Here is a 48,953-nt window from a genome sequence, read left to right as displayed (position 1 = left end):
CCCGGCCAAGAAAAGGAACGAATCGAGGACCAGACAATCTCCCAGAAACATCCCTCAGGTCATGTCATCACCACAACTCCGGGAGATGAACAGGTACAAGGCCGACCACGTCCGGCACAAACAGCAAGGAACGAGGCCCGAGTGATCCCAAGTCGCAGCAAGTCAGGCCGTTCCAGGCGCTCCCGGCCATGAACGCGTAAGCAGCAACAGCGCTGTCCAAGCCAAGAAAAGGAGCCGCCAGACCAGCCGCCACCAACAAAAATGGGCCCCGCAGGGGCCCATAAAAAGAGATTCGTACACATTCAGAGGCCCACAAGCCCCTGGACAGGGAAACACTGTGCCCGAGGTGGGACTCGAACTGCATTCCAGCCCCTGCGAACACTGGGATCCCCCGGAAACATGCGGAATCCGGGCCAGTCCGGCACGAGTACGACCCGATCCGCAGCCCAAAATGTGCACAATGTACACACGCCAAATTGGCCAAGTCATAGCATTGCAGCCACCAGCCGCACCCACGCCGAGGTGCGGCTGTTCTGCATTCTGCGCCAGGAGCCTTCCGGAACAAAATTCCGGTCAGCCGCAGCATCAGGCGCTTCTGTCGCGGCGGACAGAAGGCCCATTATCGGCGTTTGACCAAGGCATGCGGGAGAGTAGAGGGCTCCGCCCCAATGGGCAGGCGACAGGGGTCTCCAAAGATGCCTCCTCGTGCTTAGCTGGAGGCATGGCGGCACCCATTGAGGACTACGCACTCTTGTCGGACCTGGCCACCGGGGCCCTCGTGTCCAGGAGCGGGAGTGTGGACTGGTTGTGCTTCCCGCGCTTTGACTCACCGTCCATATTTGGGGCACTGCTGGGCAACGAGGACCACGGTCGGTGGCTGCTGGCACCGGCCCAGCCCGATGCAGTGGTCGTATCCCGTCAGTATCGGGAGTCGACCTTCGTCGTGGAGACCACATGGCGCGCCACAGGCGGCCAGCTCAGTGTGACGGACTTTATGCCGGTCGGACGGGGCCAGTCCTCGCTCTTGCGCCGGGTTACCGGGCTTCACGGATCCGTTCCGGTGCGCCTGGAAATCAGCATGCGGCCGCACTACGGGGCACTCAGGCCCTGGATGAGCCGCGTACGCAACGCCACCGGGGGCAATGTACTGCTGGCCATGGCCGGCCCAGATGCCTGGGCCTTACACGGCCGGCATTTGCCGGAAGCCCACGACCGTGTGCATGTCGGGAATTTCGTCGTCTCGCCGGGCGAGACTGTGGACTTCGAGATGACATGGTTTCCGTCATACCGGGAAGCTCCGGCACCGCTGGATTTTGACGCTGCCCTCGGTGAGGCGGTGAGCTATTGGACCACGTGGGGTGGCCATTGCCGCAAAGACGGAGCCTATGGGGTGGACGTCAAGCGGTCGCTGCTGGTGCTGCGCGCCCTGACCCACTACGAGACCGGCGGGATCGTCGCCGCTCCGACGACCTCCTTGCCTGAGGATTTCGGCGGTTCGCGCAATTGGGACTACCGCTACTGCTGGCTTCGCGATGCGGCGTTGACGCTGGAGGCCATGTTAACTCACGGGTATGAATCCGAGGCCTTGAAGTGGCGCAACTGGCTGCTTCGAGCCCTGGCCGGCGACCCCGAGGATATTCAGATCATGTACGGCGTCGCCGGTGAACGCGAGTTGCCCGAGAGGGTGCTGGACCACCTCCCGGGGTACCAGGACGCCAGGCCGGTGCGGATCGGAAACGCTGCGGTCGCGCAATACCAGGCGGATGTCGTGGGCGAAGTCATGGTGGCCCTTGAGCGGCTGCGCCTCGCCGGCGGCAAGGAAGACCCCTTCTCCTGGGCGCTTCAGCGGGCCCTACTGGGCTACGTGGAGAGGCACTTCGATGACAAGGACTGCGGTCTGTGGGAGATTCGAGGCACGGCCGAGTACTTCACGCATTCCAGGGTCATGATGTGGGCGGCCTTCGATTGCGGGGTCCGGGCGGTGCGAGACCACGGACTCCCCGGACCTGCGGAGCACTGGGACGAACTGCGGGGGCGGCTGCGGACCGAAATCATGGACCGGGGTTTCAACCGCGAGCTTGACTCGTTCACCCAAACCTACGGCGGCCACACAACCGACGCAGCGTTGTTGACTCTGCCGCAGGTCGGCTTCCTCGCTTACGACGACGAGCACATGATTGGCACCGTCGCGCAGCTGGAGAGGGAGCTCATGACTGAGCACGGCCTCTTGCTGCGCTACCGGACCGAAACGGGCATCGATGGGCTGGAACCAGGCGAGCATCCGTTTCTTGCCTGTTCCTTCTGGTTGGTGGAGCAGTACGCCCGCACGAACCGGTGGCAAGAGGCCAGAGCACTCATGGACACCCTGGTGGGGTTCTCCAACGAGCTGGGGCTGCTCAGCGAAGAATTCGCTCCGCAGGAACTGCGGATGGCCGGCAACTTCCCGCAGGCCTTTTCCCATTTGGCCCTGGTGCGTGCCGCCGACGCAATGCACAGCGTGGACCGGCTCAGCATGGCGGTCAATACGCCTACGTGAGATCAGCAAAGCGGATGCTGCTGAGCACATTGCCGACTGTGGGCCCCTGAACGACGCGACCTGCGCGACTTTCAGTTCCGCATCATGCAGCGTCGTCCGCTGCCGTCGCCGTGCACGGGGAGGAACGTCAGCGTTGATATCCGGCAACGCCAGCCCGTCATGGAGAGCATCAAATTGCCCTGCCGACGTCAACGGAACCGGTCATTGCTTTCCCAAGAACATCATGCTCAGACGTTTCCTGAAGCGGCCTCTGCACTCTCGTCAGGTTCGGCCCATTCCAGCGCTGCGACAAAGATTCACAACGCATGGCGGATGCAGCGCGACAGCTCGCTCACGGTACACGTGACCTGGAGAGTCCCTCGGACAGTTACGTAATCCTGGGCAATCTCGTAGACAGCCAGCGCTCGATTGAGCAGGTGCTCAGACAGTTAGCCGAATGGCACCGCGGTACGGCCGCCGGCAGGCACTACCGCGCCAGCCACTCCGAAAGCACCCTGGGCATCATGACAGCCGTTACAGACCTGGATCTGGCTGCGCAGCAGGCAGACGGCCTTCAGGAGAAGCTATCCCGAGCCCACGGAGCCAGCGGTGTAGTCCGAGGGTTCGATGAAGTCCGTCCGCCGGAAGACGATTAGGTAGATATACCCATTTCCCGGGCCCCGCTTCCCGGTGCTCCCCCAACGATTTCAACGGGCCGATGACCCACGTTACGTCAACCTGAAGAGATCCGATTGCAGAATCTGCAGATTAGGACCAGTGATAGCTCCTTCGCAGCCCTTACGTGCGGCGTTAGTTCCGCGCGGCAACTCTCCGCCAGTGGCCGTCCGCGAACTGACGACACGCTTTTCCAGAAATTAGGATAACTATCACTTGACAGGTATTGGCAGAGGTGGGACGCTGGACATATCGGTCGTTCGATAGAAACGGTCGGGAGCGGGTGGCCGAGCCTTTGCTGAAATATCGAGGTGACAAAGACGTCGTCCTGCTTCATCGGTCGGCAAAATATTCCACACGCCAGCGGGCCCCTTCGGGGATGCTCCGTAGCTGTGATCAACATAATCAACTTCACTACATGGTCCGACAGGATTGGTTAGCATGACACGAGAAGAAGCCTATGCCGGTTGCCCTCCGGACTCTTACGTGGAGTTCTACGGGGGGCAGTGGCTTGTTATCCCGTTTGCACCGGTTGAGCAGCCGCCCTTTTTCACCTGCCTGCCTGGGCGCGGGCGGGACACCCGTTACTGAATCGGGCCCGAGGACTGAAGCTTTCGCAAAGCGGTACCCGTAGCACTTGGCCGTTTGATGAAACTTGCCCGCCAGTGAAGGGCGACGGTTCACGTTGGACAGTATGTGCGTGTGCGCGGACGATCATGCGCCGTTGCCCACGGCAAGGATCTGGCCCGATACGAACCTGCAGATTTCCAGATGCCTCCCGGCGCCGCGGGGCCATTTGGGGTGCTCGGGCCCGCCAAGTGCCAACAAAACCCACATTCGAGGAGTACGCCCATGACTAACACAGCAGGGACCAGCGCCGAGCTGGTCCGACCCGTTGATCTGGCCGAGGAGGCGGTGACATTGGTCCGGCGCTGGCTGGCTGAGGGAGCAAAAGTTCCCGTCGACGCCGCCGCCACGCAGTTGGCCGGTGTTCTGAAGGACCCGCAGGGCCTGGACTTCACGGTCGGCTTCGTTGACGGTGTCATCCGTCCCGAGGACAAGTCGGTCGCAGCAAGGAACCTGAAGGTCCTGGCACCGAAAGTCCCTGCCTTCCTGCCGTGGTACATGAAATCCGCCGTCGCCCTTGGCGGTTCCCTCGCACCCGTTGTGCCAGGCGTGGTGATCCCGGTTGCCCGCAAGGTACTGCGTGAAATGGTCAGCCATCTGATCGTGGACGCAACCGACGCCAAGCTCGGCCGTTCGATCGGCAAGATCAAGAAAGACGGGATCAGGCTCAACGTAAACCTGCTCGGTGAGGCCATCCTCGGTGAAGGTGAAGCATCACGCCGGCTTGAGGGCACGCGGAAGCTCCTGGCGCGCCCGGACGTTGACTACGTGTCCATCAAGGTTTCATCCACCGTGGCCCCGCACAACCACTGGGCCTTCGACGAAGCAGTCGGCTATATCGTGGAAAAGCTCGCCCCGCTGTACCAGCTCGCGGCCTCCTCCACCCCGCGAAAGTTCATCAACCTGGACATGGAGGAATACAAAGACCTCGACCTGACCATAGCGGTCTTCACCCGGCTGCTCGAGATGCCGGAATTTCGCAGTCTTGAAGCCGGGATCGTCCTGCAGGCTTACCTGCCCGACGCCTTGGGCGCCATGATTGGACTGCAGGACTGGGCGGCAGCCCGCACCGCAAACGGTGGCGCCCCGGTCAAGGTCCGCGTGGTCAAGGGCGCCAATCTGCCTATGGAACTGGTCGATGCAGACCTGCACGGCTGGCCGCTGGCAACGTGGGGCACCAAGCAGGACTCCGACACTTCCTACAAGGCTGTGATCGACTACTCCCTGACGCCCGAAAGGATCCGGAACGTCCGGATCGGTGTCGCCGGGCACAACCTGTTCGACGTCGCCCTTGCCCACCTGTTGGGCAAGGCCCGCGGGATCACCTCCGGCGTTGAATTTGAAATGCTCCTGGGCATGGCCACCGGACAGGCCGAAGCCGTCAAACGCGATGTCGGGACCCTGCTGCTCTACACCCCGGTCGTGCATCCCCGCGAGTTCGACGTGGCCATCGCCTACCTGATCCGCCGCCTGGAAGAAGGCGCGAGCCAGGAAAACTTCATGTCTGCAGTCTTCGAACTGGACAAAAACGAAGCCCTGTTCGAACGCGAGAAGCAGCGCTTCCTGGCATCCCTCGCTGCCCTCACGGATACGGTTCCCGGGCCCAACCGCGTCCAGGACCGGACTCGCTTTGACGCGGACGCCGCCTTGACCGAGGCGACTTCCCGGGCACGGCTTGAAATGGGCGGAATTGGTTACGGCGGGCCGACGGCCAGCTTCGCCAACACCCCCGACACCGACCCTGACCTGCCCGCCAACCGTGCGTGGGGCCGGGCCATTTTGAACCACGTCCCGTTCTCACGTTTGGGCGTAGCAACGGCCGAGGCGTACGAGCTGGGCACCAGGGACGAACTGGAAACCGTCATCGAAACGGCCGTTGCCCGCGGCACTGCCTGGGGTGCCCTCACCGGCACGGAGCGCGCCGCCGTGCTCCACCGCGCAGGCGTCCGCCTCGAAGCACGCAGGGGCGAGCTGCTGGAAGTCATGGCATCAGAATGCGGCAAAACCCTGGACCAGGGAGACCCCGAGGTTTCCGAAGCCATCGACTTCGCGCACTATTACGCTGAACTGGCCAAGAACCTGGACAACGTCGACGGTGCAGAGTTCATCCCCTCAAAGCTGACCGTCGTCACTCCCCCGTGGAACTTTCCCGTCGCCATCCCGGCCGGATCCGTCCTCGCGGCCCTGGCCGCCGGTTCCTCGGTTGTCATCAAGCCTGCCCGGCAGGCACGCCGTTGCGGTGCTGTCATGGTCGAGGCACTCTGGGAAGCCTTCGACGAAGCAGGTATTGACCGGGACGTCCTGCAATACGTACAGGTAGCCACGCGGGACGTGGGTACCGCACTGGTATCCCACCCCTCTGTGGACCGGCTCATCCTCACCGGCGGGTACGAGACCGCCGAACTGTTCCGGTCCTTCCGCAAGGACCTGCCCCTGCTCGCCGAGACCAGCGGCAAAAACGCCATCATCGTCACGCCCAGCGCCGACCTGGACCTCGCCGCCCGCGACGTCGTGCAATCCGCATTTGGACACGCCGGACAGAAATGCTCCGCAGCATCACTGGTCATCCTCGTCGGGCCAGTCGCAACCTCGCGCCGCTTCAACCAGCAGCTGGTCGACGCCGCCCGGTCCCTGAAGGTCGGATACCCGCTTGACCCACAAACCCAGATGGGACCCGTCATCGAACCGGCGAAGGGGAAGCTGCTTCGCGGACTCACCACTCTCGGCGCCGGAGAGCAGTGGGTGCTCGAACCCCGCAAAGTCGATGACAGCGGCAAGCTCTGGAGCCCCGGCGTACGTACCGGTGTCAGGCGCGGCAGCGAGTACCACAAGACCGAATACTTCGGGCCCATCCTGGGAGTCATGACCGCCGACACCCTGGAAGAAGCGGTCAGCATCGTCAACGACATCGACTACGGCCTGACCTCCGGCCTGCACTCCCTGGACCCTGCCGAGATGAACTACTGGCTGGACAACGTCCAGGCCGGCAACCTCTACATCAACCGCGGCATTACCGGAGCAATCGTGCGGCGCCAGCCCTTCGGCGGATGGAAGAAATCCGCCGTCGGGACCGGCACCAAGGCCGGCGGCCCCAACTACCTGGTCGGCCTCGGATCTTGGAAGGACGCCCCGATCCGGACGGTCCCCTTGGCCCGGACAGCAGGGCCTGCCCGGCAAATCCTGACCGCAGCCGCGGACATGGCCAGCGCCGGATCCATCACCGCAGCGGATGTAACATGGCTTGAAGCCGCCCTGATGTCCGACACCGAGGCATGGACGACGGAATTCGGTGCAGCCCGTGACGTCTCCGGACTCCGGTCCGAGCGGAACGTCTTCCGCTACCGGCCTGTACCGGTAACCGTCCGCTACGAAGCTGCCACGTCCGGGCACGGCCTGGCCGAGCTATTGCGCGTCGTCTCCGCCGGCGTGACCGCCTGGGGCGGACGGCCGGAGCTCAATGCGGTGACAGTCAGCACCACCGAGCCGCTCACCGATGCCCTCGCCAAAATCCTCGGGGACTCCGGAGTAGTCATGGTCGTGGAAAACGCAACAGCCTGGGCCGCCCGGGTCCAGCAATATGCGGCCAAGACCGGACCGGACTCCGGTGTCCGTATCCGCCTGATTGGCGGCCCGGCCGCGGCAACAGCCGAGGCCGCCGGCGGCAGGCCGGACGTGGCCATCTACGCCAACGACGTCGTCGCCGCCAGCCGGGTCGAACTGCTGACCTTCCTCCGGGAGCAGGCAGTCTCAATCACCGCACACCGGTTCGGTACCCCGAACCACCTGTCCGACGCGCTCATCTAATCGAACCGGACCGGCCGGGTCCCTCCACTGCCACGTCAATGAACGGACCCGGCCCCACCCCCACCCATGCAGGCACACGCCACACAGACAGCAACGCGGTCAGCTCCTCCCGAGATCAAGAAACCGAAAGGCCAGCATGTTCCGTATCCACCTCTCAACGATGCTGTTGCTCATAACGGCAGGCATTGTTTGCACAGTCATCGCCACGTCCACGCTGACATTTGGCGCAGGGCTGGTCCTTCTCACCACGGGTGCCGGAGGCGTTTCCGCCGGACTGATGACGTGGGATACCAAAGAGCACGCATAGTTCAAAGACGACCCCAGATCGAAGTAACGATGAAAAAGCGCATTCCCCGCAGGCAGGTCCACAGCAAGAAGGTGCACAAAGCCCGCGAAGCGAAAACCGGCGAACACCGCCCCCTCACCGGATGGTGGGCGCCCCCAAGCCCGGCAGCAGATACCGACCTTCTTACGGAGGGGAGAACCAAGCGGTCCAACAGCGGCGAATCTGTGACCTGGGCCTTCCCCCCGTCCTCCCAGGAAGGCTGTGAAGACGGTTGCCACTACTGTTGCGGGCCGGAAACCGACTAGCTCCCTTCCACCTCTCATGTGACCCCACGAGCTTCGTGTCTGAACGGACAAAGGACCGTTATGAGGTCCTACCGTCGTGATGACAGGAACCGACGTCCCCTGCCCCGACGCAATTTCCTGTTCTGACCGGAATTTTCAGGCCACCAGGGCCTCCCATCCTCGCAACTGGGAGGCCCTGGTCTAATTGGCCCAGATGCTTGACGACCGACCGAGCGGGTCACGGAACCACCTGTCCGTCAACGACAGCGCCATGCACCCGCCCACCCTGCGCCAACTCGCGTTGCACGCGCCGCCTGTGAGTCCACTCCCCCGGGCCCATCGCGACGCCGCCGGCGAGTCGGCACCCCAGCCCTCGGCCCCGGTTCGGTAGTGGCCACTACGTTCCGCTTGAACGGATCCTGATGCAGGATTTTGCAGACTAGGTCTTAGTGATACGGTTTCCGCGATCAAGCAGGTCCGGCGATTCGTCGCCCCTCACTCAGGCGAGCAGACATTCAGATTCGGCGACTGCGGCTTCAATAGCGGCGGCGTCTAGACCACACACCCGCAGGGAAGTTGCAGCAATCACTTCCAGATAAGAGATGTCCGGCTCGCCCGTTCGGCGCAGTTGGCTGATCAGCTCGGTCATGTGAATTAAGATCGCGCCCAATTGTTCCTCCGAGACTGTAGCTGCTACCACCTCCGATGCAGCAGCGGCCCCCAGCCGTCCGTAGGCTTGCTGCAGCTCTTGGCGCTCGAGGCGGAACTTGTCGTAGCGCTCACTCTGTACCTCCGGCAGCAGCCATAAAATGGCGAAGTTGTGCGCGGCCCCGATTAGTGTCCTTGTATCAAGAACTACCGCTGCGTAAAGGGCACTGGGCGCGCTGGCTGAAGCGGGCACGAGGGCCTCAAGGCGGCGAACGACTTCGAGGCCGGGGCGAACGGAGGCGGTCAGGAGCTCGTCGAGCATCTCTTCCTTGTTCGCGAAGTGGTAATAGAGCGAGGCCTGGCGGATACCGACACGCTCGGCGATTGCGCGAGTCGAGGTAGCGGTGAATCCGTTTTCGACGAAAAGCGCCGCGGCGGCGTCGAGGATTTGCTCGCGGGGCGAGTGCTCGGTATCGGAGTCGGGGACACGGCGTGGACGACCGGAGCGGACTGGTCTTACTTCGGTAGGCATAGCTTTATCCTTTCATGCGAGCCCCTAGGACACTCCGGCGGAGCAATCCGGTCTCAGAACTGGCGACATCTGCCCCGGCACGCAAGCACACTGCCCGTCTCGTCTTCGCCTCGCAGCGACGTTCTCCCCTCTTCCGCCTTCGCCGCCGGTCATCGTCCCAGAGTGCGCCGGCTCAGCTGAATTGGCCACCAGTCCCCCATGCTCGTGCGGGGTTAGTGCCGCGCGGCAACTCTCCGTCCATGGTCGCTCAGCGAAACTGACGATCCGCTTTTCAAAAGATTACACTACCTATCACTTGACAGGTATTGTCGGAGATGGGACGCTCGAACAAGCGAAAATGTTAACTCCGCCACAACAAGCACGAAGCGCACACCCACCAGCTGGGCATATCGGTCATTCGATAGAAACGGTTCGCGGCGAGTGTCCGAGGCTTTCGCAAAATGGTGACAAAGACGTCGTCCTGCTTCATCGGCCGACAAGATTTTCATGACGTGGGCGACCCGCTCCAGGGATGCTCCATAGCGAGACAGCAGACCGGAAGGCTCTCATGATCAGGACACAGCTCCACTTGAAACCCCGCCCTGGCCGCGTTCAGGATGTCCTGGACTTCTACGCGATCCGTGGCGTCCTCACGAGGTCCATCGCCCAGCCCGGGTGTATGGCGGCGGAAATCCGGGTACAGCTCCCGGATCAGGATTGTGTTGTCGTGAGTGCCCTCTGGGAGTCCGAATCGGCCTACCAGGCGTGGCTTCAGAACCCGGACCGGGCCCTCGACGTCGCGGAACTCAATCCTCTGCTGGACCATACGGACGGTCGGCTCGGCGAAGCCGAGCTGTCGGCAATACATGACTTCCGGACTGCCCGTCCCGGTTCAAAACCCACAGAGCCACCGACTGTCATTTTCCAGTCGGAAGCAATTCAAACAATAAGGGAAACAAAATGACGAAAGACCTACGGGTTGGAGTGGACATCGGCGGAACCTTCACCGACATCGTGGTGCAGGACAAACGCGATGGCACAACCCTCCTCCACAAAGTCCTCAGCACACCGGCCAATCCCAGCGTCGGGATGCTCCATGGCCTGGATGAGCTGGGCATCACCGAGGACATCGAATTCCTGGTTCATGGGACAACCGCCGGCCTGAACGCCCTTTTGTCCCGCAGCGGTGAGCGCATCGCTCTTATCACCTCAGCCGGGTTTGAGGATGTTCCGGTTCTGGGTCGTAGCGGGAACAAGGACATCTGGAGCCTTACCCCTGAGCGTCCAAAGCCGCTCGTCGCCAGCGATGACATCCTGAGCGTGGATGAGCGGGTCCGCCATGACGGTTCCGTGGAACGCCCTCTGCAGAAAGACGATATCCAGCGTGTTGCGAAGTGGCTTATGGCTGAGGGCATCACCAGTGTCGCGGTCTCCTTCCTCCATGCACACCGCAATCCAGCCAACGAGATTCTCCTGCGCGAAGGCCTTGCCTGCCTGGTCCCCGGCGCCTCCGTTGTCCTCTCCCACGAAGTCTCTCCGGAGCAGGGCGAGTTCGAGCGGACGTCCACCACGTTGGCCACGGGATACGTGGCACGCACGGTAGACCGCTACCTCTCCGCCCTCACCGTCGAACTGGACAAGCGGCGTTGCACTGCTCCGCTGCAGGTCATGCGGTCGAGCGGAGGGATCTGTTCCGCGAAACTGGTCGCACGCCAGCCGATCCAGACAATCCTCAGCGGACCAGCCGGAGGAGTTGTCGCGGCGGAAACTCTCGCCCGCTCACTCGACCGGCCGAACCTGATCGCCATCGACATGGGCGGGACATCCTCGGACGTGAGCCTGGTGGTTGATGGCAGGATGACACTTGCGACGGAAGGCGAGATCGCTGACCAGGTCATGCGGATGCCGGTGGTCGAACTGCACACCATCGGAGCCGGGGGCGGATCGATTGCGCGAGCGGAATCCGGAGGTCTCCGGGTAGGCCCGAAAAGCGCCGGATCCGATCCTGGCCCGGCGTGCTACGGACAGGGCGGCACAGAGCCGACGGTGACCGACGCCCAAGTGGTCCTGGGCCGAATCGATCCGGGCTGGTTCCTCGGGGGACGGATGGCGCTGAGTCTCGAGGCTGCCGAGATGGCCGTCGGCAGGCTAGGCAAAGCCCTCGAAATCGATCCGGAGGCCGCAGCTGAAGGCATTATCGCCGTTGCAAACGGCATGATGGCCAACGCGATCCGCACACTCACCATGCGGAGAGGGATCGACGCCCGCGATTTTGCGCTTGTTGCGTTTGGCGGTGCGGGCCCCCTCCACGGGGCCGCCCTCGCGGACGAGCTCGGCATCCGGGAAGTCATCGTCCCGTTCGCGACGGGTGTTCTTTCGGCCTGGGGGATGCTGCACGCCGATATCCGGCACGACGTTTCCGCCCCAATCTCGGGTCTCGCGGACGACCGTGATGTCCTTCAGGCTTTCCGTGAGACCAGCCGGCAGCTAAGGGACCAGGGCTCGTCGCTGCTGGACGCGGAGCGCGTGCCCACCGCTGACCAGAGCTTTGAGCTCGCGGCGGATATGCGCTATGTCGGCCAGGAGCACGCAATATCCGTGGGTATCGCTGAAGGAGAAGATTCCGTCGCGCTCTTCCACGACGCCTACCGACGCCGGTACGGGCACTCCATGCCGGACGCACCGGTCGAGTTCGTCAACGTCCGGCTCGCTGCCGTCGGACGCGTCGGGTCGGCACCGGCCGAATCGGCCGGATCCGGTTCAGATATCCCCGCGGAATCCGTCCGGAAGGTACGGATTGACGGCTCCGATCACGAAGCACGGGTGGTACATCGCAGCGCACTCGGCGCCACGCCAGTCAACGGGCCCGCAGTCATCCAGGAAGACGGCTCAACAACCCTTCTCCCCCCGTCGTGGCAGGCAGTGCGCGGCGCATTCGGTACCATGATTCTCAGAAAGGTCGGCTAATGAGCTCCGACGTAGTGACGACAGAGATCGTCCGCAACCTCTTTCTTTCCGCTGCAGAAGACATGCACGCGACACTCGTGCGATCTGCCTTTCAACCTCTTCTCTATGAGAACGAGGACGCCGCCGTCGCCATCCTTGACCGCAATGCCGACGTCCTGGGTCAGTCCAGTGGCCTGCCCCTGTTCCTGGGGAACCTTGACGAAGCGATCAAAGAGACGCTCCGGCGACGGGGCGGGACCGACTGGCTCGACGAGGGCGACGTTGTCATTCTGAACGACCCCTACATTCAGGGCACCCATGTCAACGACGTCACCCTTTTCGCACCCGTCCACTCTGACGGCGAAATCATCGGATTTGTTGCTGTCCGGGGTGATGTGACGGACGTCGGCGGCAAGGATCCGGGCGGAGGAACTGAAACGACCGAGGTGTACCAGGAAGGTCTCCTGCTCGGACCAGTAAAGATCTGCACTGCGCAAGGCCCGAACCACGACATCATTGACATCATCCGGCGAAACAGCCGGAGCGGCGAGCTCATCGTCGGCGATATCAACGCCATGATCTCATCGTGCCGGATTGGCCAGCGTCGAATGCTCGAGATCGTGAACCGATTCAGCATCGGCGTCGTCGAGGCGGCACGCGACGAGATCTTCCGTCAGAGCGAGGAGTCCGACAGGGAGACCGTCAACGCCATTCCCGACGGTGTCTATACCGGAAGCGGCTGCATGGACAACGACGGCATCGTACTAGGCAGCCCCATCAGGATCCCGATCAATATCACTGTGGCTGGAGACAAACTGACCGTCGACCTGACGGAAAGCCCCGACTCGACAGCCGGCCCCATCAACTGCGGCCGCGCCCAGGCGGTCGCCGCCGTCCGCGTGGCCTACAAATTGCTGTTCGCATCCGAACGCTCATTCGACGGCGGATGCTTCCGGAACGTGGAGGTGCTCACGCGACCCGGGTCCGTTCACCACGCAGAAGAACCCGCGGCCTGCGGTTGGTACTACACCACCCTCGGACTCCTGGTCGATCTCTTCATCAGCGCCTTCGCGGAAGTTCTGCCGGGCCGTGTAACAGCCGCCCAGTTCGGCGACTCAATGATCACCTACTTTGCCGGCAAGGACTTGCGCGGCACAGACTACCTCTGCGTCGAGGCCCACGCCGGCGGTTGGGGCGCATCGGACCGTGCAAACGGAGCCGACGGACTCATCAACGTCCTCAACGGAAGCTTCCGGAACACCCCGGTCGAAGCGCTCGAATCCCGCTATCCCGTCACCGTGACGCAATACGCGATCCGCCAGGGCTCCGGCGGCGCGGGCCGTCACAGAGGCGGAAACGGCATCGTCCGGAGCTACCGGTTCGAGGAACCCACTCAACTCTTCCTCTGGCTCGACCGCTCCATTACCCCCGCATGGGGTCTCGACGGCGGATCTCCCGGCGAAGCACCCCGAGTGGAAATTACCGGCAGCATTCAACGATCGGATCTCCTGAAAGTCAATGGGCTGTGGCTCGAGTCGGGGGACGAACTGCGGATCCTCACCGGTGGCGGCGGCGGCTTCGGGACTCCCCAATGACCACGACGCGTCCCCGCAGCCGCAGGAAACACCTGCCAGTCTCACCAGAAATCAGCTTACGCAGCTCACATCGAAAGGGAACGCCATGACTGACAGGTCCGCGAATATTGCGACCGCACCGGGTGAAGAAGTCCGGAAGGATGCACCGTCCGGAACGCTGGGCGCCCGACACATCATCTTTTTCGTGATCGCCGCCGCCGCACCCCTCGGGTTCGCTGTCGGGTCAATTCCATTGGCCATCGGCCGCGGCGGCATTGGTACTGCCGCGATGTTCCTCATCGCCGGCGGATTCCTCGCGCTGTTCGCAGTCGGGTACGTGGCCATGACCAGATTCGTCCCGAACGCAGGCGCACTCTTCTCGTACATCACGGCGGGACTCGGCCGGCCCCTCGGCATCGGTGTCGCCTTCGTCGCAGCACTGTCATACGCCCTAGTATCAGCCGGAGCAGTCGGCCCGTTCGCGGTGTTTGCCGAACAGACGGCCCAGTCACTGTTTGGCGTGGCCGTTCCCTGGCCCGTGTGGGCACTCGGCGGCGTCGTGGTGATGGGCATTCTGGGACAGCTGAACGTCGAACTCAACCTGCGCGTGCTCGGATTCTTCATGATCGCCGAGGTGACCGTGCTCGCCACCCTTGGGATAGCCGTCGTCGCCCAGGGAGGCGCCGAAGGACTGTCCCTCGATGCGTTCAGCCCGGGTGCCATCGCGGAAGGGCAGATCGGCGTCGTTCTCCTCGTCGTCTTCGCAGCCTTCGCGGGATTCGAGGCAACAGCACTGTTCCGCGAAGAGGCGAAGCACCCCGTCCGGACACTGCGACGTGCAACGTTCGGTTCCATCGCCGTCATCGCACTGTTGCAGTCATTCGTCGCCTGGTCGATCGTCCAGGCGTTCGGATCGACAGTAGTGGACGTCGCAAACGCAACACCCACCGAAATGTTCGCCATCGCCGCCCGGCAATACGTCGGCGACTGGTTCGCGAACCTCATCTCCGTCCTCGTCGTATTCAGCTGGTTCGCCTCCGTGAGCGCCTTCCACAACGCCACGACGCGATACCTTCACGCACTTTCGCGTGACCGGGTGATTCCGGCCGTGTTCGCTCGCCGTTCCCGCCGCACCAACGCCCCCTGGGTCGCCAGCCTCGCCCACAGCATCTTCACACTGGTCGTGATTCTGCTGTGCGTCATCGCAGGACTGGACCCCTATCTGGACCTCTTCGTCCTCGGAAGTGTGCCGGTAGCAGTCAGTATCCCCGCCATGGAATGCCTCACCGCAATCGCCGTCGTCGCCTTCTTCATGCGGGACCGGCGCGGCCAATCCGCGTGGACGGTCTACGTCGCCCCGGCGCTTTCAGCACTAGCCCTCGCGGTGGTTGTCTACCTGGTACTGGCGAACATGGAGTTCTACACCACGCAGACGGGTCCAATCAACTGGATCCTCCCCGGCGTCAACCTCGTTGTCCTCGCGATCGGTGTCGCCCGTGCACTATGGATGCGATACCGCACCCCTCGCCTCTACGAAGGCATCGGCCGCTTCGGCCTGGAGTAGGCCAGCTCGCGTATCGGCATGGCTGTCGCATGATCAGCCATGCCGATACGCAGCCTGCCGAAAAAGGTAGCTCACGCCCGGTATGACAACCAGGCTCCCACCCCAGCGCGATCCGCGCGGCACCCCTTAGAAGGTGGACTCCATGACCCCGGCCGAGACGATCATTCCGATCCGCACCAGCCCCTCCTCCAACCGCTCAACCACCCCGAACTCCGCAAGCTTCAAGACGTACATCGGCAGCAATTGGGCCGAACGAGCCGAAATCCTGCCCCAGGCCCGGGAGCAGGCGGCGTTCGCCGCTGAACGACGGCGCCGTATCTCCGACCTGTACCCCGGAGTGCGACTCCTCGTCCCGGCCGGCAGACTCAAGCGCCGTGCGAACGACATGGACTACATGTTCCGCGCACACTCGGCGTTTGCCTGGCTCACCGGATGGGGCAGCGATTCCGAACCCGGAGCCGTTCTCGTCTTCGAACCCAACCACGACGGCCACCAGATAACGCTGTACTTCCGCGAACGTGCAGGCCGCGACTCTGACGAGTTCTACTCGAACCCGGAAATCGGCGAATTCTGGACCGGCCCGAGGCCCTCGCTCGCGCAAGTCGCCGCCGGCCTCGGCATCGAGACCCGCGGCATCGCCGAGCTGGACATCGTCCTTGAACAGGTCACGGCAGGAGGAGCTGCTGAGATGTACCCGACTGTCACAGTAATTGAAGCAGACCCCGAGCTGTCCGCGCAGCTCGGGATCCGCTGCCAGGACGATGCGGAGCGAGACGCTGCATTCGCACGCGACCTCTCCGAACTCCGACTCGTCAAAGACCCCTATGAGGTGGCGCAGCTGCGGGCGGCGATCGCCGCCACAGGGCGCGGGTTCTCGGATGTCCTTGCCGATCTGCCCCGCATCCGCAGTCACGCCCGGGGCGAGAGGCTCATCGAGGGCGTTTTCAACGGTCGCGCCCGCGCTGAAGGTAACACCGTCGGCTACAACACCATTGCCGCAGCAGGTGCCCACGCGTGCATCCTGCACTGGACCCATAACAGTGGCCCGGCCGCCGACGGTGATCTCGTGCTCCTCGACGCCGGCGTGGAGATGGACAGCTACTACACCGCCGACATCACTCGGACCTTTCCGGCGAACGGGACATACTCGGCGGCCCAGCGGAAAGTGCACGACGCCGTGCTTGAAGCGGCGGATGCAGCGTTTGCCGTCGTTCGGCCGGGCATCCGATTCCGCGAAATCCACGACGCCGCCATGGCAGTCATCGCCCGCAAAACCGCCGAATGGGGTCTGCTGTCGGTCAGTGCCGAAGAGGCGCTGGAGGAGGACAACCAGCAACACCGCCGCTACATGGTTCACGGGACCAGTCATCACCTCGGCCTCGACGTCCACGACTGCGCGCAGGCCCGCCGCGAGTTGTACCTCGACGGCGTCCTCGAGCCCGGCATGGTGTTCACCATCGAGCCCGGACTCTACTTCCAGCCTGATGACCTCACAGTGCCTGAGGAGCTACGCGGGATCGGCGTGCGCATTGAGGACAACATCCTGGTAACAGCCGAAGGCGCAGAAAATTTGTCCCTCGCGATCCCGCGCACAGCTCAGGACATCGAAGCATGGATTCGCCGGTCGACTGCCTGAAAACGACAGCAAGCCAGCGGGATAGGGGACCTTCGCCGAACGCACACAAGTCACCATCAGCGGCCTTCGGTAGCGACACATCCATCCGTCCCATCACACGACCACGATCAGAGAAAGTGTTCACATGTCCACCGCCGCCAACCAAATCGAAATCATCGTGACCAGACGAAAGCACGTCGACGCAATGCTCGACGCTGCCGTCCACGAGCTGCAACAGCTTGCAACGCACACAGCCCGGTACGGCATCCTAATCACCAGATACCATCCGGGGCACTACACGGCGGCCCTCTCGGACCAGGTCCCCTTCGGATTAACACGTGAGCGTACTCACTGACCCACTGCCGGCCCAAGGACTCCTCCGGCGGGCCAAGGTCACGATCCGGAAACTGCAAGAAGCATCTCCAAGGATTGAATCTCCTGTCAATCCAGAGCCATATTCGCGCCCCGGAAATCCCCGTCGGGGCAACTGGCAGACCGGGAGGCGCAGCCTCGACGAACCCGGTCCCGGCCGTTACTTGATTCAGGGTGCCGCAGCGATCCAGAGGCTGAACCGAAAAATGTCATCCTCCGCAAGAACAGAAGAACGGACAACAAAGAATGACCCGGAACGAACTGGGACACCTTCCCCTCACCACCTTCATCGGCGCCGGCGCCATGGGAGGAGCAATCGTACGTGGCCTCCTCAAAGCGGATCCCACGGTTGCCCCCCGGATCCGCATCACCGGTCCATGGAATCCACAGATGCAGGAACTCACCAACACCCACGGTGTGCACGGCTTTGACACTGCCGCGGATCCGGAGGCAAATATCAAGGCCGTGAAAGGCGCAGGCATCGTTGTTCTCGCTGTAAAGCCGGACGTCCTTCCGGACGTTCTCAAACAGATCGCCGGGGCCGTCGAGACCGGGGCCGTAATCGTCAGCATCGCGGCGGGCATCAGGATCGAAACAATCGAGTCCCTATTGCCTGACACGGTCTCAGTCATCCGTGTCATGCCGAATACTCCTGCACTGGTTGGAAAGGGCGTAACAGGCATGAGCGCCGGGACCCGAGGAACCATGGCCGATGTCGCGCTGGCCGAGACCTTGTTCCGAACCGTAGGATCCGTGCTTACTGTGCCAGAAGGCCAGCTCAATGAAATCACGAGCATCGCGGGTTCCGGTCCGGCTTACGTATTCTTCCTGATCGAACAGCTCACCACAGTCGCCGAACACCAGGGGTTCACCCCGGAGCAGGCGGCGCTGCTGGTCAACGGGACGTTCAGAGGCGCCTGCGAACTCCTGGCCAGCTCTGACAAGTCTCCGCGCGAACTCCGCCAACTGGTCACGAGCCCCAATGGGACCACGGCCGCAGCTGTCTCGGTGCTCGAAGACGCAGGCATCCGAGAACTCTTCGAGAAGGCCACTGATGCTGCCGTGCGGCGGGCCAAAGAACTCGGCGGATACCGCATCCGCCACCAGAACGCCTACTAACGGGAGTCGAACAAATGAAACCATGGAGTGTCCGCGATTTCCACCTGGATGATCTCGACCGGCTCATAAACGTCTGGCAGGACTCCAGGACCGCGACCGCGCACCCCGTGTATAGCCTGGCGGAGATCATCGAGGCGTGCTCCACCGGGGTTGCCGTCGTGGCCGTTGTTGAAGGGAAAGTTGTCGGCGCTGCAGCGGTCAAAATCCAGGACGACCGGGCCTGGGTCATCTTGCTCGCCCAGGCCAGGGAATGGCGGGAACAAGGCCTGGGCAGCGCCCTCCTGGCCGGACTCGAGGGACGGCTCGCCTCTCACAGCGTCAGAAGGATTTCCGCCCTGCTCCCGGCATCAGAGACAAGAATCCGGGCCTTCCGTAACAGCGACTACCGCGTGGAAGAGGATTTGCATTACTTCGAAAGAACAATCCCGGTACAACCCAAAGAGATCGGCCCCCTGAGCCAGCTTGGTGGCCGGATCCTGCCTCACGGGCTGTGGAACGCGCTGGCAGGAATGCACCGTGAGAAGCACCTGATTGAACAACGCCTCATCCTTCCTCTTGCCCGCACGGAACTCGCCAGGTCCCTCGGCGTGACGCCGCCACGATCAGTCGTTCTCTTCGGCCCACCAGGAACCGGCAAGACGACCTTTGCGAAATCGGTTGCTTCGCGGCTGGGCTGGCCTTTCGTCGAAGTGTTCCCATCACGATTGGCCGCCCATCCCCAAGGTCTCGCCGGAGCCTTGCGCCAGGTCTTCTTGGACATCGGACAACTCGAACACGCGGTCGTATTTATTGATGAAGTCGAGGAAATCGCTTCCGCCCGCTCAGGGGAAGCAACTTCTCCACTGCAAGGAGTGACGAACGAGCTGTTGAAAATCATTCCGGCATTTCGAGAGCAGGAGGGGCGAATCCTGATCTGCGCCACCAACTTCATCCGCTCACTGGACAAGGCCTTCCTGCGCCATGGCCGGTTCGACTATGTCATTCCGATTGGTCCCCCGGACATGGCTGCCCGCCAGGCAATCTGGGACCGCTACATTCCACCCGCTGTCGCCCAGCATGTTGATTTGGAAGTTTTGGCCAAGGCCAGTGAACGGTTCTCCCCCGCCGACATCGAGTTCGCCGCCAGAAAAGCCTCGCAGCAGGCCTTGGAATCTGCGGTGCTGTCCGAGCAGTCTGTGGCCAGTGAGATGACCCTTACTACATCGGCTTACCTCCAGGCCATCGAAGGAACGCGCGCAACGGTCACTGAAGCTGTGGTCAAAGACTTTCTTGAGGATATTGAGCGCATAGCACGTGTCTGAATGGGCCCCCTTCCGAGCCTTGCTGGCCTAGCATAAGGCGCGGGACGGGGCATGACAATTGCCTCGCTACTATGATCGGACATAGTCGGCGCGGAGCCCGTGGGAGTGTCGTTGGGGGGCCTACTCCAAAAGTTGACCGGCCATTCCCAAACTGCGGGGCTGAGCGCGGAACATGCGCGACAGCATCGGTATTGGCCATCTTTGCGGACGCACCCTGGAACGCTGGAAAATCGGAATTCTTCCGCCCCACCATCCACGAACTCGCAAGAAAGCTGGCGGCCCTCCCCCGACCCAGCCCCGCGGCCATTCACCGACAACGTCCGACGCTGGCAATCTCCGACGACGGCGCCGGGGCCTTCGGTTCCGACCAATCACGCCAGGCTGACCACCGACGTTGATGCCGCTGTCGGATGACGAGCCAGAGGAATCTGAAACGACCAAGGTAGACGAGAAAGCTCGGTCAGTCATGACGAAAACCGCCATTCCGGTGATGGACAGTTATGACTGATCAACCACAGCAACAGAACAGGTCCCCGGCCCGCACACCCCATTCCGAGATGCTTCTGACACAGTCCGCGCAGTCCAGGGCGGGCATCCACCCGCGCATGCGGAAAGTCATACCACACAGGCTTCACGGGCGCATGAACTCGTGTCAGAAGAAAAAGGCAAGGCGGAGGTCACCGAAGAGCACCGGCATCACGTGGACACGAGTGTGGACACTGTAAACACCCTTTGGCCGGACAAACGGCCACCAGCTGCTCCCCCAGACCCCAGGAAACAGCGAATCAAGGCCAAGCATCTGGAAAGAATCTCGTGGAGGTCATGTCATCACCACAACCCCAACGCATGAATAGGTACAAGGCCAACCAGGTCCTCCAGGACCAGTCAGAAAGGAGCAAAGGATGACCCCACATCCCAGCACGCGGAGGACCACTAGCCAGGGCGCTTGACCCCGCCACCCAGACAACTTCACAGGCCACCGCGGCTGCCAGGCACCATCCGCGACAAGCGTCAGACGGACCGGAGCAGGGTCAATGTATACACGTTAAAGCAAAAACCCCCTCTGACGAGGGGGAATGCTGTGCCCGAGGTGGGACTCGAACTACATTCCAGCCCTTGCAAACACTGGGAACTCCCGGAAACATGCGGAATCCGGCCCGATCCGGCACCAGTACGAACCGATCCGAAGCCCAAAGTGTGTACTTTGTACACACCCCAAATTGGCCAATTCCACGGATCAGGACGAAGCCTCACCCTAGCTCCTTCGACCGCGGGGAGAGCCCGCTTATGGCCGATATCGAGTCGCGTCAAGGCTAGGCCGCCGGCTGAAATTCGAGTTCAGCCCAATCGACCCGGACGGGTCGGGAGCCAAGGGCGGCGGATATCCGGCCCGCCACTTGTCTCGCGGGATTCGATTATCTAGTGCGATTTTCTCTCGTTCACCCAGAAGATCCGACAGGGCGCCGACAACCCTCCGCACGCTGCTTGACACTCCAACCCAACGCGGGATATGTTCTATCTCACATCTACTTACGCGCGTTAGTAACGCGCATCAGTAGATTTAGCTAGACTCTCATCCAAAGTTCAGCCCTTATTACTAGACATCGGACGGTCAATGAAGACGAACCCTCGGCAGACCAAAGTGACAATGCAGGATGTCGCGAACCATGTCGGAGTCTCTCGGACGACGGTTTCCTTTGTCCTAAACGGCGGAACGGGAAACGGAATTCCACAAGAAACCCGTGACCGCGTCCACCGGGCCGTGACCGAACTGGGCTACCGCCCGAACGCTGGAGCCCGAGCGCTGGCAGCCAAACACACCAAGCTCTACGGCCTGATCACGGAAATTGTTACGGCGCCTTATGCCGCCGACATCGTCCGAGGCGCCGAGGAACAGGCCGCGCGGGAGGGTAAAACACTACTGATCGCCAGCACCGACGGCAGCAGTGACGCCGACCGGCAGGCAATCGAAACGATGCTCGAGCACCGTGTCGAGGGTCTGATCTATGCAACAAGCTGGCATAGGGGCGTCCGGCTGCCGGCTGTCGCAGACGAGGTGCCGACGGTCCTGGTTCACTGCTTTGACGAAGCGGCCACCCTCCATTCCGTCATTCCTGACGAGGCTCAGGGCGGCTACGCCGCCACTATGAGGCTCATCGGGGCCGGACACGACCGGATAGGGCTCATCAACCTTGATCCCGTAATTCCAGCAGCCATCGGCCGCCGGGCCGGTTACATCCGCGCTCTGGACCAGGCAGGTATGGGCCTGGATGAGAAGTTGATCATCAACGAGGACGGCGAGGCAGACCAGGGCTACCGTGCGGCATCCTCCCTCCTTGACAGCGCGGTGCCGCCTACGGCCATCTTCTGCGCCACTGACCGTATGGCCATGGGCGCATACGACGCCATCAAAGAACGAGGGTTTCGTATTGGGGAAGATATCTCCGTGGTTGGCTTCGACAACCAGGAAGTTATCGCCAGCTACCTGCGACCCAGCCTGACGACTGTCGCACTGCCATTCCGGCAAATGGGGGCAACCGGCGTCGCGCTGCTGGCCAAACTGGCAGCGAACCGCGATCTAACACCGCTCCAACACATTGTCGAATGCCCTCTGGTGGAGCGTACATCCGTGCGCCTGCCCCTCCTGACGTCCACCACCCGCTAACCCCATCTCCCTTTCACTGACGAAACGAGCTCCCTCATGCCCAAAATCAACCCCAAAAGATCACTGACCGTTGTTGCAGCCACACTTGCGATCGGCGCCCTGACTCTCACCGGATGCAGCGCCGGAAACACAGCTGGAAGCACAGCAAACGGCGGACGCGCCTCCAGCGGGCTCCTGACCATCCCCCGGGAGGACACCGCAACGTTCACCAGCAACTTCAACCCGTTCTCCCCGAAGGCGCTGCCTATGACGCAGCAGTCGGTCTTCGAGCCACTGCTGATCGTCAACCCCGTCAAGGGCGAACCCGTGCCCTGGCTCGGCGCTTCGTGGAAGGCAGACGAAGACGGCAAGGGAGCGACGTTCACCCTCCGCGACGGGGTCAAATGGTCGGACGGACGGCCACTGACGGCCGATGACGTGGTGTACACCTTTGAGCTCCAGAAAAAGATCCAAGGCGGGTTCGACTACTTGGCCAAGGTCTCAGCCGTAGATGCGCACACTGTACGCTTCGATTTCAACAAGCCCTACGCGCCCGGACTTTACGAAGTCGGCCAGCAGGTCATCGCCCCTAAGCATGTCTGGTCCCAGATCGCGGACCCGGCAAAAGCCACTAACGACAATCCGGTCGGCACGGGTCCTTACACGCAGGTCTCCCATTTCCAGGCACAGTCATTCGAGCTCGATAAGAATCCCAACTACTGGCAGCCGGAAAAGCAGCAGCTGACCGGCATCAGGATGCTGGCCTTCGCCGGCAACTCCGGTGCCAACCTCGCCCTGCAGAATGGCGATGTGGATTGGAGCGACCAGTTCATCCCCAACGTCCAGAAAACCTTTATCGACAAGGATCCGGCCCACCGCCACTTCTGGTACCCCACCATAGGTGGCACCATCAACTGGCAGCTCAACACCACCAAGGCTCCCTTTAACGATTCCGTCGTCCGCAAAGCACTCAGCATGGCCGTGGACCGCGATCAGGTGACCGGCCTGGGCATGGCGGGCTACACCCATCCGGCCGACTGCACCGGCCTCAGCGACGCCTACAATAGCTGGCGCGACCAGAGCATCGTCGACAAATGTGACTGGACCAAGCTGAACGTGGACAAAGCCAACCAGATGCTCGATGACGCCGGTTACAAAAAGGGAGCCGACGGCATCCGCACCCTCAAGGACGGCAAACCGTTCCAGTTCAAGTTCTCTGTCGGCTCGGCATCTTCGGACTGGCTCTCCGTCGGCCAGATCATCTCCAAGAACATGGAAAAACTCGGCGTTAAGGTCGAAGTCAGCTCCCCTGACTGGTCCCAGGTCGTCTCCTCCTACACCGACGGATCCTTCGACAGCGGCATCGTCTGGAGTAGTGCCGGCGCGTCCCCGTACGAGTTCTACCGCGGCGTAATGTCCCAGAAGGTGGTTGTGCCGGCAGGGCAAAAGGCGAACGAAAACTACCACCGCTTTGGCGACGCGGAAGCGACCGCAACCCTGGACAAGATGGCGGCAACGGCAGACCCGGCAGCACAGAAGACCCTCGTCGGCACCCTGGAGGCCCGCTTCAACGACGCGGCCCCGGTGATCCCGCTGTTTTCAGGCCCGGCGTGGGGCGCCTACACCGACCAGCGATTCACGGGCTGGCCCAGCAGCGATAACCCGTATGCGACCCTTTCGGTCCGCTCCGCCACCACCGTGCTGGTTCTGACCTCGCTCAAGCCGGCGCAGTAGCCATCTCGTGGCTGTCCGGGGCAACCGGCCCCGGACAGCCACCAAGTCCGCCGCACATGCGGCCCCCGCACCGTTACCACCTGCCGGACCCGGACCGATCCCCGGGCGGCGCAACAATCATCAAGAAAGAAGCGGAATCATGGTATTCCTCCTCCGCCGTCTGGGGTTCTACGTCATCGCCTTCTGGGCCTGCATCACCCTGAATTTCTTCCTCCCCAGGCTGATGCCCGGGGACCCTGTCAGTCGAATGTTCTCCCAGGTACAGTCCCAGATGCGCCCCGACCAGGTGGATGCGCTCCGGCGGCTCTTCGGCCTGGACGACCGGCCGCTATGGGAGCAGTATCTGGCGTACATCGGCAACATCTTCCGCGGGGACATGGGCATCTCGCTCTCCCGGTTCCCCACCCCCGTTTCGGAAGTGATCGCATCACAAATCGGATGGACCCTCCTGCTCGGCGGCACCGCCCTGGTTATTGCCGTCATTCTGGGCAATCTCCTCGGCGTTCTGGCAGCATGGCGGCGCGGAAAGTTCCTGGATTCCGTCTTTCCCCCGCTGCTGATTTTCGTCGGATCATTTCCCTACTTCTGGCTGGCCATGGCCGCTCTATATCTGTTCGGGATAACCCTCGGGTGGCTGCCTCTGAACCATGCCTTCTCCACAGGCCTCAACCCGTCGTTTTCCCTCGAATACATCGGCGACGTAGCCGCGCATCTCGTCCTCCCGGCCCTGACCATCGTTCTGGTCTCCATCGGCGGGTGGATGCTGGGGATGCGTAACACGATGATCGCCACCACCGCCGAGGACTACATCACGATGGCCCGGGCCAAGGGACTCCGCCCGGCACGGATCATGTTCCAGTACGCGGCCCGCAACGCCATGCTGCCTTCGGTGACGTCGTTCGGCATGTCCCTTGGCTTCGTCGTCGGCGGCGCTCTCCTTACCGAAACCGTGTTCGCGTACCCGGGCATTGGCTACCAGCTTCTGACCTCTGTCCAGGCGCTGGACTACCCGCTGACCCAAGGCATCTTCCTCACCATTACCGCAGCCGTGCTGGCAGCTAACTTCCTGGTCGACATCATTTACGTACGACTGGACCCCCGGGTCCGGGTCAGCTAGAAACAGGTCCCCATGTCACTTACAGACTCAACACCCACCACGATCACCACGGCCGGCAACCCCACCGTTCAACTACCTGAACCCCCCGCCCCCGGGCGCCTGGTTCATGGAGGATTCGTCCACGGCATCCTCACGAACAAGAAGGCCCTCTTCGGACTGGCCATCCTAGTGATATTTGCCCTCTTGGCACTGCTGGCGCCTCTCCTGGCACCGGGTAACCCCTCCGACTTCGGCTCCGAAGCATCTCTGGCGCCATCCGCGGACCACCTCCTCGGAACCACCTCCAAAGGCCAGGACGTGCTCGCCCTCACCCTGTGGGGATCGCGAAGCTCCCTGGCGGTCGGATTCACCGTAGGCCTGGCGGCGACCTTCATCGGCTGTCTCGTCGGCATAGCCTCCGCGTATTTCGGCAAAGCCATCGACGAACTGCTCTCGCTGTTGACCAATGTATTTCTGCTCATCCCCGGGCTACCGCTTCTGGTGGTTCTCGCCGCATTTCTGCCGCCGGGACCCGTCACCGTCGTCACTGTGCTGGTCATCACGGGCTGGGCAGGTAGCGCCCGGGTGCTCCGCTCCCAAGCTCTGTCCCTGCGCAGCAAGGACTTTGTCGCTTCGGCCGTCGTGACCGGTGAGAAAGCGTGGCGCATCATGTTCCGGGAAATCTTGCCCAACATGGCCTCCATCGTGATGAGCACCCTGCTGGGCTGCGTCATCTACGGCATCGGGGCCCAGGCGGGCCTTGAGTTCCTGGGGCTCGGAGATACCGGGTCCGTCAGCTGGGGAACCAACCTCTATTGGGCCAACAACGACGGTGCGCTCATGACCGGCGACTGGTGGGTGCTCCTGCCCTCCGGTGTCGCCATCGCCGTCGTCGCATTTGCCCTGGCCATGATCAACTACGCCGTTGATGAAATTACCAACCCTCGCCTGCGCGTGGAAAAGAAAGGCTGACAGATGGAAACCCTGACTGAACGGGACCGGGGAAACATCGGCCGTGCCGCCGTCGGCCCCGTGCTGAGTGTGAAGAACCTGCAGGTTCAATACACGGCGGAAAGCGGAAACGTCACCGCCGTGGATGGTGTCAGCTTCGACATCGGCGCCGGAGAAGTGTTCGGGCTCGCCGGTGAATCAGGCTGCGGCAAGTCGACCATCGCAAACGCGATCATGCGTCTCCTGCAGACCCCGGCAAAAATCACGGGCGGTTCCATCGAGCTCGCTGGAAGGAATCAACTGGACCTGGGCGAGGAAGAACTGCGACGCACCCGCTGGCGCGACGTCTCCATGGTCTTCCAAAGCGCGATGAACTCCCTGAACCCCGTCATGACAATCGGAGATCAGATCGTCGATGTCTTCACCACCCACGAAAAGATGCCCAAGAAAGCCGCCCGCGAACGCGCCGCAGAGCTTCTGAAACTTGTCGACATCAGCCCCGACCGGCTCAAGTCCTACCCGCACCAGCTCTCCGGCGGAATGCGCCAGCGGGCAGTGATCGCGATAGCACTGGCACTTAAACCCTCCCTCCTCATCATGGATGAACCCACCACTGCCCTGGACGTGGTCGTTCAGCAGGAAATCATGCACCAGATCAAAGAACTTCAGCAGCGGCTGGGTTTTTCCATTCTGTTCATCACCCACGACATCTCGCTCATGGTCGAGCTCTCCCACCGCATGGCTGTGATGTATGCAGGAAAGCTGGTCGAAGTGGCTCCCTCGAAGCAAATGCTGGACAACCCTCTCCACCCCTACACGAACGCCCTGATGGGAGCGTTTCCTCCGCTGACCGGACCGAGAGTGGAGTTGATAGGTATCCCGGACGCCCCGCCGAACATGGCCCATCCCCCCACCGGATGCAGCTTCCACCCCCGGTGCCCGCTTGCTATCGACTCCTGCCGCACCATCGAACCGCCGCTTCTTCCCGGAGCCGAAAACCACGAGGCAGCCTGTCTGCTCGTACCCGGATATGTCGTCCCCCGCGAAAGGTCACGCCGATGAGCCCCGCACACAGCACCTCGTCCCGCCCAGGAACGGCGACCGAGCCACTGGTTCAGGTACGCAACCTGAGCAAGGACTATCAGCTTGGAAGTTTCCCGTTCCGTTCGACGGTACGTGCGGTCAACGACGTCTCCTTTGACATCAACCGCGGCGAGATTGTGGCACTCGTCGGGGAATCCGGCAGCGGAAAGAGCACCATCGCCCGGATCCTTGCCCGCCTCGAGCAGCCCACAGGTGGCCAGCTCATCCTCGACGGACAAGACATTTTTTCCACCGAACGCCGCCGGGCGTCGATGAAGTACCGCAGCAAGGTCCAACTGGTCTTCCAGGATCCCTTCGGATCCCTCAACCCGGCGCACCGCATCGAGCACTTCCTGACGCGTCCTCTGCAGCTGCACGGAGAAAACGACAGCCCGCGGGCCCTCAAACTCAAGTTGCGTGAACTAATGGCAACAGTCGGTCTGGGCGAGCAGATGCTGGACCGATACCCCCATCAGCTGTCCGGCGGACAGCGGCAGCGCGTCGCCATCGCCAGAGCCCTGGCCGTGGAACCCGAAATCATACTGGCCGACGAACCCACCTCGATGCTCGACGTCTCGGTCCGCATCGGAATTCTCAATCTGATGCGCAAACTCCGCGATGAACGGGGCGTGTCCATGCTCTACATCACCCACGACCTCGCATCCGCACGCTACATCGCAGACACAACCATGGTGATGTGCGCCGGGGACCTGGTCGAGGGTGGCGAGAGCATCGAGCTGATGGCCGCCCCCCATCACCCGTACACACAATTGCTGCTCTCCGCCGTACCCGACGCCCGCAGAACCCAGACCGTTCGCCCACCGAAGAGGGACGCCACAGGGCGGAACGCTGCCCGGGGCACCGGCGAGCGGGTCACCCTGACCAAATCCCATTGGGCGCTGAAAGTGCCGGAATCCGCCCACTGACGGCCCCAAATCCGCCGTCCGAGAGGCCGCTTTACCCGCGGAATCAGACCCGCACAGCTCCATTGGCTGCCGAAAACCAGAAAGAATCCCATGATGAACCCCTCTGCTGCACTCTCCGCCCTACCCGAGGTGGTCGTTGTCGGCGAAGCACTTGTCGATGTGGTCCACACGGGGAACGGCGTCACCGAGCACCCGGGGGGCTCCCCCGCCAACGTGGCCTACCGACTCGCCCGTCTCGATGTTTCAGCGTCCCATCCGTGGCAACCGTTGTCGCGGACACCATCGGGGCAGGAGATGCCTACATGGCGGCCCTCATCCTGGGGCTTCTGACCAGAGGACGCGAGGGCCTGGCTCCGCCCGTTCTCGAACAGATCGCCCGCATGGCATCCATGGCAGCCGCCATTACGGTGGGCCGTCCAGGGGCGGACCTGCCCTCCTTGGCAGAAATGCGGGCCCCGGTCAGCTGACCACCACTTTCCTCTCCAACACCGCGGCCAATCTGACGATCACGTCAGATCCTGGCCCTTTCCTTGCCCCATCCCGAAATTGAAACGAGTGCACCTCCCATGACGGCTGTGACCACCACACACCCGGAAGCCTTCCGGCCCGCCCTGCATTACACGGCCCGAAACACCTGGCTCAATGATCCCAACGGACTGATCTACCATCAGGGCCTCTACCACCTCTACTACCAAAACAACCCCTTCGGAAACACCTGGGGAAACATGTCCTGGGGCCACGCCACGTCGGAGAACCTCACCGACTGGACCGAACAGCCTGTCGCGATTGCCTGCGACGAGCAGGAGGACATCTTCTCCGGCAGCATCGTGTTCGACAGCCAAAACTGCAGCGGGTTCGGCACCGAATCGGCGCCCCCGCTGGTGGCCATTTACACCAGCGCCTACAAGGAAGCCTCGCCGCTGCACGGCGTCCAGGCCCAGTCGCTGGCCTACAGTCTGGATGGCGGCTTCACCTGGAAAAAATACGCGGGCAATCCCGTGCTCAGTCGCAACTCGGCCAACTTCCGTGACCCCAAGGTTTTTCGCTATGACGGCGGGGCCGGCTCCTACTGGGTGATGGCGGCCGTCGAAGCCCACGACTACAAAGTAGTCCTCCACAAGTCCGATGACCTGAAAACCTGGGAACACCTTAGCGATTTCGGCCCCGTCAACGCCACAGGCGGAATCTGGGAATGCCCGGACTTGTTTGCTTTGCCGGTGGACGGCAATCCACTGGAGATGAAATGGGTTCTGACGGTGAATCTGAATCCCGGCGGCCCGAACGGCGGTTCAGCCGGGCAATACTTCACAGGAGACTTCGACGGCGTCCAATTCACCTCCGACTCCATCATCACCAGCGGGGAGCAGGACCCCGACCGCCTTCAGGAGTACAACTGGCTGGACTGGGGACGGGACTATTATGCCGCCGTCTCCTTCAGTGACGCCCCCGACGGCAGGCGGATCATGATCGGCTGGATGAACAACTGGGACTATGCCAATCAGATCCCGACTTCACCCTGGCGGAGCCCCATGTCTCTGCCCCGGGAACTCTCCCTGGCCACAGTTGGCGGCCGCACCAGATTAGTCCAGAACGTCGTAGAGGAAGCCGTATGCAGCGATCAGGAGCCGGCTGTTCAGGACGGCCCCGTCCATCTGGCCGGGGAAACACGCCCGATCCCAGCCGCCACGGGCACGGTTCAGCTCATTGAAGCCGAGTTCACGGCCGGGACGGCCGAAGAATTCGGCCTCGTCGTTCGCGGGAGCGGCACGGAAGGAACCCGAATCGGCATCAACCCCGCCCAGGGCCGCCTCATCCTCGACCGGACGGCCTCTGGTGACACCGGCTTCCACGGTGGATTCGCCTCCGTCGACACCGCCCCCATCAGCGCCCGGGACGGCCGATACAGCCTGAAGATCTACGTCGACCACTGCTCCGTCGAGGTCTTCGCCCAACACGGCGAACTGGTGCTTACGGACCTGATCTTCCCGGACGAAACAAGCACCCGAGTTTCCATCTACGCCCACGGCGGCTCCGCCACATTCGAGAGCCTGAGGATCACGCCCCTGGTATAGGCCGGCGTCCCACACGACGCAGCCGCACACTGCAATACGGCCGCAGCAAACCAGATATGAAAGGCACCAGCATGGAATACCGCAAACTTGGTTCATCCGGGATGTACATCAGCGAACTGGCCTACGGAAACTGGGTCACCCACGGTGAGCAGATCGACCAGGACGCCGCCACGGCCTGCGTCCGGCAGGCCCTGGATCTGGGCATCACCACTTTCGACACCGCCGACGCCTACGCCGGCACCCGGGCAGAAAACACGCTCGGTGAAGCGCTAGCCGGTGTGCGGCGCGAAAGCGTCGAGATCTTCACCAAGGTCTACTTCCCCACCGGCGAGGGCCGGAACGACCGCGGGCTGTCCCGCAAGCACATCATGGAATCCATCAACGGCTCCCTGAAGCGGCTGCAGACCGACTACGTGGACCTCTACCAGGCCCACCGCTACGACTACGAGACGCCGCTGGAAGAGACCATGCAGGCCTTCGCCGACGTCGTCAGGCAAGGAAAAGCCCTGTACATCGGCGTCTCCGAATGGACCGTGGACGAAATCCGCGCCGGCGCCGCCCTCGCCCGGGAACTGGGCATCCACCTCATCTCCAACCAGCCCCAGTACTCCCTGCTCTGGCGGGTCATCGAAAAAGAAGTCGTCCCCACCTGCGAGGAGCTGGGCCTGGGACAGATCTGCTGGTCACCCATGGCCCAGGGCGTCCTGACCGGAAAATACGTCCCCGGCCAAGAAGCCCCGGCAGCATCCCGCTTCACAGGCGGGAACGGCAAGCTCAAGTCAGACAACCGCTACCTGACCGACGACATCCTCACCCGAGTCCAGCAGCTCAAACCGCTCGCCGCGGACGCCGGCCTGTCCATGCCCGCACTCGCCGTCGCCTGGGTACTGCAAAACCCCAACGTCTCAGCAGCCATCGTCGGAGCCTCACGCCCGGACCAGCTCAAAGACACCGCAACCGCAGCCGGAGTGAAACTGGACCCCGCCCTGCTGGCACAGGTCGACCACATCCTGGACCCCGTCATTGAACGGGACCCCGCAAAAGTCGAGTCTTTCACAGCCCGCCCATGACCGCGCGGGTAGCAAATGGCGTGCGCCTCTGGGAGCACGTCATCGACGAGTGAGACGTAGAAGTTGAGCTTGCCAGCGTATTCGGGCTGGAACTTGCCGTCCTGAGCTCAACGACGACGTAGCCCGTTAACCGCATCAACAATGCAATTCACAGCTGATGCTCGGCACCGCTCCCCGTCAGGAACGGGGCATTTTGTGCAGACACTGTCTGCACAATCGTTCTGCTCAACTGTTCTGCCGGCCTGGCAAAGGTAACTGAGCCTGTCACTACCGGAGTCTGTGAGTCCGTCCTGCGGCCGATAGCGAATACTACGCCATGGACGGGCTGATCGTTACTGGTAATTACGCAGCCTCTCCCCTGCCACGCATTGCTCGACGAAAGGTCCATTATCGGCATTGCACGAACGCCATTGAATCCGTCAACGCCCCCTACCGGCGCGCGATCCGGGCCAGGGGCCATTTCCCCATCGAGCAGGCGGCCTTGAAGTGCCTGTATCTGGCGACCAGGGCGCTGGACCCGAAGGGCAAAGGCAGGGCACGATGGGCCACACGGTGGAAGCCGGCACTGAACGCCTTTGCCATCTTCTTCGAAGGAAGAATCAATTGAATGCCAACCGCGGATCCACCGTTAAACGGACACTCCCGGCGTCCCCACTTTTAGGGCTTGTTGCTGTTGGGCAGGTCCCGTTCCACTGTTACTCCGTAGGGAACGTCAGCGCTGAGGTTCACTGTGTAATTGTCAGGTCCGTGGCGGGTGACGAGAATGCCCTGCCATCCTTCAGTCATCGAGTGGTCACGGGCCATCTCTACAGCCGTGTTGATACTGTCTGCGATTTCCGTCGGGGATAGGCCTGTGATGTGGAAGTAGCGGTCGGCCTCGATCGTGGTGATCATTGGACTCCTGATTTGCTCTTTATATCGTCTTTGATTTGATGCTCATGATGTGGGCACGTAGCGAATCGGCTGTTGGGGACGAAGAAATGGTTTTCAGTGATGGCCGACTCGCCCGATCGGATTGCTCGTGACCGGGGGTTTGCCCCCGAACTTGCACTGCATCCCGGGTTGCGGTTCGCGGCCCGGGATGCAGTGGGTTGTCACTCGGAACGGTACGGACTTTGGAGAGCACCCCACCGTGACAAGGGAACGGTGGCAAATGAAGCTGACAAGGTCCCGCTTCTTGAGATCGCGTACGCCACACACAGGGACGGGCCTGGAGGCTGGTGTCCGGGCCCGTCCTTATGGCTCCTCGGGGTTTTAGATTTCGGTGCGCGGCGCCTGGGTGGCATTCTGCTTGGCTGACCGCGTGTCGTCAGTGTTTGGGTGCTGAACCTCCTTGGTGGGTTCGTCCGGCTGGCCGTCGCGGTCGTGGAGACGCATCTCTGGTGGTTCCTTGCGGAATCCTTTAGTGAGGAAGGTTAGATAAACAACGCCCAGACCGATCCAGCAGAGGCCGATGGTGATGGCGATGGGACTGAGCTGGGTTAGAAGGTAGATGTCGACGGCGGCGCCCAGTATTGGTAGGACGATGAAGCCAATGACCGAAAGCTTTTTGCCTTGCCGGCGGTTTCGAATGAAGTAGGCGATGACGCAGAGGTTGACGGCTGTGAATGCCAGGAAGGCCCCGAAATTGATGAAGGAGGTTGCGGTTTCCAAGGAGATGTTCAGTGCCAGCATGGCCACGGCACCGACGAGGACCAGGTTGAAGATGGGCGTTTTGGTTCGGGGGTGGAGGCGTCCGAAGAGCCTGCGGGGTAGGACTCCGTCGCGGCCCATGACGTAGAGGAGTCGGCTGGTGCTGGCCTGGATGGCGAGGCCCGATGCGAACCCGCCGATGATGAAGAGCATGTTGGTGATGTTGGCGTAGAACTGCCCGCCGACGAGGACCTGCATGGAGTATGCTGCGGTCGCTGCGTGCTCGAAGTCTCCGCCTGGGTGAACGAGCTGCATGATGTAGGAGACCACGACGAAGATTATTCCGCCGACGAGGACGGTCAGGAGGATCGCGCGGGGAATGTTGCGCTGGGCGTTTTTGGTTTCTTCGCTGAGTGTGCTGACGGCGTCGAATCCCAGGAAGGCGTAGGCCGCGATAGCGGCTGCGGCAGCGACGCCGCCGACCGTCGTGGCATTGTTCCAGAAGGGGTCTGTGAACGACGCGGGTGGGTTTCCGCCGAGGTAGGCCAGGCAGTAGGCGATGAAGATCCCGATGAGGGTAACAACCAGAAGGGTCAGCGTTTTATTGACACGGTCAGCGAGCACGATGCCCGTGGCGTTGATGATCGTTGTCAGTCCTGCGTTGAGAGCGAGCCAGGCCCAGACGGGGATGCCGGGAAACTGCGCTGCAAGGTAGAACGATTGGAACAGCCAGGCCACGGTGGGAAGGAAGAGGTAGTCGAGGAGGATTGCCCACCCGACGAGGAAACCGACACGGGAATCGAGGAGCCGTCGTGCATACACGTAGGCCGATCCCGAGTTCGGAAAGATCTTTGCCATTTTCGCGTAGCTCAGGGCCGTCAGCAGCATCGCGACGGTGGCGAGGGCGAATGCTGTCGGGGCTGTTCCGTCGCTGGTGGAGGAGATGATACCGAAGATCGTCATTACGATTCCCGGAGCCATATAGGCCAAGCCGAACACGACGACCGACAGCAGGGACAGCTTGGGGGTAAGTTTAATGTTCTCAGCGGACATGGGGAGTTCCTTGGGCTGGGGCAGTGCTGAGGTTGGTCAGGGTTGACTGGGCGTTGGTCTGCCGCCACAGGCGGGGATCAAGCTGGCCGGCGTAGAGCGGCAATGGAATTGCGTCGTCGTTTTCAGCGAACTGGTCCCAGGGGCGGGTGACGCCCGCTGTGCCATATTGGCGGACGTTCCCTACTTGGTCCAGGTCGATGACATCGACCAATGTCGCGTCTTCGGGCCCGGTTGCCGAAATTCGCACGCGGCCTTCAGGGTCAACCAGAAGACTACGTCCGACCCCGTGGGGGCCCGCGGCGTTCACACTGGCGACGAAGTTCTGGTTCACGATTGCGTTGGCCTGGCTGATAACAACTTCCTGCACACGATCGTTGGTCGGGGTCTGGACAACATTGAGGACGAGTTCTGCCCCCATCCAGGCCAGGTGCCTGCTGTGTTCGGGGAACCAGGCGTCGTAGCAAATCGACAACCCGACGCGGCCGTAGCCGGTCATGTCGAAAACCACGAAGTCCTTACCGGAACAAACGGTCTCATAGGGCTTCCAGGGAAAGATCTTTCGGTACGCGGCTACTGCTTTTCCTTGTGGAGAGTAGACAACGGCGGTGTTGTAGATATGCCCGTCCGTACCACGTTCAAGCACGCTGCCAGGCAAAAGCCAGATCCCAAGGTCTCCTGCGAGCTCAGCAAGGGTACGGCCGCGTGGGCCATCAAGAGGTTCTGCCGAGGCGTCCATGTAGGCCTGCCGGTCCACAAACCCGGCAGAATCTACCGTGTTCAAGTGAAGCTCCGGGTAAACGAAAAGGTCGGCGACGGCATGCGCTTTGACCCTTCGCTCGAGACCAGCAGCAAAATCAGTCAAGGTCTCGGCGGGTGATTGCACAAGAGCCAGAGGGAGAAGTCGAGTCATGACGGTAGCATTCCTAGCGTGGGAGATTTCATTAACTAAAGATTAATTAAAGAATAATTAACGAACCTGGGTGTGTCAAGGGTCACTTCGAGGCCAGTGTGAAAGCATGGTGAGCATGGCAAGACCACGGAATCAGACAGCCCGCCGGGATCAACTCGTAGCAGCAGCAGGACGAGTCCTGCTGGACAGAGGGTCATCAGCGGCCCGCCTTTCCGACATTGCCAACGAAGCGGGCGTCACCCCGGCTGCGGTGCTGTACTACTACCGGGACGTCGACGAGCTCTTCAGCGAGGTCTTCCATCAAGGAGTTACGGAGTACTGTGACCGCCGGGAGGCCCGCATCAAAGCCGAAAGAGACCCTGAAGCGCAACTGAGGGCCTGCATCCACTCGGGCGTACCTTGGCCCGGGGAAAGCGAAACCGCTTCCCGGATCCTCGTGGAACTCATCCCAGTTTATCTGCGCAACGAGGCAGCCGCTCGGCAGCAGATGGCGTTCGTGGAGCGTCAAACGAACCTTTACAAAGGGATCCTGGAACGAGGCGCGCAGGAGGATGCCTTCACCCTCTCAGCGCCAGCCGGATTCTTGGCCCGGAGCTTCGTAGCCCTCGAGGACGGCCTCGTTATGGATGTACTCCTCGGCGACCTGACGCCGGAAGACGAGTACGAATTCCTGATCAGCTACGCGACGAACATGGTCAAAGCCAAGACCGGCAACAACTTGCAGCTCAGCTGACTCCCCGAGCAACAGCGGACACACGCAAGTTGACGGGCGCCACTCATCGGGCGCGCACCCCGGTGCGTCGGTATGCTCCGGCGATGCAGTCCTCGAAGGTCGTTGACCCCAAAGGATGTCGCGGTATCCGGACCGACGTGGGCCCAGATCCGCGAATCGCTGGGGATCACAAAACAGGCCGCCCACGGCTTCTACCGCCGGAAGATCGAAGAACAGGAGAAGTACCTGCCGAGCTTCACGACGCGGCAGCTGCGCGTGCGGTCCTGAAAGAAGTCCAGGAAGACTAGCCAGGCTCTCGCACCCAGCCTCCTGCGCGCGAAGAGTGCCTGGTTCGATCACTCCCCCAGTTCGCGATAGGTCCGGTATCGGCATTTTCCAGGGAGCGGAAGTAGCTTCGAGAGCTCCTGTCGATGGCCACTGCCCCTGGAGCCACGCCCCGCGAATCCCGTGAGCCCTTAGCAATCAGGGTTCGGGGGCCGGTCAACCACCAGGGCCGAGAGTTGAGGATTGCATCCCTTCTACATTCGAGCGGCGGGGTACAGCTCCGAGGTGAAACGTGAAAGGTTCTGCAGGCACTCCCTTATGGCAGGCGCGGCGAAATGCAGCGGATTCCAGACGCCGAAGAGAGTGAACACGAGGTCCTTTCCCCGATGAGTGATGGGCATGGCGTGCACCCCAAAACTCGGATCATCCGAGAGTACGCAGATGCCTTTGCCGGCGGCTGCCAAGGCTTGGCCGATCCGGGCGGAGCGTACTTCAAATCCGGTCGTGTAGGTCAGGCGCTCAGTGCTAACAGCATCGTCGAACATTGTGCGGACACCAAAATCGGCTGTCATGGTTATGAGAGGCCATTGGACGAGTTCCTGGAGGCTGATTTTCTCCCTCCCGGCAAGGGGGTGTTTGGCGTTGCACTGGGCCCAAAGGAACGCCCTGCCAACTACAACCGATTTGAGCTCGGATGGTGGTGGCTTTGTTCCCAGAGCTAAGTCAGCCTTACCCTCCTGCAGCGCATGGTAGACAAACTCGGGGGTCGCCTCGACAACATTGGTCAGGACTCCATCGGGCCCCTGCGAAACAATGAAAGGGGCGATGATGTCGGCGATGGTGGCAGAGGCTGCCGCTATCGTAAGCCGTTGCACCGAACCTCCGGCCATCGCCCGTGCGGATGATTTGGCCTGGGCGGCGCGGGTGACCAGGTCCTTGGCGATGGGCAGAAACGCAGTGCCCGCCGCGGTCAGCGACAATTTTGCTCCTGATCTATCGAAGAGGGTGAGTCCCAGGTCCTGCTCCAAGGAGCGAAGCTGCCGGGATAAGGATGGTTGGGCCACCCTCAAAGAGCGTGACGCAGCATTGATTGATCCTTCATCAACGATGCTCAGGAAATATGTCAGGTGCCTCAAGTCCACTATGCCTCCAAGGTATGAGTTTTACTCATCATAGGCATTTCCCAGGCATAGTCGCGCTTAGTTAGACTCGTCACACTTTCCTCCCTTCTTCAAGGAGTCTCTGTTGGCACTCTCATTTCCACACCCGGCTCGGACTGTGCTTGTCACGGCCACAGCCGCCGTCGTTGCCCTTAGCGCGGCGGGATGCAGTCCTGCCGCACCCAAAGCTTCTTCCGGCCCCGACGTTTTCTCTGTGGCCGCATCTGCAGCCATTACTACGTGGGATCCGGTTCGTTCGTTTTCCACCGAAGCCCTCTACATGGGCAACATATACGAACCCCTGCTTTGGAAGAACCCTGCAGGTTCCGCAGAAGCGTATTCCCCGGCAATAGCCGAGTCCTGGAGCGCCAGTGCCGACGGAAAATCCTGGACATTCAAGATCCGCTCCGGAGCCACCTTCCACGACGGCGAGCCGATCAATGCCGCGGCGGTCAAAGCCAGCATCGACGCTGCCAGGGACCATGCAGCCGCATCCTTCATCTGGGCACCGGTGGAGAGCGTTACCGCCCCGGACGACTCCACTGTCACGCTGCAGCTGAAGTACGCTGCGCCGATGGACCTCGTCGCCTCCTCGACCTACGGCGCCTGGATCGTTGCCCCGAAGGCCCTGGCCGCATCCGCCAAGAATGACAAGTACTTCGAGGCCGGAATCGACGCGGGCTCCGGCCCCTACACCATCGACTCCTACAAGCCCGGCTCTAAGGTCGTGCTGAAGAAGTACGACGGCTACTGGAACAAAAAGGCTGCATCGCACGTCGACTTTGTCGACATCTCTATCACCCCGGATGCAGTCACGGCCCAGCAGATGCTGACCGCAGGTGAGGTGGACTACGCGACCAACATTCCCTTGGAAAACGTCAAGACCCTGGCCAGCGATCCGAAGTTCACGGTGAAAGACTTCAACTCACCGTTCAACTTCCTGGCCATGTTTAACACGAGCCGCGCACCACTCAACGACCCGGAGGTCCGCCGCGCGCTCAGCTACGCGATTCCGTACAAAGAGATCATTGACATCGGCGGGCAGGGCTACGGCACGCAGTCCCACGGCCCTGCTCCCAGCGGCATCTTCCCCTACAGCCAGGACGTCCCGCAGTACTCCCAGGACTTGGAAAAGGCCAAGCAACTATTGGCCTCAGCTGGTCATGCCGACGGCATGAACCTCAAACTCACCTACGCCTCCGAGAATCCCGCGGAAGCACGGTTCGTGCCGCTGATCAAGGACGCCTTCGCCAAAATCGGTGTGAAGCTGGACGTGAAAGCCGAACTTTTCAACCAGCAATGGGACAGCGCAAAGGCTGATCCTCAGAGCGCCCAGGACATCTTTGTACTTAACTACTGGCCGACTTACAGCGACGCCGGCAGCGACAATCTCACGACGCTGTTCCATTCCAGCGAAAAGCCATCCTTCAACCTGAGCTATTGGAAGTCCCCGGAGTACGACAATTTGGTTGACAAGGCGGCAACCTTGACGGGAACGGACAGGGACGCAGCCCAGGGCATTTATAAGGAAGCCATGGACCTCCTCTATAGGGAAGCACCTGCCGCATTCCTCTACGATGCGCGCACAGTCTCAGTCGTTCCGGCCGGGTTGGAAGTTCCCCCCTACAACGAAAATTACCCGTTCACGGCCTTCTTCGCCCCCATCAAACGCGCCGCCTAAACGATTCGACGCAGGCAGGGGCCCGGGCTGCACCAACAAAGCCCGGGCCCTTGCCCTGCCCGCCCATCCCGCCACACCAATCAAGAAAAGGAGAACCATGTTGCGTTTCGTCGCCCGGCGGCTCATCACCTCGGTGCTGGTTCTCGCCGTGCTTACCGCGATCGTCTTCATCCTTGCCCGCATCGTTCCCAGCGACCCGGCCGTCATCTACGCCGGCCCGAAGGCGCCCCCAGCCGAGCTGGACAGGGTCCGGGAGCACCTCGGCTTTAACCGTCCGATCCTCGAACAGTACTTCGACTACGTCGCAAAGCTGATCACCGGGGACTGGGGCCAGTCTCTGGCCACAAAACGCCCCGTGTTGGATGAGCTGTTCACCCGCCTCCCAGCCACATTGGAACTCATCGGGTTTGCCATGGTTCTTGCTGTTTCGGCAGGGGTCATCTTGGGCGTTGTTGCCTCCCGCCGTCCCGGCGGATTCATCGACGGAGCAATCCGTTTCCTCTCCATCGGAGGGATTTCCGTGCCCGCCTTCTGGCTCGGACTGCTCCTTCAACTGTTGTTCGTTGGGGGGCTGGGCATACTTCCGGCCACTGGGCAATTCAGCAACTCCATCAAATACTCCAACCCCATCTCTCACGTGACCGGGCTTCCCCTGTTAGACAGCATGATCACCGGCAACGGCGTGGCCTTCACCGATGGGTTGCAGCACGTGATACTGCCGGCCCTCACCTTGGCCGCATATCCCCTCGGACTCGTTGCACGAATGACCAGGGCCGCCATGCTCGATGTCATGAACCAGGATTACATCTTCACCGCCAGGGCCTACGGTCTGAGGGAGACCGCCATCCGTTGGCGCCTGGCCCTGAAAAATGCTCTACCACCAGTCCTGTCTATCGCCGGAATGGCTGCCGCCTACGCCCTGACCGGAACATTCTTCGTCGAAGCTGTCTTCAACTGGCCAGGAATTGGGCAGTTCGCTACATCTTCCATGCTTGCAGTGGACTACCCAGCCATCATAGCAATTACGCTCATGGGCGCCACAGCATACCTGCTGGCCAACCTTCTGGTGGACATCCTGCAATCCCGAATCGACCCCAGAGTGAGCATGTCATGAGCCCCACGACCCAAATCTCCGCCCCGACCCGTTCCGGGCCGGCCGGAGAACAGGCCACCCTCAAACCGATCAAACTACTTAAACAGACCCTGGGCCGTGACCGTTTGGCCGCTGTTGGCGCGATGATCATAGTCCTTGTCGTAATCCTTGCTGTTTTTGGGCAATGGCTGGCACCTTTCCCTGATCAGGGCATGGGGGCGACCAATGCCTCCGACCGAAACCTCGCTCCCAACGCCTTGAACTGGCTCGGCACCGATCAACTCGGTCGTGACGTCCTCAGCCGCATCATCATGGGCGCGAACCCGGCGCTGACCATCTCTGCCGTCGTTGTCGCGGCCGCGGCCCTCATCGGCATTCCCCTCGGCGCTGTCGCCGGATATCGCGGTGGCTGGCTCGACGAAGCCTTGATGCGTGTGACCGAGATCTTCCAGGCCTTCCCGCCTCTGCTCCTGGCCATGGTGACCGTTGCGATCCTTGGGCCCAGCCTCACCAACGCCGGCATCGCCTTGGCCATCAGCTGGTGGCCCTGGTATGCGCGCCTTGTACGAGCGGAAGCAAAATCCCTTCGGGAACGCTCCTATGTCGAAGCAGCCCGCGCCATGGGCATTCCGCAACTGCTCATCATCAGCCGCCATGTACTTCGCAACTGCATGACGCCCATCCTCGTCCAAGCCACCGTCGACATCGGCACTGTGATCCTGGCCGCCGGGTCCCTGGCATTCATCGGCCTTGGAACGCAACCGCCCCTGCCAGACTGGGGCCTGATGGTCGCCGAAGGGCGCGGGCTCATATTCAGTTCCTGGTGGATAGCCACCTTTCCGGGGCTGGCCATCTTTCTGGCCGTCCTGGGATTCAACCTCCTCGGAGATTCGCTGCGCGACCTCCTTGACCCCAGGCAGGTAAAGCGATGACACATGTACTTAGCATCCGCGACCTCAACGTCGAATTCACCGACCGGGGAAAGCTTACCAACCGCCCCGTCCGCGGGATAGACCTCGATGTTTCCGCCGGTGAAATCCTCGGCCTGGTGGGGGAAACGGGGTGCGGCAAGTCCCTGACAGGACTCGCAGCCTTGGGGATCCTTCCACGCGGTGCACGGCGCACGGGGCAAGTGACCATCGGCAACGATCCCTTACAGGCCTCGTCAGAACCAGGTGGCTCGGCGGCCATCGTATTCCAGAACCCCGGGACTGCCTTCAACCCCGTCTTCACGCTTGGCCGCCAACTCAGCGATGTCCTGGCCCGGCACCGGCATATCTCGAGGGCCGAAGGCAAAGCTGAAATCATACGTCACCTAAGCCTGGTCGGCCTTCCGGACCCTGAACGGGTCTACCGCAGCTATCCGCACCAATTGTCCGGCGGGATGCTGCAGCGGGCCATGATTGCCATGGCTCTGCTACGCCAGCCCCGGCTGTTGATCCTGGATGAGCCCACAACGGCTCTTGACGTTACTGTTGCCCGGCAAATTTTGGTCCTCATTGACGAACTCCGACACAAGTTCGGGTTCGGTGTGCTGCTCATCAGCCACAACCTTGGCATCATCCGCGATGTCTGTGACCGCGTGGCGGTCCTTTACGCAGGCAGGGTGATCGAAACCGGACCTGTGGAAGCGGTCATGAACAATCCACGCCACCCATATACCCGCGGCCTCTTGGGCGCCCTCCCAGCAGGGCGAACCCACGGCCAGCGACTGAACGCTATTTCTGGAACAGTGCCGGGAAACCTCCTATCCCTCACCGGGTGCGCCTTCAGAAGCCGTTGCTCACATGCAGTCACCGACTGCTCGCTCACCGACCCGCTGCTCACCGAGACCGGGCCACACCAGGCAGTCGCCTGCCTCCAGGAAGGCGAACTATGACCAACGTTCTCACGCTCGAAAACATCGTCAAAACGTTCCCGCACCACAGACGAGTCTTCACCGCAGTCGACGACGTCTCCCTCAGCATCAAGGAAGGTACGGTCTACGGCCTTGTCGGAGAGTCCGGCTCCGGCAAAAGTACCCTCGCCCGCTGCGCCATGCAGCTGATGCGCCCAACATCCGGGCGAGCTGTCTTTGAAGGACATGACCTCGGCAAACTCGGACCCAAGGCACTGCGGACCATCCGTTCCCGGATGGGAATAGTACTTCAGAATCCAGTGGCATCATTGAATCCACGAATGACTATCGGCGCTTCAGTGGCAGAGCCCCTCCGGACCCACACTGCCCTGACAGGGCAGGCCCTCCAAGCAAGAATAAACAATCTGCTGGACGAGGTCGGGCTGGGAGCCGGGCACGCCCATCGGCTCCCGCACCAGCTCTCCGGAGGACAGTGCCAACGCGTCGGCATCGCACGCGCCCTGGCCACCTCTCCCCGTCTCCTGATCCTGGACGAACCCACCAGCGCCCTTGATGTTTCCGTCCAAGCCCAGATTCTGAACCTGCTCCAGGACCTGCAGCAACAAAAAGGGCTCACATATCTGCTCATCTCCCACGACCTGGACGTCGTCCGCTATCTCAGCGATGAGGTGGCTGTCATGAAGACCGGAAAGATCGTAGAAAGCGGACCAGCCGAACGGATCTTCACAGATCCACAGCACGACTACACCCGCAGACTCCTCGAGGCAGCCCCAGGGCGCGGCCGGCCCGAATTGGCAGACTCCCACGCCCTCCCCACCCTCACCACGCAAGGCAGCGACTAGACATGCTAGAGACAACAGCAAATGGTTCCCTTCTGACCAGCCCCGGCAAGATCGACCGCTATGCCGGCCAGGACTTCAATGAGCACGTCACCCTGGACAACTGGCAGGAAAGCCCATTCAATCGCTGGGGCTTCGCTCACATCAGCGAACTCATCACTACCGCAACGATCCGTCGAGGCAGAGCATCCGAGCCCTCTACTGGAAGTGAGTCAGCCACACCGGAACACGCGGAGAGGTGGCACAGCGTTGAGGAGTTCCTGGAATCCACGCACACAGATGCCATCGTCGTACTTCAACACGGGAAACTGGTCCTGGAACGCTATTTTGGCTCTTTCCAGCCGCACGACCGGCACGTCCTGATGTCTGTTTCCAAATCCGTCTGCGCGCTTACCATGGGTATTTTGGTGGGCCGGGGACTCATAGACACGCAACAGCCTGTCCACCACTACGTCCCGCCGCTGAAGGGAAGCGCCTACGGGAACGCGACGGTCCGCCAAGTACTCGACATGACCGCCGCAGTCCGGTACAGCGAGAACTACCTGGACGCGGCCGCTGAAGTCCAGCAGCAGGATAGGATCGCCGGCTGGCGCCCCAAGCTCGAAACAGACCCAGAGGACACTTACGAATTCCTCACGCTCCTCCAAGCTGTCGGAGAACACGGCCGATCATTTCAGTACTGCTCAGCCGGTACAGACGTGCTGGCATGGATCATCGAGAACGTCACCGGCAAGCGATACGCCGAAGTCGTCTCCGACGAACTGTGGTCCCAGCTTGGGACACTCGATGATGCACTCATCACCACTGATTCCGGTGGTTTCGCATTTGCGAACGGAGGAATCGCCTGTACCGCACGAGACTTGGCCAAGATCGGACAGCTCATGCTGGACGAGGGGAAAGCCAGCGGGCAAACGGTCGTCCCATCATGGTGGATCAACGACACGATGCGCGGCGGAGACCCGCAACTGGCCAGAGGAACCGGCTACCAGAAAGTCCACCCCAACGGCTCCTACCGGAACCAGTGGTGGGTCCCCGGAGATAGCCGAGGCACGGTCTACGCTGCAGGCATCCACGGCCAATTCATTTGGATTGACCCCGTCAGCGACACGGTAATAGCGAAGTTTTCCTCTTGCCCGCAGCCGGTTGCACTCGAACTCAGCCGGGCACACGCCGCGGGCTTCAGGCAATTGATCAGCATCCTGGAATACACGAGCTGATTGAGGCGACCCCTCGGAGCGCAGGTCCTCAGCAATCCCCACTAAATAAAGGTCAAAGGATAAAAATCGCCTCCACGGGTAATCCGAAGCAGACCGCCGAAGCAGACCGCCGCCCGGCGGCCGTGCACCCAATTGCCGGCCTTCCGCTGCCCATCACAGAGCCAAACCGACTGCTGCAAATCCCGGTTTCCCACTCTGTTCGTTGCCTGCCCCTGTACTTCAGGGTTCGATTCCTTCTCCTGACAACGAACCACAACGGCTCAGACGCCACCTGACACTCCTAGCGGTCCTCCCCCTTTCCCCGACACATGGGCCCTTATCGGCACCGTGTAACAAAGGAGTGGTCATTCTCACCGGACGTGGCCTCGGGTTCCAGCGAAACCTGGGCAGCAGGTAGACGAACCCAAAGTGGTACGCGTCTTTGTCCTCGAGGACGGGCGCAACGCAGACAACTTCGGCGGCCTGGTGGCGGCCATTCCTCCCGAACACCTGACACTGGCCGCCCAGGCACTGGAAATTACCCGCAGCGGTACAAACACGGCCTCTTCCTGACGGTGAGCAGGGACCAGCCTGCCCACTCCAAACACAGTCGACAGTGCGCGCGTACTCGTAGCAGTCAACTGCGGCCATCGCATCTAAGGAATCAAAACCTGTACCCCGGAAGAGCACCAAACGATAGGGAATGCTTGGAAAGCGGAGGCGAAGACATCTGGCACGCACGAAATGTGCCTACGAGAGGATTCAAAGTGCTATCGCAATCAACTTCCAACGCCCGCCTAGCGGGCAAAGTCGCGTTGGTCACAGGCGCTACTTCCGGTATCGGGGAAACAATCGCCCGCAGACTGGTAGCCGAAGGAGCCCAGGTGCTGGCAACCGGGCGGTCAATCGAGCGAGGGCGACGACTTGAAGCGGCACTCGGTTCCCATCTGCACTTCTATTCCACGGACATCAAAGACGAAGAATCAGGCAATGCCCTCACCTCCGCAGCAGTTTCACGCTTTGGTCGACTCGACGTGCTGGTCAACAACGCCGCGGTCGATCATACGGGAGACCTTCTGTTAGTTCCCGACAAGGAGATCCGAGAAGTCTTCGAAGTCAACACTTTCGCTGCCATCCGCCTTCTGCAAGCGGCCGCCCGAACCATGCAGGACACTGGCGGATCGATCATCAACATCACTTCACGTTTGGCCTCAATCGGAGTGCCCACCATGGGGATTTACAGCGCCAGCAAGGGAGCAATGCTGGCGCTGACGAAGGCTGCAGCCGTGGACCTAGCCCCCTACAACATCCGAGTAAACGCCGTTGCCCCAGGCATGACAAAGACACCGCTATACGACGAGTGGCTGGAAACGCATGCAGATCCAGCAGCGGCCGAAGCAAGGGTTGTTGACCAAATCCCCCTTAAACGGCTTGCACTTCCAAGCGACGTGGCCGGAGCCGTGGCATATCTGGCCTCGGATGAAGCCTCTTACATCACCGGCACCTCGTTGCCCATAGACGGCGGATACACAGCTCAATAGCCGCCACAAGAAAAGAGGATGACATGTCAACGCCTTCAGTCTCCGCCATTAACATTCCCTGGGCCGACGGCACTAGCCACGTGGACCAATCCAGAGGGCGGCTTCTTCCTATGGGTCACCTTCAACAACGCGATTGACACTTCAAAACTGTTCGAGGTTGCAGTTGCCCAAGGCGTAGCCTTCATCCCGGGTCGCGCCTTCTCGGTTTCCGGAAGTTTCGGCAATGCACTTCGACTTTGCTGCGCATCGCAAACCCCAGAAAGGATTGAGGTAGGGCACGCGCGCCTGGCAACGGTTCTCAAAGAACTCTGACGTTCCAGAGCAACGTGCTGGCGGACCGTATGAGGAACCATGCCGCCAGCAGCGCCGTCGTGGGCACGGACGCCGGAGCTGCGAGGTGACGGGGCCAAACTGGTGAAAAATGAGGACGAGCCCGCCGGCATTGGAACTCCAAGGCAGCCGAAGAGATTTCCCCAAGCCTGTTCGCTCCAATAACCACGTCAACCCACGGTCAGGGACAGCTGAACAATCGTGATGTCAGAAAGGAACACAATGAGGGCCCTTGCCAGGAAGGGAGCATTGCGCAGTGGCGCAAGCTATTTCTCCACGACCCACTGGGCGGCGCAGCACTATCGTGCCCAGGAATACAGCGTGGCCCTCTTGGGCGTGATGTACCCGTGTGCGGTCCAACACTGCCACGACGGCCCAGAACATTTGGAGCCCACGCTGCCACCCGAGATCCCCATCCGTCGACGGAGCACCGACCTCATCTTTTACTACCCCATCCATACCGATGTAGGCCGGATTTCTCAGCCAACCGGCGAACAAACACCGGTACCAGCACGCCACGAAAAGCCCGCCGGCGCGAAGCACGCAAGCCGTAGGGCTTCCATCGACGCCGTAGTCCGCGACCTGGCGGTGCTTCTCCTCCGGAAACGACCACAGTAAAACCGCCGCTGCATTTCCATGATCTAAGCGTGAGAAGGCTGCTCACCACGATTGATTCCCTTCGCCCACCGAGGACCAGGCCTTTTAGGAGTCCGATATCACCGATTACTCATGCCGCACATATGCAGCACGCCCTGTCAGGGTTAGCTACACCCCAGACTGACGTCAGGCGGCCAACCAAATATTGTCAGATTAGGGTCCAGCGGGCGTTTTCTGCACCCCACCGGTTACCGGTCTTGGATCTCAATCTGACAGAAGGAGGCGGAAACGCAGCGCCGGCGCAGCTGGATATCGCTGCCATCAACCACGAATTGGCACTGCTCTTCCCGTCCGTTGCTGTCAACGGACCGGATCCCGGCAGCCAGCAGTGCTCCAAGAACTGATGCATCGGCTGCCTCCGGGCATTCGCCGCGAGTTCCGCTCCTACCTGGCCGGGGCAGGCCTTGACGGGCCGCACTAGTGGACAGGGACGTCGCCGAGGCGATGACCGCCCCTTACCGCTGGCTCGCCCGCCGCATCGGCCCCGAGGCCTAGCCCTCACCGCTGCGAGGATGGGGGCCGCCGGCCGAGGTCCATGAGGCAATGACCGAACTCGACCGGGTCCGGGACTGGATCGTCAAAGGCAACCGCGAGGACCAGACCGTGCCCGGGCTCCTGCTGCGTGAAGGCGCCCAGCAGCTCGGCCTGATCCGCAAGATCAAAGGCAGGCTCGTCCGCGGCGAAGAGGCTGGGTGATGACCCGCGCAGTTGTGGCTGTTCCTCGCCCGAGCCATTGGCCGGACCTGCTTGGGCACCTCAGGCCGCACCTCAAGCTGTCCTCGCCGCCCGGAACTTGGACGGAAGCGCCCGTGCACTGCCCCGGAGTCCTTAATGGCCGTGCGCGCCGCGGTCGTCCCTCCGCACGGTTGCGCCCTGTTCAGGTTGATCTGTTGTTATCCAGGTCACATTGCGTCTATCGTTGTCGAGGGCCACAGCGCGGTGGCCCGTTTTAGAGCGGAGAAGTGTGTGAACGAGAAGCTGCGGGTGCTGGTCCGTGTGGACCTCGATGGCGCCAAGGCCCACGTCAAGGTCCAGGGCCACGTGACGGTTCAGAACCTCAATGGCCTCTACGGCGTGGTCCAGCGCGCCAGCTCGCTCGCCTCAGGACTGTCGCTGGAACTCGATGTGACGCGCGCACAGACTGACTCCGACGCCATGGGAGAGCTTCGTGCGTGCGCAAAGTCGCATCACCTGCCGGTGCACGTCGACCCTCGCCAGCACGACTACCAGATCAGCCTCCTGACGCAGAACACCGCGGTGTCCGCGGCCCTGTCGCCAGTCCTGGCAGCCTGACCTGCAGCACTGGCTACTGGGGCTGGCCGTGCCCTTGGCTCACAGCCTGGCCTGCGTGCCTGAATCTGATGTCAGCGCAGGGCGCGCGGAGCATGGGTGCGAGAGAGCGCGTTGAACTTGAAGCATCGCTCCTTTGCGCGACCGGATAGCTTGCGGCATGTCTTATCCCGCGCACTCGATGCAGTACGGGTGGCCGTCCCGTTCTCGCGCGAGCTGGGACCGGTGCCGGACCAGGAAGCAGGAGTAGCAGGTGAACTCGTCCTTGGCTTGGGGAATGACCTGGACGATGAGTTCCTCGGCAACGAACTCCCCGCCGGGGGTCATGGCCTCATCCAGTGCGTCGGTCTCGTCCAGTTCGCGGATGACGCTGCGGGCATCTGGTGCGCTGGCGGACTGCAGCGCTTCCAGGGACCTGTCCTGGGATTCCTTGACGTCGGAACGTACTTCGTCGTAATCAGTAGCCACTGAGGTGTTTCTCTTTCTGGTGTTCTTCTCTGACGGAACTGCAACATACACCATCGCCCGGGTATTCCCTTTGCCGGGAGACTGGCCGACCGGGTCCGGGCGCCCGGCGGAACGCCGGTTGGCGGAGAGGATGCCGATGGCTTCGCTGCGCCGGTCACGTTGGAGTCCATCGCCGATCAGGCCGGCGTAGAAGTTGGGTTTGACGGTGTTACGGGCAGCAGCGCAAGACCGGGGTGCCCCGGCATTGAGCTTGCCGGTCGCAGGCTCGATGGCGCAGTGGCCGGCCATCTGCACTCCGGGTGGCCCTGCCTGACCGCATGGCGGTAGGGGTGGCAGCGCGGGGTCCAGTCGGGGGGATCGATGTGCGTGGGTGCACCGGTGCATCCGGACCGGCAGTGCCCGCCGGTGTTGGGCGGAGAGTCTTGACTTACTCTCCCTCCGGCGAGACCCTGCAGGGATCCGGCAAGTTCCATCGACGAAGGACACCGCCATGCCCGCGGCAAACCACGAAAACGTCGGCGAGGACCTCTCACAGGTCGCTGAACTCGCTGCGCAGCTCCGGGTGGATTCCATCCGGTCCAGCACGTCCGCCGGATCCGGCCATCCGACGTCGAGCATGTCGGCCGCAGACTTGCTGGCTGTCCTGGTCAGCCGTCATCTGCGCTACGACTGGGACAACCCGGATCTGGACACGAACGATCACCTGATCTTCTCCAAAGGCCATGCCTCTCCCCTGCTGTATTCGGTCTTCAAGGCCGTCGGCGTCGTCTCCGATGATGAGCTCATGACCGGCTACCGCCGGTTCGGCCAGCGCCTGCAGGGACATCCGAC

35 protein-coding genes and 4 pseudogenes are annotated in these 48,953 nt (G+C 61.8%); 33 read left to right on the top strand and 6 right to left on the bottom strand.

What is annotated here, in order from left to right; translation table 11 throughout:
• Positions 1-709: 709 nt before the first annotated feature.
• A pseudogene (locus AC1DGD_RS20635) lies at positions 710-2,536 on the top strand (glycoside hydrolase family 15 protein); the annotation flags it as partial.
• A gap of 1,506 nt (positions 2,537-4,042) precedes the next feature.
• On the top strand, positions 4,043-7,621 hold the full coding sequence (locus AC1DGD_RS20630) for a proline dehydrogenase family protein (RefSeq protein ID WP_476858067.1): 3,579 nt from the start codon (positions 4,043-4,045) through the stop codon (positions 7,619-7,621).
• A gap of 1,069 nt (positions 7,622-8,690) precedes the next feature.
• On the opposite strand, the gene AC1DGD_RS20625 is transcribed toward AC1DGD_RS20630, so the two are convergent.
• The gene (locus AC1DGD_RS20625; RefSeq protein WP_476858066.1) at positions 8,691-9,371 is read right to left on the bottom strand and encodes a TetR/AcrR family transcriptional regulator; all 681 of its coding nucleotides are present in this window, start codon (positions 9,369-9,371) and stop codon (positions 8,691-8,693) included.
• Between the two features lie 511 nt (positions 9,372-9,882).
• On the opposite strand from AC1DGD_RS20625, the gene AC1DGD_RS20620 reads away from it, so the two are divergent.
• The 17 genes and pseudogenes from AC1DGD_RS20620 to AC1DGD_RS20540 all read left to right on the top strand — a co-directional run.
• Positions 9,883-10,314, top strand: a complete 432-nt coding sequence (locus AC1DGD_RS20620) for an antibiotic biosynthesis monooxygenase family protein (protein WP_476858065.1) — start codon at positions 9,883-9,885, stop codon at positions 10,312-10,314.
• Positions 10,311-12,317 (top strand): hydantoinase/oxoprolinase family protein, encoded by a 2,007-nt coding sequence (locus tag AC1DGD_RS20615; protein WP_476858064.1) that lies wholly within the window; start codon positions 10,311-10,313, stop codon positions 12,315-12,317. The genes AC1DGD_RS20620 and AC1DGD_RS20615 overlap by 4 nt, the downstream gene beginning before the upstream one ends.
• The gene (locus AC1DGD_RS20610) at positions 12,317-13,891 is read left to right on the top strand and encodes a hydantoinase B/oxoprolinase family protein (protein ID WP_476858063.1); all 1,575 of its coding nucleotides are present in this window, start codon (positions 12,317-12,319) and stop codon (positions 13,889-13,891) included. Before AC1DGD_RS20615 ends, AC1DGD_RS20610 begins: the two co-directional genes overlap by 1 nt.
• An 85-nt stretch (positions 13,892-13,976) precedes the next feature.
• On the top strand, positions 13,977-15,434 hold the full coding sequence (locus tag AC1DGD_RS20605; protein ID WP_476858062.1) for an APC family permease: 1,458 nt from the start codon (positions 13,977-13,979) through the stop codon (positions 15,432-15,434).
• 142 nt (positions 15,435-15,576) lie between these two features.
• Positions 15,577-17,070, top strand: a complete 1,494-nt coding sequence (locus AC1DGD_RS20600; protein ID WP_476858061.1) for an aminopeptidase P family protein — start codon at positions 15,577-15,579, stop codon at positions 17,068-17,070.
• A 597-nt stretch (positions 17,071-17,667) separates the two neighbouring features.
• Complete coding sequence (gene proC, locus AC1DGD_RS20595) at positions 17,668-18,540, top strand: pyrroline-5-carboxylate reductase (RefSeq protein ID WP_476858060.1); 873 nt, start codon at positions 17,668-17,670, stop codon at positions 18,538-18,540.
• Between the two features lie 14 nt (positions 18,541-18,554).
• Positions 18,555-19,841, top strand: coding sequence for an ATP-binding protein (locus tag AC1DGD_RS20590; RefSeq protein WP_476858059.1), 1,287 nt, complete (start codon positions 18,555-18,557; stop codon positions 19,839-19,841).
• 1,648 nt (positions 19,842-21,489) lie between these two features.
• Positions 21,490-22,506, top strand: coding sequence for a LacI family DNA-binding transcriptional regulator (locus AC1DGD_RS20585; protein ID WP_364746429.1), 1,017 nt, complete (start codon positions 21,490-21,492; stop codon positions 22,504-22,506).
• Positions 22,507-22,542: 36 nt separating this feature from the next.
• Positions 22,543-24,219 carry an ABC transporter substrate-binding protein gene (locus AC1DGD_RS20580; protein WP_476858058.1) on the top strand — a complete coding sequence of 559 codons (1,677 nt, stop codon included), beginning with the start codon at positions 22,543-22,545 and terminating at the stop codon, positions 24,217-24,219.
• A 139-nt stretch (positions 24,220-24,358) separates the two neighbouring features.
• The gene (locus AC1DGD_RS20575; RefSeq protein WP_364746433.1) at positions 24,359-25,336 is read left to right on the top strand and encodes an ABC transporter permease; all 978 of its coding nucleotides are present in this window, start codon (positions 24,359-24,361) and stop codon (positions 25,334-25,336) included.
• 12 nt (positions 25,337-25,348) lie between these two features.
• The gene (locus AC1DGD_RS20570) at positions 25,349-26,287 is read left to right on the top strand and encodes an ABC transporter permease (protein ID WP_476858057.1); all 939 of its coding nucleotides are present in this window, start codon (positions 25,349-25,351) and stop codon (positions 26,285-26,287) included.
• 3 nt (positions 26,288-26,290) lie between these two features.
• Positions 26,291-27,328 carry an ABC transporter ATP-binding protein gene (locus AC1DGD_RS20565; protein ID WP_476858056.1) on the top strand — a complete coding sequence of 346 codons (1,038 nt, stop codon included), beginning with the start codon at positions 26,291-26,293 and terminating at the stop codon, positions 27,326-27,328.
• Positions 27,325-28,275 (top strand): ATP-binding cassette domain-containing protein, encoded by a 951-nt coding sequence (locus AC1DGD_RS20560; protein WP_476858055.1) that lies wholly within the window; start codon positions 27,325-27,327, stop codon positions 28,273-28,275. The genes AC1DGD_RS20565 and AC1DGD_RS20560 overlap by 4 nt, the downstream gene beginning before the upstream one ends.
• Before the next feature lie 245 nt (positions 28,276-28,520).
• Positions 28,521-28,742: pseudogene (locus AC1DGD_RS20555) on the top strand (PfkB family carbohydrate kinase); the annotation flags it as partial.
• A 99-nt stretch (positions 28,743-28,841) separates the two neighbouring features.
• Positions 28,842-30,347: a glycoside hydrolase family 32 protein gene (locus AC1DGD_RS20550; protein WP_476858054.1), complete on the top strand. Its 1,506-nt coding sequence runs from the start codon at positions 28,842-28,844 to the stop codon at positions 30,345-30,347.
• 71 nt (positions 30,348-30,418) lie between these two features.
• Positions 30,419-31,417 (top strand): aldo/keto reductase family protein, encoded by a 999-nt coding sequence (locus AC1DGD_RS20545; RefSeq protein ID WP_476858053.1) that lies wholly within the window; start codon positions 30,419-30,421, stop codon positions 31,415-31,417.
• Positions 31,418-31,817: 400 nt separating this feature from the next.
• Positions 31,818-32,024 (top strand): annotated as a pseudogene (locus AC1DGD_RS20540) (transposase); the annotation flags it as partial.
• A gap of 50 nt (positions 32,025-32,074) precedes the next feature.
• Here the strand turns inward: AC1DGD_RS20540 and AC1DGD_RS20535 are convergent.
• From AC1DGD_RS20535 to AC1DGD_RS20525, 3 genes are all read right to left on the bottom strand, one after another.
• Positions 32,075-32,311, bottom strand: a complete 237-nt coding sequence (locus AC1DGD_RS20535) for a hypothetical protein (RefSeq protein WP_230012749.1) — start codon at positions 32,309-32,311, stop codon at positions 32,075-32,077.
• A gap of 360 nt (positions 32,312-32,671) precedes the next feature.
• On the bottom strand, positions 32,672-34,102 hold the full coding sequence (locus tag AC1DGD_RS20530; RefSeq protein WP_476858052.1) for an APC family permease: 1,431 nt from the start codon (positions 34,100-34,102) through the stop codon (positions 32,672-32,674).
• Positions 34,092-35,012, bottom strand: coding sequence for a carbon-nitrogen hydrolase family protein (locus AC1DGD_RS20525; protein ID WP_476858051.1), 921 nt, complete (start codon positions 35,010-35,012; stop codon positions 34,092-34,094). The genes AC1DGD_RS20530 and AC1DGD_RS20525 overlap by 11 nt, the downstream gene beginning before the upstream one ends.
• A gap of 115 nt (positions 35,013-35,127) precedes the next feature.
• Here AC1DGD_RS20525 and AC1DGD_RS20520 point away from each other — a divergent pair, with 115 nt between their 5' ends.
• Both AC1DGD_RS20520 and AC1DGD_RS20515 read left to right on the top strand, forming a co-directional pair.
• Entirely contained in the window at positions 35,128-35,745 is a 618-nt protein-coding gene (locus tag AC1DGD_RS20520; RefSeq protein ID WP_476858050.1) for a TetR/AcrR family transcriptional regulator, read from the top strand.
• A gap of 102 nt (positions 35,746-35,847) precedes the next feature.
• Entirely contained in the window at positions 35,848-36,012 is a 165-nt protein-coding gene (locus tag AC1DGD_RS20515; RefSeq protein WP_476858049.1) for a hypothetical protein, read from the top strand.
• A gap of 251 nt (positions 36,013-36,263) precedes the next feature.
• Here the strand turns inward: AC1DGD_RS20515 and AC1DGD_RS20510 are convergent, their stop codons facing one another.
• Positions 36,264-37,151, bottom strand: a complete 888-nt coding sequence (locus AC1DGD_RS20510; RefSeq protein ID WP_476858048.1) for a LysR family transcriptional regulator — start codon at positions 37,149-37,151, stop codon at positions 36,264-36,266.
• Between the two features lie 232 nt (positions 37,152-37,383).
• Here AC1DGD_RS20510 and AC1DGD_RS20505 point away from each other — a divergent pair, with 232 nt between their 5' ends.
• The 11 genes from AC1DGD_RS20505 to AC1DGD_RS20455 all read left to right on the top strand — a co-directional run bounded on the left by AC1DGD_RS20505 (position 37,384) and on the right by AC1DGD_RS20455 (position 47,657).
• The gene (locus tag AC1DGD_RS20505) at positions 37,384-38,850 is read left to right on the top strand and encodes an ABC transporter substrate-binding protein (RefSeq protein WP_476858047.1); all 1,467 of its coding nucleotides are present in this window, start codon (positions 37,384-37,386) and stop codon (positions 38,848-38,850) included.
• Between the two features lie 97 nt (positions 38,851-38,947).
• Positions 38,948-39,964: an ABC transporter permease gene (locus AC1DGD_RS20500; RefSeq protein ID WP_476858046.1), complete on the top strand. Its 1,017-nt coding sequence runs from the start codon at positions 38,948-38,950 to the stop codon at positions 39,962-39,964.
• The gene (locus tag AC1DGD_RS20495; RefSeq protein WP_476858045.1) at positions 39,961-40,875 is read left to right on the top strand and encodes an ABC transporter permease; all 915 of its coding nucleotides are present in this window, start codon (positions 39,961-39,963) and stop codon (positions 40,873-40,875) included. Before AC1DGD_RS20500 ends, AC1DGD_RS20495 begins: the two co-directional genes overlap by 4 nt.
• Complete coding sequence (locus AC1DGD_RS20490) at positions 40,872-41,822, top strand: ABC transporter ATP-binding protein (RefSeq protein ID WP_476858044.1); 951 nt, start codon at positions 40,872-40,874, stop codon at positions 41,820-41,822. Before AC1DGD_RS20495 ends, AC1DGD_RS20490 begins: the two co-directional genes overlap by 4 nt.
• On the top strand, positions 41,819-42,643 hold the full coding sequence (locus AC1DGD_RS20485) for an ABC transporter ATP-binding protein (RefSeq protein ID WP_476858043.1): 825 nt from the start codon (positions 41,819-41,821) through the stop codon (positions 42,641-42,643). Before AC1DGD_RS20490 ends, AC1DGD_RS20485 begins: the two co-directional genes overlap by 4 nt.
• Positions 42,644-42,645: 2 nt before the next feature.
• Entirely contained in the window at positions 42,646-43,857 is a 1,212-nt protein-coding gene (locus AC1DGD_RS20480; protein ID WP_476858042.1) for a serine hydrolase domain-containing protein, read from the top strand.
• A gap of 408 nt (positions 43,858-44,265) precedes the next feature.
• A complete protein-coding gene (locus AC1DGD_RS20475) occupies positions 44,266-44,409 on the top strand; it encodes a hypothetical protein (RefSeq protein ID WP_230008577.1) in 144 nt (47 codons plus the stop codon).
• Positions 44,410-44,411: 2 nt separating this feature from the next.
• Positions 44,412-45,377, top strand: a complete 966-nt coding sequence (locus AC1DGD_RS20470) for an SDR family NAD(P)-dependent oxidoreductase (protein WP_308288904.1) — start codon at positions 44,412-44,414, stop codon at positions 45,375-45,377.
• Positions 45,378-45,395: 18 nt separating this feature from the next.
• The gene (locus AC1DGD_RS20465; RefSeq protein ID WP_308288903.1) at positions 45,396-45,689 is read left to right on the top strand and encodes an aminotransferase class I/II-fold pyridoxal phosphate-dependent enzyme; all 294 of its coding nucleotides are present in this window, start codon (positions 45,396-45,398) and stop codon (positions 45,687-45,689) included.
• Positions 45,690-46,907: 1,218 nt separating this feature from the next.
• Positions 46,908-47,060, top strand: coding sequence for a hypothetical protein (locus AC1DGD_RS20460; protein ID WP_230008575.1), 153 nt, complete (start codon positions 46,908-46,910; stop codon positions 47,058-47,060).
• Between the two features lie 270 nt (positions 47,061-47,330).
• Complete coding sequence (locus AC1DGD_RS20455; RefSeq protein WP_230008574.1) at positions 47,331-47,657, top strand: hypothetical protein; 327 nt, start codon at positions 47,331-47,333, stop codon at positions 47,655-47,657.
• A 162-nt stretch (positions 47,658-47,819) separates the two neighbouring features.
• Here the strand turns inward: AC1DGD_RS20455 and AC1DGD_RS20450 are convergent, their stop codons facing one another.
• Positions 47,820-48,122 (bottom strand): DUF4193 domain-containing protein, encoded by a 303-nt coding sequence (locus tag AC1DGD_RS20450; protein WP_476858068.1) that lies wholly within the window; start codon positions 48,120-48,122, stop codon positions 47,820-47,822.
• 490 nt (positions 48,123-48,612) lie between these two features.
• Between AC1DGD_RS20450 and AC1DGD_RS20445 the strand changes: the two are divergent.
• Positions 48,613-48,953: pseudogene (locus tag AC1DGD_RS20445) on the top strand (transketolase); the annotation flags it as partial.

The organism is Arthrobacter sp. 05T45, from assembly GCF_056395875.1.
The sequence above is the reverse complement of the archived record's forward strand: the minus strand, read 5'-3'. Positions and strand labels throughout refer to the sequence as shown.

Excerpts from the sequence above, each read along its gene's own strand:
- AC1DGD_RS20630 (WP_476858067.1), top strand. The coding sequence starts at position 4,043 with ATGACTAACACAGCAGGGACCAGCGCCGAGCTGGTCCGACCCGTTGAT.
- AC1DGD_RS20625 (WP_476858066.1), bottom strand. The coding sequence starts at position 9,371 with ATGCCTACCGAAGTAAGACCAGTCCGCTCCGGTCGTCCACGCCGTGTC.
- AC1DGD_RS20620 (WP_476858065.1), top strand. The coding sequence starts at position 9,883 with ATGCTCCATAGCGAGACAGCAGACCGGAAGGCTCTCATGATCAGGACA.
- AC1DGD_RS20615 (WP_476858064.1), top strand. The coding sequence starts at position 10,311 with ATGACGAAAGACCTACGGGTTGGAGTGGACATCGGCGGAACCTTCACC.
- AC1DGD_RS20610 (WP_476858063.1), top strand. The coding sequence starts at position 12,317 with ATGAGCTCCGACGTAGTGACGACAGAGATCGTCCGCAACCTCTTTCTT.
- AC1DGD_RS20605 (WP_476858062.1), top strand. The coding sequence starts at position 13,977 with ATGACTGACAGGTCCGCGAATATTGCGACCGCACCGGGTGAAGAAGTC.
- AC1DGD_RS20600 (WP_476858061.1), top strand. The coding sequence starts at position 15,577 with ATGACCCCGGCCGAGACGATCATTCCGATCCGCACCAGCCCCTCCTCC.
- proC (WP_476858060.1), top strand. The coding sequence starts at position 17,668 with ATGACCCGGAACGAACTGGGACACCTTCCCCTCACCACCTTCATCGGC.
- AC1DGD_RS20590 (WP_476858059.1), top strand. The coding sequence starts at position 18,555 with ATGAAACCATGGAGTGTCCGCGATTTCCACCTGGATGATCTCGACCGG.
- AC1DGD_RS20585 (WP_364746429.1), top strand. The coding sequence starts at position 21,490 with ATGCAGGATGTCGCGAACCATGTCGGAGTCTCTCGGACGACGGTTTCC.
- AC1DGD_RS20580 (WP_476858058.1), top strand. The coding sequence starts at position 22,543 with ATGCCCAAAATCAACCCCAAAAGATCACTGACCGTTGTTGCAGCCACA.
- AC1DGD_RS20575 (WP_364746433.1), top strand. The coding sequence starts at position 24,359 with ATGGTATTCCTCCTCCGCCGTCTGGGGTTCTACGTCATCGCCTTCTGG.
- AC1DGD_RS20570 (WP_476858057.1), top strand. The coding sequence starts at position 25,349 with ATGTCACTTACAGACTCAACACCCACCACGATCACCACGGCCGGCAAC.
- AC1DGD_RS20565 (WP_476858056.1), top strand. The coding sequence starts at position 26,291 with ATGGAAACCCTGACTGAACGGGACCGGGGAAACATCGGCCGTGCCGCC.
- AC1DGD_RS20560 (WP_476858055.1), top strand. The coding sequence starts at position 27,325 with ATGAGCCCCGCACACAGCACCTCGTCCCGCCCAGGAACGGCGACCGAG.
- AC1DGD_RS20550 (WP_476858054.1), top strand. The coding sequence starts at position 28,842 with ATGACGGCTGTGACCACCACACACCCGGAAGCCTTCCGGCCCGCCCTG.
- AC1DGD_RS20545 (WP_476858053.1), top strand. The coding sequence starts at position 30,419 with ATGGAATACCGCAAACTTGGTTCATCCGGGATGTACATCAGCGAACTG.
- AC1DGD_RS20535 (WP_230012749.1), bottom strand. The coding sequence starts at position 32,311 with ATGATCACCACGATCGAGGCCGACCGCTACTTCCACATCACAGGCCTA.
- AC1DGD_RS20530 (WP_476858052.1), bottom strand. The coding sequence starts at position 34,102 with ATGTCCGCTGAGAACATTAAACTTACCCCCAAGCTGTCCCTGCTGTCG.
- AC1DGD_RS20525 (WP_476858051.1), bottom strand. The coding sequence starts at position 35,012 with ATGACTCGACTTCTCCCTCTGGCTCTTGTGCAATCACCCGCCGAGACC.
- AC1DGD_RS20520 (WP_476858050.1), top strand. The coding sequence starts at position 35,128 with ATGGCAAGACCACGGAATCAGACAGCCCGCCGGGATCAACTCGTAGCA.
- AC1DGD_RS20500 (WP_476858046.1), top strand. The coding sequence starts at position 38,948 with ATGTTGCGTTTCGTCGCCCGGCGGCTCATCACCTCGGTGCTGGTTCTC.
- AC1DGD_RS20495 (WP_476858045.1), top strand. The coding sequence starts at position 39,961 with ATGAGCCCCACGACCCAAATCTCCGCCCCGACCCGTTCCGGGCCGGCC.
- AC1DGD_RS20490 (WP_476858044.1), top strand. The coding sequence starts at position 40,872 with ATGACACATGTACTTAGCATCCGCGACCTCAACGTCGAATTCACCGAC.
- AC1DGD_RS20485 (WP_476858043.1), top strand. The coding sequence starts at position 41,819 with ATGACCAACGTTCTCACGCTCGAAAACATCGTCAAAACGTTCCCGCAC.
- AC1DGD_RS20480 (WP_476858042.1), top strand. The coding sequence starts at position 42,646 with ATGCTAGAGACAACAGCAAATGGTTCCCTTCTGACCAGCCCCGGCAAG.
- AC1DGD_RS20465 (WP_308288903.1), top strand. The coding sequence starts at position 45,396 with ATGACATGTCAACGCCTTCAGTCTCCGCCATTAACATTCCCTGGGCCG.
- AC1DGD_RS20460 (WP_230008575.1), top strand. The coding sequence starts at position 46,908 with ATGACCGAACTCGACCGGGTCCGGGACTGGATCGTCAAAGGCAACCGC.